Genomic DNA, 57671 nt, shown 5'->3' with positions numbered 1-57671 from the left:
GTATGATTAGTTTGGTGATATTGGTTACTTTAATTACCATACCATTATTATCTGATAAAAAAGAAGAATCTGCTACTAGTGAAAAAGAAACAGAAAAAGATATTTCAAATTCATCTGAAATGAGTTTTAATGAAAATTTCAAAATGATTAAAAGTAACGTTTCAGGAGTGGAAGAAAAAACAAAAGAAACTGTAGTATCAACTGAAAATAAGGATGAAGTTGTAAAAGAAGAAAGGGAAGAAAAAGAGAAAGAAAAAAAGGTAATTAAAGTTGAAGAAGCTAGTATTACCGATAAACATGAAGTTGTAGTAAACAAAGAAGAAGAAGAAGAAGAAAATAATAAAGATATAGTAGAGAAAGAAATAATAAAATCTGAGGATAAAGTTACCAAAGAAGACGAGGTTAAAGATGATGAAAGAAATAAAAGTGAAAAAATAACAGTAGATTCAGATACCGATCAAGTAAGCATAATTCAACCTAAAGAAGAAGAACCAACTTATGAAAAACCAAAAGAAGTTGTGATTGAACGAGATAAACCTAGTAGTGTAGGAAAGGTTAATTATAACTTTAATAAAATAAAAAGTATTTATGGATCTAATTATACATTTGAACAATTCGATAATGGTTTTTCAATTTTTAAAAATGGAAAAATGTATCATATTTTTTATGATACAAATTCTGAAACATTTTTTTCACTTTATAGTATGAGTGATTCCTCCTTAGATTTAGCAACTCAAACTATGATTTATTTGGGGATTCCTTCAAATTATAAAAAATTGTTGGATGGAATGAATCATGAAATTAATATCCCTTATAAATGGGGAGAGGATAATCCAGATCTCAGCTATATCCCAAATGGTGTTAGTTTTGATTTTGCTTCTAGTTATAATGGATGGAATGGATGGAAATTTGAGGTAAGATGGTAAGATAAATTATTAGAACGGATAATTATAATCCGTTCTTTTCTTTTCTCTTCTTTTGTCTTTCTTTAAACCAGTCAGGTACAACTTCATCATTAATAATTTGTTGAGGTGGGGAATAGGTTTCTATACTTGCTTGGTTATGATCTTTACCTTCTTTTAAAAGTCTCACCTTTTCTTTTAAAATGTGACTGATGAAAGCTATATGATTTTGAATCCCTTCTTTTCTAAACGCTTGGTTTGATAACTCATTTACTTTTATATATTTGTTATTTCCCCAAATTTTATCAGCTTGTCCTACCCAACGTTTAACTACATCTTTATTTAAATCATAATTATGTTTTTTAAAAAGAATATCAAGCTGGATAAAAAGTGAATCTAACCATGATTCATCTTCTGTTTTAGATTGATTATTATTTTGTGAATCTAGTTTTTTTGTATCTTGTGATTTTGAATTGATAAGAAAGAGGATAGCGATAACTTTCCGACCATGTTTTATTTCTTCATATTCAAATGATATGTCCGTTTTATTTTTAACTTCTTTTTGTGAAGGAATTAACACTCTTTTTTTAAAATTATGGTATTCACGATATTTATCGTTTACACCAACCATTTTTCTTAACTTTTCAAGAGGTATTTCCACTTGTTTTACAGTTTGCCATTTTTTTAAAATTTCATAAATACGAATAGAATAACTATTTTTCAATTCCATTATGTTCTTTAATTTGTAAGAGGTGAATTCTCTCTTTAATTGTAATAAGTATGGTTTTAAGTTTGGATCGAATGATAAACTAACACTTCCACTTGTTTTATTATACTCCACAAAAGATAACCAACTTACTTGTGTTAATTTTCCTCCCTCTTTTATTTCTAAAATTTTTCCCATTAACTTTTTGGTTATCTCCCGCATTTCAGAATATTTAGGAGTTCCTTTATATCCAAGTAACTCGTAAAAATCTTTTACAGATAATTTGTATCTAGCGAAATCCTCATCATCTTTCCTTATTTTACTTACAATAAAAAGAATTATTTTTTGTTCGATAATTGTTAATTTGTAATTTGCCTCAATCAATATATTTGATTTAGTAACTACATTATTTTTTACAGACTTTATTTCATCCTTATTCATTTTTTATCCCTCTTTTAAGCGTACAAAAATGGTGTTCAATTCAACTCTGATTTAATTCTACTATTAATTTCGATAATTTAAAAGTACAAAAAATTTTTTTTGTACGCTTTGGAGGTTATTAATTAAAGACCGAGTTTGTAAGGCTTCACACCATTTTTGTACTTTTCACACCAAATTTGTACTTTTTAGCACCAAAAATGTACTGGATAAGACACCAAAAATGTACGCTTTCAAACCAAATTTGTACTTTTTAGCACCATTTTTGTATGCTTTAACACCATTTTTGTACTTTTTACCTTTCATAAAACCTTATATATCAACGCTTTTCGACCTTCTAAAACATTAAAACAATTAAAACATATAAAACAAGATATAAAAACAATCAAAAGGACTGGTTGTTTTTATAAAGATAAAAATTATAAATTATAAAAGAAAATGAACCAAAAATGTACGCTTTAGCGAAAGAAACACGAAATGACGAATCGACTATTCACCCAATAACGGTTTTTAAACCCAAAATGTACGGTTTAAAATAGAAATGTATCTATATTAAAATAAAAAACCTAATATTTAGGTATTTACATTGACAAATAGTATTAAATATGGTATAATTGTATTAATTGGTAAAACAAAATAATTAAAAACGTTAGATAACATAAAAAGGGGATGATTTAGAAATGAATGGAGTAGCACACGCAACCGTAGGTGGAATAGTTGGAGGATTAGTTGGAATAAGTGTAGGAATTGAGCCAGTAAGCGTTGAAATGGTAACATTAGTGAGTATAGGGGGAATTGCAGGGTTGATTCCTGATTTAGATACAAACGGTATGTTAAGTGGAAAACTAACTATATCTCATAAACTAATTAAAAGTTTAGCGATTCTAATAGGATTTTTAATGACTGTATATAGTTTCTTGGAAAGAGTGGGATATGAGAAATGGTTAGGAATTGGAATAGGGTTAGGAATAATGATACTAGCTTCTAAATTTATCACTCAAAAACGTATGTTATTGATGACTTCAATAGGAGTTGTGATTGGTGGATTACTTTTAGGAACGACTTGGATTTGGTTGATGGGTGTTTATATAGGGGTAGCTTCATTCTTGCCTCACAGATCATACACTCATAGTTTAATTGGATTAGCATATTTTGGATATATTGCTTATCTTCTAAGTTTAGATTTTAATCAAATTGAAGGATTGTTTTTAGTATTGGTATTAGGGTATATTAGCCACTTAATATGTGATTTTAAAATTTTTAACAAAAGAGGAGTAAAGTTATTTCAACCTTTTCTTAAAATGGAGATATAGAAACTAGATGGTACGATTAACGCTATTTAAAAAATTAAAAAAGAACGCTATAATATAGGTATAGAAAAAAGTTTTATTTTTTAAAAGTAAAAATAATATAGAACATAAAAAAATAGAAGGAGTTAGGTAAAAATGAAGAAAAGTAAAGTATTGTTATTAATGTTTGGATTGTTATTAATGGTAGGTTTAATTGGATGTAATGAAAAAGTTGAAGTGGAAAAAAATGAAGAGAAAGAATTAGTAGTAGAAAAACAACCTGAAGCTATGGAAGATGAAAAAGTTGAAAATGACAAAAAGGAAGTTAAAAAAACTGAAGAAGTCGTAAAAACTAAAGAAAAAAAAGAAGAAGTTAAAGAAAATGAAGTTAAAGAGGAAGTTAAAGAATTATCTACTTTAGATATGGTGAAAAAAGTTTACGGAAATGAATATCAGGTAACAAAAAATGATATTGGAAGTCTTGTAGTAACGAAAAATGGGAATTTTGTTTCCGTTTATAAAGATAAAAATTTTGCTATAGCTATTGATACTGAATCGTTTAAAAAGGCTAGTGAGTTTTTAGTGAAGTTAGATGGATCTCTTTCTAAAGAATCAATATTAAACGATTTAAATCAGGTTAAAAAAGAAGGTAAAGATTTTAGTGATAAGGGAGTTAATTATTCAGTTAAAGAAAATAAAGTTTTTATTAATTGGTAAAGGGGATATTAAAATGAATAAATTAAAAGAGTTTTTCAATATTGTAAAGAGTTTAGGAAGTAAAAGTAAAATTTGGATAGCTACAATCGGACTAGTTTTGTTAGTGAGTTTAATCTCTTTACCACTTGTTTTTAATGGTGAAGATAATGTTAAAAATGATAGTGATTTTAATAAAAATGAAATAGTAGTTAAAGATGAAAAGGAAAAAGAAAAGGTAATAAAAAAAGTAGAAGAAAATAAAGAGATTGAGAAAGAGATTGAGAAAAAAAATAATAAAAAGGTAGTAAAAAAGGATATAGAGGAAAAAACAATCCCTGTTGAAAAAGAAGATAAAGTTGTTGTAAAGGTGGAAAATACCGATAGTAAAGATACTTATAAAAAAGAACCATCTAAGGAAAAACAACCAGTAAGTAAAGAACCTGAGAAAGTTATCATCAAAGCACCAGTCAAAAAGGAAGAGAAAAAAGAAATAGTAAAAGAAGAAACTAAACCTGAACCTAAAAAAGAGGAAAAAGAAGAGCCAGTAGTTGAGGAAGAACCAGTAGTAGTAGAACCAGCTCCTGAACCTGAGCCTGAGCCTGAGCCTGAACCGAAACCTGAACCGACTAATCCTTCTTTTGATAACATTAAGAATGTTTATGAAAGTAATGGTTATGTGGTTGAAGGTGATATTAATTCATTTTTTGCGAAGAAAAATGGAAGAGTTGTTCATGCTTATTCAAATGGGACTTTTACTTTAGCTGATTTAACTGGTTCTACATTTAGTGTAGCTAGTAAAGTAATGACGAATTTAGGAATTCCATTATCTTACAATCAAATCAATAGTTATTTAGGAAAATTTATAACTGAAGAAAATAACTATAACGTTATTAACCAATCAGGTGTACAAATTTCCTATTCAACAAATAAAATTTGGGTTAAGTGGTAAAAAGAATAAATATAAGGAATGTGATCTTTATATAGATTACATTCTTTTTTTATTATCTGTTATAAATATTAGATCAAGTTTTGAACATTTATTATAAAAAAGTTACCACTATATTAAAACACTCAAAAAATAAAAAGTATCTATAAGTACAGTAATGAAAAAGGGGGAGAGGAAATGAAGGATTTATTTGGAGAAACATATTTTACTATTAGTCAAGTAGCTTTGATATACCAAACCCATAACAATACGATAAAAAAATGGGAGAAAGATGGAAAGATAATACCAATTAGATTAGGTAGTGGTAGAAGCTCACACAGAAGGTATAGTTTGAGAGAATTAAAGAAAGTTGATCCTAAAGTAGTTGAAGAATTTTTCCTTGCTATGAGGTATTACCAAAAAATAGATTCAAAAATTCAAGAAGAAAGAGGTGTTAAAAGTGAATAGAAAAAAAGTAATATTAATTGTGTTCGTTTTAATTTCATTAGTATTAATCGTGTTTTACTCTCTGAATGGTAGTAATCATAATACTAAAGAAATGAATAATAAAAATCAGGACACAAAAAAATACACTTACACTTATGATGAAAAAGTGAGAGGAGATTACAAAGAAAGATTTTCTAATGCATTAAAGAGTGTTAATCAAGAAAAAAATATTAATGAGAAAAGTGAAAAAGAAGAAAAAGAGTTAGAAAACATCAACGGTGTAAGTAAAATAAAAGGTAGTAAAGGTACTAGTATTAAAATAGACGAAAAAACTGGTGAGAAGATAATTGAAAATGATTCTTTTGTGGTTACAGTAGATGACAAGGAAAATATTGAATTAGTAAAAGAAAATAACAGAGAAAAGGTCTTTAGGAATAGTGTAGAAAGTGTGGCTGATTTCACACCAACCCAACCTTCTAAAGTAGAACAAGAGACAGAAAACAAAAGTATGACAAAAGTTAAGGATGTATATAAGGACTATAAACTAATAAATGATACTGAAAAAGGCTTTTCTGTTGTTAAGGATGATAAGGTTTATCATGTTTTTAATGGTAATGAAAACATATTCGCTATAGGTGATTGGAGTGATGAATCTTTTGAAATGGCAAGTAAATCATTACTTAAACTTGGCGTACCAATTAGTAAAAAAGAATTAGAAAAAAGTATTAAAAAATTAAGAGAAGGGAAAGAAAATCTAACCACGAATAATGTTATTTTTTACTATGATGTTAATAAGTATTGGATTGAATGGTAAATTTCATTATACAAAAGGTTGTATAGAATAGGAGGTTATAAAAACCAAAAAAAGAAGGGATAGGTGTTTATTGTGAAGAGAAAATGTTTAATATTTGTTTTTTTATTATATTTATTTTTCATCATTACCAATACATTTTCAGGTAATGTTAGTGCTGAAACAAAAGTTATTCAAACACCAAAGACAGTAGAAGAGTATAATGTTTTTTTGAAAAATAGTATTTGGGAAGGGATATATATTAGTGGGAGAGGAATACCTGAAATATATGATCCAAAGACACGTAGTTATAAAAAACTAAACACTTCTAGGTTATTTACTACTGGTGAAGTTTTTTTTGGCGACCATAATGATGTTAGTGATAATGATTATGTGGGTGGTGAATATAGATTTCTAGGGTTAGATTTTTTTGGTAATCCATTTCCAAATAGAAGCTTTCCTGCGGATTATTCAACTTCGGGAAATCCAATTATTAGGGATTATGTTTTGAATCCATATGAAAACAGAAATATACTAGATAATTCTTACGTTCCTTTAAGTGATGTTTTTAATAATTCTCAAAAACTAAAAATGTTATTTATGTTTTCAGGTGTTATTTTTTCTACAAATCAATCACAAACTATGATAGATAATTGGAATTTAAGTTTTGATGATGTGTATGCTCGTAATCAGGAATTATATAGTTATAATAACCCTAATTGGAGAGAAAGAGGTAACGAGAATCAATTACTTCAAATACCTTTTGATAAATTAAAAAAGATCAATAATATTTCAATTCCTAGTACCACATTTAGTAAAGGTCAAATGGCTACATGGCATTATACAAATACTGCTGGTGGAATATTATATGATATATTTCCAATTAATAAACTCTATTTATTAAATGTAGGTAATAATTTAACTGCAAAAAAACTAGATGTTATTGAAGTTGTTGATGGAAATTATGAAGTGTATATGGAAGTAAAGAATACGAGTAAATCTGAAATCAATACAAATGTACCTTTACCAACTAGATTAAAAATTAAAATTGGTAATGATATAAGTATTATAGAAACTGAAAGTTTTGGTGATGAATGGGAATATAAAGAAACTAAAAGAAGATATTTAGCTAAATTTAAAGTTAAAGAATTAATATCTCCTAATACTAAAATAACAGTTTCAGCTATGTTTAATCCAAATAAGGATAATGATTTTAAAGAAATAACATATGATGATAATCAAATTTCCAAGAGTGTTTATACACCAAGTAATAATTTTTGCAACGTTAGTGGTTCAGGTGAAAGTGAAAGATATGCAATTAAAACATGTACGAGTTGGGATAGTGAAGGTAATTGTATATATAAAGGTTATACATATCATTCTATAAGTTTACTGCATTCAGCTAAAGTTGATTTTAATAAAAGTAAACAATATTTATTAGGTGGTTGGACTAGGTATGGAAACCATACAAGCGATAGCCACAATAACGTTCCTAAAGCTACTGGAACTAATATATTAGAAGATAAATGGAACGTATCTTTAATTAATATACCTAATAGTCAGTTAAAAAAATATGGTGTAAGTAGGGATATGATTGAATCATTAAGCGAATTAAATGTATCTAAGGATGAAGTAAAGAGGCTTTTAAGGGCAGGAAGATCCTTAGAGTTATATGGAACTATGAAAGTTGATTTGAAGATAATGAGTTTTAGTGGAGAATCAGATATAAACAAAAGAAAGAAAAAATTTATGAAAGAATTAATTGAATCCTTAAAAACTGAAGGTGTAAAAGTCTCTGAAGGTGTCGTAGAAGACTTTGAAGGTAATAGTAAGGTGAAGGCAAGGGTAGATAAGGAAAGAACAAATAATGGTGACTATATCACTTCTAGTGAGAGTAAAGTAAGAAAAACTACTTTCGGGACTTATAGGGAAGTAAACCGTTATGAAAAGGAATTTAGTTTTATAATACCTATTGAGAGTGTTAATGAAGGAGGTAAGCAAGAAACGGATCAAGGTAACTTAGGTAGTGACTATGAAGTAGGAAATGCATTAAACAGTTTCTATACAAATGTTAAAAACAAAAATGGTCTATATGGATTATCCTTATCAGCTTTTCTAAATGGAAAAAATATAGATAGTGAACTTAATAAAAATAAAGTTTGTTATTCCATACCTGAAAAATTCAAGATAGATGGTAATATCTATGATGATGTGGGTACGGAAGATATAGATGTAGATAAAGATTTTGATGATGATTGGGATTTTTAATTACCAATCATAGTTGGGAACATGTGGAACGGAAGAAAGAAAATCCGTTCCTTTTCTCTATTTCATTGATGGTCTTATTAACACTACTGAAGAATTTCAAAAAAAAAGCTATAATTATAGTATAAGTAAAAAAGTTATAGATAAAAAAGGGGTGTTGGGATTGGAATTTTTAAAAGATAAAATAAAAAATATAGATAAAAAATTAAATGTTTCTGAAGGTGGAAAAGAATTCAACATATTATTAAAAGAAAAAATGAAATTAGAAAATGAATTAATTGATTTACAAGAAAATGAAGAAGAAAATACTGTAGATGAATCTGTTCCTTTAGAAAGTAATTTTGATTTATTAAAAGAAGATGTTGAAGATGTTGAAACTATGAAAACAGATAATAAAACATTTATCCAAAAAACAACTGAGAACATAAAAGGTGTTGATTACAAAGGTATAGCGAAAACTTCTAAAACTAAAGGAAAGGAATGGAAAGAAAAAAGTGGTGAAGGATGGGAAAAATCTAAGCCTTATCGTGATGAAGTAAAAAGAAAAATGTTTGGTTTTGATACTGGAAGAGCTGAAAAACAAATCCATGAATACATTCATGGTAATAAATTTTTAGATGTTTATCGTAAAATGGTTATTAAGAAGAAAAGATATGAAGAAGAAAATAATATTTTACAAGAAGAATATGATTCTTTAGAAAATGATTTAGAAAAGTCTATGAGTAAAGGTGATACAAATAAATCGGATAACATAAGAGAGAAAATGAAAAACAAAAAACATGGAATGAGAAAAAATAATAAGTTTATTCAATCTGTTATTAATAAAGTAGAAAATATTTCTGTTTCTCCTAAACCTTTTTTCTTTAGAAAAAGGGATGTTATTAGAAGGTTTTTATTTATAAGTAAAGGTATTCCTGTTGGTTATCAATTAATCACTTTTATTTTTATCCAATTTTTCTTCATTTTTTTATTCCGTTCAGGAGTATTAAGTGATTTAATTTTTGGTTTAGGAATGTATGTTTTTATAACTTACTTAACTTCATTTTTCTTTAACAAAAAAATAACAAAACAAATGTATGAAGATAGAGAGTATGATTTGTTAGAGCCTTATGTTAATTTATTTAAAATTTTTGATACTATGGTAGAATTTGTACCATTTAAACCCAATTATAAAGAGAGTGTTAAAGAAATAGCTAACCATGAAGGTAAATCTGTTCCTGATTTAAGTGTTGATATACCGATAATGAATACAACAGAAGAACCGTTGGATGAAAGTAAGAATGAAATTAGCAAAAACAATCCTTTAAATGATAAATGGGAAGAGTTATTACAATATCTTATTCCAAAATCGCAACATGACAAAATTGTATTACCTAAATATCAAAATCAAAATGAAACAGAAATTCATATTTTTGATATTCCGATATTACCTTTTCAAAAAATAAAAGATAATATTCAATTAATAGAATCATTCACTAAAAAACAGGTATATCAACCATTAAAGGATTATAAAGGAACTGGAACGGTTGGTATAGAGTTGATTAATAAACAACCACCAAAAGTGTTTGATTATGACTATGTAAAAATAGATCCTTTAGATCCTTTATATGAAGAAAATGTTGTGGTTGGATTAGATGCAAAAGGAAAGGTTTATTGGAATTTTAAAAAAGTACCTCATGGTATTTTTAGTGGTACTACTGGAAGTGGTAAAACGGTTGCTTTAATGAATGTCGTAGAACAATTTAATGATAGAGGACATAATTTATATTTTGTTGATTTTAAAAAAGAAGAATTTGCTTTTTTTAGAAAAAAGGGTTATGAGGTAGCAACTGAAAGGGAAGATGCAGTAAATTTAATTGAACGCATTGAAAGTGAAGTTGATTATCGTCAAAAACAACGTGAAAATAGTAGTAGAGAAGAATTCACTCATACATTTTTAATAATTGATGAATTTGCTGATATTACTGGTACGAAAGATAGATTAATGGAACGTTCTATGGAAAAATTAAAACGTATTGGATCACAAGGTCGTACTGTAAACGTTCATATTATTATAGCTACACAAAGACCGTCTGCTGAATCATTAGGTAGTACAGATTTTAGAAATAACTTAGGTTTTCGTTTGGTTGGAAAGTTGAAAGATGGGAGTTCTTCAGGTGTTGCTTTAGATAATGATTTTGCTTTTACACGTTTACCTGATAATGATTATGGAGGAATGTTTATTATAAAAAGTAGTCAAAACTCGCCTGACGATAGCGTTGTTAGGACACCATTTGTTGATAAATTTGATTTTATTGAATATGTTGAAACAAACTGGAAAGAAAATCCCTTTAAAGATTATATATTAGGTGATGATAGAAGTGTTGGTAGTGTTGATAAATCTGTAAGTAATAAAAAAAATACAAATCCATTAGATTCTAGGTGGAAGGATTTTGTTAGTAATGAGTTTTCTAAGTATTCATCTAAATATAAAACTCCTACTGTTATTCAAAATGATGGAACGGAGATTCATGTGATGAAAATTGATGGTATCACTGCTAGTGATTACGAAAAAAAGAGAGATAATATCAAAGCTACTATTAAGAAAAGTGTTTATAAAATACACTCAGATTATAATAGTGAAGAAGGTGCTACTGGAATCGAATTAACAACTGGTCAATTACCTTCTTTAATTGCATTTGATGAAATACCTTATAATGATGATGAACCGTATGTGTATATAGGTAAAGATGTAAAGGGATGGGTTAAATGGGATATAGATGATCAACCTAACGCATTAATCGTAGGGATTTCAAAAAGTGGTAAATCTGTATTAACCAATAATATTATAAATCAGATTCAACGAAAAGGTGAAGATTTTATGATGATATTTGCAGATTTAAAAGGTGGGCTAGAATTAACAATGTATGAAGATAAATTATATACAGTTGTTGATAATGTAGATGACTTCTCTGATTTGACTGATTTAATGAAAAAAGAAATGGACAGACGTATGGAAATTTGGAAAACTATGAAGGCTAAAAATTATAAAGGATATAAAAAGAAGGTTTTAAAAAATGGTGAAAAGCCATTACCAAGAATAGTCTTTATCGTTGATGAATTTGCAAGAGCAACTACAAATCCTGATGATGATATAAAAAACAACACGATTAAAAATATAGATTTATTATTATCTCAATGTAGAGCAGTAGGGATTCATTTAATTCTTATCACTCAAAAACCTAGTATCAAATCACTAGGTAGTGGTGAAGCGAAAAATAATTTACAACTAAAATTATCCAGTCGTTTGGATGCAAGTGGTTCAAAAATGATTTATGAAGACACAAGAGCATTTACAGATATACCTCCACAAAACTATGCTGGACTATTTATTGGATTAGGATTAGAATCTGAATCAGTAATAAGAACACCATTTTTAGATGATGATGAATTTGAAGAAATGGTTGAGGCTGAGTGGAAAGAAAATATATATAAGGATTATGTGTTGGGGGAAGCTACTTTTTTAAATCTAACTGAGAACATCCCTAAAGGGAGAGATGAATTTAAAAAAATTGCTTCAAGTAGAAAACAAAGACAAATTCCTTCTGATGATAGTGTCTTAGGAAAAGAGTACGATATAAAAGGAGAAAAATCTTTCCTACAACCAAAGGATAATAAAGTCAACATGAAGGGTGGAAAGATTAGGGTAGAAAATGGAGAAGAAGTTACTGAAGAAAGGAACGTAACAAAGAAGAATAAATCTCCATTTGATACGGTAAGTGAGAGTAATAGGGAAAGTGGTAATAAGTATAAAAATCTTTCTAGTAAGAGAGGAATACCACCTATAAAGAATCTAGGTAACATTAATAGTAAAGGAAAATTGAAATAAATAGGAGGGAGGTTGTGAACGATATTCGTTCTCGATCTTCCTTTCTTATTTATAAGGAGTTGATAAAAATGAATAGTTTAACATGGTTGGTGTTAATTGCTTTTTTACATACAAATGGAAGTTTTTTAGGAACGGAATATGAGTTAGTTGATAGTTGGTATGTGGATAATTTTGAGGTGTATGAGATTAAGGAAAAAGATGAAAGTGTAGAGAATGAAAACAATTTCCCTAAAGATGTTATTGTAGAAAGTTTGGAATACCTTAATAGCGAAATTGATGTTGTTTTTGATGAACCTATACCTATTGTATTAGTTAATAAAAAGTATATTAAAACAGATAATGAAGGAAAAAAAGAAACTAGGTTAGGGGAAGTTAAAAATGGTATTGTATTCATTTTTCGAGATGATTATAAAAGGTGGATATATAAAGATGAGAATAATAAAGAAAGACTTTTAAAATCTAATTATAATAAAACTCTTTTACACGAAGTAGGACACATTCTTCAAAGTGAATTATTAAATAATAAAGTTATAAATAAATATAAAAAAGAACGAATTAAAGTTGAAACAGAATTAGAAGAAAAAAAGTTAAAGGTGATCGAGAATAATCAGTATATGGATTGGGGATTACGACCTGATGAAGTCTTTTCAGAAGATTTTTCAGCTTTATTTTCAAAGAGAAAATGGAGATTAAGCTATAACCAAACTAAATACCCATACTTAACTAGACAAAAAGCGAATTATTGGAAAGAAAAAATTATAAAATATTTAAGAGAAAACTATGAAAGGAACGATAATGATGAAACAACTATTTGTGCGAAACGCAGAATATATCAAGGATTTTTGGAAAAGTAATAATGGAATATTGTATGTTTTATTTACATTAGTTTTTATTATGATTTTAGTAACTGGAATTAACTACTCTTAAAAAGGGTAGTTATTTTTTTCTATCAAATCTGATTTATTTCCTTTAATTTAGAAGGTAAAACAACTACTTCTTTTTCATTCCTCTTTTCAATATAAGCAACTATATTTTTAGTTTCTATATACGCTTCATATACTTCTCCTACATCTTTAAAACGTGTACTAAACCATTGAGCTGTCTCTTTATCTAAAGTCCATGAGTAAGCCTTAAATGGACTTGTAGAAAGTCTTCCTACACCACGATAAACTTTTATTTTTTTATCTGTAAAATGAGGAGTATATATTGATTCAGGAGAACGATACTTAACTATATTTTTAATAAAAGATTCATTAATATATTCATTAAAACCATATTCAGACCTATTATAAACATCAATAAAAATATCAAATTTTTCTTCGTCATTAATCAAATTAAAGTATTCTAAAAATCGTTTTAGTAAAACTCTCTTTTCTACCCAAACTCCAAATATTTTTTTATAATCTTTTTCTTTTTCTAATTCCACGATCAACTCATATTGTTTAGATAATCTAGGAATTTCAAATCTTAATATTTCTTCATTAAAACCAAACAACATATAATGTTGTAATCCTTTATCCAGTACAACAAAAAACGGATTATTTTCTTCATAATAGAAGTCGCTAAGAGTGAATGGACTACCCTCTAATATCACCTCATAGGAATTGATTTCAGCTTGTCTCAGCTTGTTTTTGATTGGTATCATATCTTTTCACCTCAATACAAATTATCGCTTTTGATTATGGTTAAATAGTGTTTAGGTTACATTCTTTTTTTGATTTTAATTTTATTGTTTTCCTTTTCAATAATCCCATTTTTAATAAGAGTATCAATAGAATTTGCTAATTGAAAATCATTCATCAGATTACCTTCTTTTAAGTTATTTAAATCGTATGTTTCACTTCTTTGTTTAATCATTATTAAGTATAATCCTACACTTAATAAATTAAATTTTTTCTTTTTGAAGTATTTCGGATATTTATACGTTTGCATTAAATCATTTCCAATCAAGTTTTGTTATTACCGTATTATGTTCCCTACTTCATTTTTTAATGGTTTACCCTACCCCTGAGTTATTTTCCATTTTGTAGTGTATTCGAGCTTGTACCCAAGTTTTAATAAGACCTTCCATATTTTGAATTGGTCTGTTCACCTCTAAAAACATTTTTTTCATGGTTTTAGTGAATTCTATGTCATTTAAATACATTTCATCTTCTCTAGTGCAATTAGGTTGTATGTAGTCATTATATGTGTTGTAAAAATATTCTATTTCGTATATATCAAATGTATTATCACCTACCAATACCTTTACCTTTTCTGAAAAGAATTTTTTCAATGGCATTGGTATTTTCATATTCCAAATATATTTACTCATTTGATTTAGGTTTAGGTTAATATCAGTATCATTAATATCAGTATCATTACTGTCTCGTTTTGGGATTTCTAGTTGTCTGTTTTTGGTATTTCTTGAAGTCTCATTTTGGTATTTCTTGAAATATCGTTTTGGGACTTCATTACTCTCGCAAGGAGTTTCTGTTTCTTCTTCTTTTTTTATTTTATAAATATCACTTTCTGAAATAATAGGTTTTTTAATATACATTTTATTTGGCTTTCCTTGTCCTAATCTTTTTTGTTCCAATAAACCGTTTTTTTCCAATTCCTTTTTGATATTAGATAACTTTGTATTCCCTACATTTAAAATTTTCTTCAAATCATCATTTGTAAAAATGAAAAAAATATTTCCTGATTCGTCATACCATCCATTTTTAACAGATAATGAAAATCTATCCTTCAAGATCGACCAAGCTATTTTCGTATCATTACTCATTTTCATGTATTTTTCATTCGTAAAAAATACTTTTGGTAATTGGAAGTGTTTCATTCCAAATTCTTCGTATATATTATAATAATCTGATTGTTCCATAATGAAAAACCTCCTATTTCTTAAATTCACTAACTTATCATTTTTTTAAAAATGACTTCTAGGAATATAAGGAAAAAGAAGGTTTATGTATAAATACCAATTATGTTTTATTTTCAGATTAAAATATGGTAGTATACTTATAACAGTTAAATCTTCTTCTTCCTATATTCTTTGTTTCTAGTCGCCAAACTTTTTCGCAAAGGATAAAGGATGAAAGATTATTAATGCCTACCGTTATTTCGGTAGGTGTTTTTCATTTTTTTAAAAAATATTTAATTGGATTATATCATATTTTATTTGTTCTGAGAGGGGTTTTGTAGAAATAACACGAAATTGAACGAAATTTTCATAAAAAAAAGAACCAGGATAAATACCTGATTCTAACTATTTTTTTATAAGTATAGTATTCCAATAAAAACTAACTATGATTTTTTTGAATTCATGTAGAAAATATTTAATAAAAAATATATAGTCATTTCTTAATTCATGTTCGTAAGGATCTGTTAAAATTGTTCCATTATAAATGAATTTTTTTCTTTCCCATTGTTTTATCATAGATAGTGAATTTCTAGCTCTAAACACGTTATTAAATTCATTTTCTTTAATTATTTTATTACCATTTTCTTTAGCTATACCACCGTTTCTTTCAGCTATTTTCGTTACAATCTCACATAGTTCTATATATTCTTGAACATCAATTTTATTTTTCATAACCAACAACCCCTATGTGATATTTTTTCTATTTACTCTAACATATTGTTTAATAAATAAGTTCTAATCTTATATTTTTTATGTAATTCTGTTATTACATCTTGCTTAAAATCTTCTTTTTTCATTAGATCTAAATAATCACTTTCTAGGTGTGGAAATAAATTAACCTGAGAAAAATGCTTTATATTTCTTTTGATTTTTCTAGTGACTTTAATATTAATATCGTTAAGTCTTTCATTTGAAACACTTTCTACATTTAATTTTTCGATTTCCTCATTCACTTCAAATTCAATAACCTTTTCCACTAACCACGAGTTCGTTTTATCACATTTGTCTGTTAAAAAACAAACTATTATTTTTTCATTTGAATTTGTTTTATCGACAATTTTATTCAAATCCATTCCACTCTTATATAATCTAATAATTTTTCTTTCAAACCCATCATCTTCAGTAATTTTAGTTTCTACATTGTTTTCAACCTCTATCAGTTTATCTTCTATGAATGTTTTTTCTTTACTGGAAAAATCCTTACATCCAACTAATACTAATAAGAAAACAACGCTTAATATTATCTTATTCATTTTTCATTCCTCCTCTTAATAATGACAGGGGAGATTAAGAACGAAACGTTCAAACCCTCCCCCTCTTTTCATCATTTTCTATCGACTGTTACACCAATAACTTTTCTTAATCCAGCTACATTTTCTTCATTAAACCAAACGCTAAGAATTCCCTTGTATCCATCGTGATCGTTGAAAACAAAATAAAAGTTATCTTTTGTTTCTTTAACCAATCTGAAAACATCATTTTCTAATTCATTCCTTACATCATACTTTTTAACTTCTTTTAACATATATCTTTGTTTAACATCACTTTCCACTTTTCTTAGAAAATTTTCATTCATTTTACATTCTCCTTTTATATTCTATATTTTTTTAGTTGTAATTAATTACAGAACTTAAATTGATAACCATCTCTTCATCTGAAGCAACATATCTTTTTCCAATCTGATTTTTAAATTCATCATCTATTTCTTTTATATCTTCTAACCAAAATTCAAACCCTTTTACCACTTGTTCTTTTTTACTATCATCTATTTTATCAATATCTTTTTTAAAAGTATCAACAAGAAATCGTGATTTTGGAAAACCAATTTCTTTCAAACATTTTAATAATTCTTCCGTTATAACTTCTAATTTTCTCATCCGTATTCCTCTTTTCACTTATTTTTTTTGATTTCAATAACTACATTTACATCATTTTCTCTTAAAAAATTGTAATTAAAAAGTTCATCCATATAGCCTACGAAACGTTTTTGATTTGAATTAGTCTCTTTAACTTTGTTTAAGAAACCCATTGTAGTATTAATACTTCCATTATTTTTATATAAAGTAACATCTTCATTTCTTTTTTTTATTTTCTCTTCCAAAATTCCTAAAAAACCTAAAGCGTATTTTTTTTCGCTTGCATGTGAATAAATTAATAAATTTCTTTGTTTATTTAAAAGGATCTCTAAAATTAATTCGTTATCTAATTTAGTTACTTCAAAAACATTAATATTGAGTAGTTGAGATAATTCTTTTATATATTGAATATGCTTTTCTTTTTCTATTTTATGTTTTTGTATTTCTCCGTTTAAATCTTCTTTTAGTCTTTTTTTAAATTCGTCATTGTTTAATTTTGACAAACTCTTCTTATAGATTTTATAAAGTTCATCTTCTTCTTTTTGTATTTCTTCAAGTTTCTTGATTTTATTTTGTATTGTATAATTACTTATTATAAAAACTGAACTACTTTTTAGATAACGGAAGGTCACTATCATATCATCAATAGTTATTTCCTCCTCGTAATCCAAAACACTCTCTTCCATTTCCTCACATCCTTATATAATTAACATTTTTTTAAGCTGACTTTCAGAAGCATTTTGATTACATTCATACACATTCTGATTAAAATTAAACTTTAATCGTTCTAACTCTTCCTCACTTAATATTTTTTCCAAGATAGCAAGATTTGGTTTACTATAACCTAAATTAAAATACTTCAAAATTTCACTTCCGTATTGATTTTTATCAGCTAACCATTCTACAAATAACCTATACTCACTTTTTTCATCCATTTGAACACCTCCAAATTTATTATTTATTATAGTTATTATATATGTATTAAAACATTTAACAAATAACTAACTATACTATAATTATAGCATTTAATTTCTAATTCTTCAGTAGTGTTAATTGAAGCATAAAAAAAAGAACGGTTTTTACACCATTCTAATCTTCTTTGTATTTATCAAAATAATATCTAGTTGTTATTGTATTTCTATGACCAGCTCTTCTTTTAACTTCATCCGTTCCTAAACCATCTTTTCTCCAATTTAGAATTCTAGTGTTTCTTAATGAATTTGCAGTTAAATCCTTAACACCTGAAACTTCTCTTAACTTAGTTATCACAATATGAATAGTGTTTTGAGTTATATGATCGGATTTTTGAGAAGTGAATACATAAGAGGAATCTTTTCTTATGTTAAATTGAAGCCAATCACCTAACACCGATAAAGTTTCTTCTGTTAAAGGTATTTCCCTTTTTCGATTTCCTTTTACGTGTATAATCATATTTGTTCTATCAATATCATCTAATTGTAAATCAACTACTTCTTGTACCTTTAAAGCTAAATCATATATAACAGTAAACATAGCTTTATCCCTATACCTTTTCCATTCCTTTTTCCATATCAATTTTCTTTCAAACACATCTTTTATTTTTTCAATTTCCACTATTTTTAGGTATTGTAGAGTTTTTCTTCTATTTTCAACTTTCATCACTCTAAAATAGGCAAAATGATTTTCGTCTACTTTTCCTTTCTCTAATAACCACTTATAAAAATTAAAGAGAGACTGTCTTTTTTTATTTAATGTAATATTAGTGACTTCACGTTCGTTATTCAAATAATCTTCATAATCTTTAACGTGTTTATAGTCGATTTTTTCTAAGTTGATTTCATCTTTATATTCTTCTTTTAACCAGTCTAAAAAATAGAAAATTTCTTTCGTATAAACGTGAATAGTCTTTGATGTATAACCTTCCTTTTTTAAAAATTCCTCGTAATTAAATATATTTTCACTCATTACTTTCATCCTTCAAAATTATATTTTTTAATTAAATATTCATTTTCAAGTTTTTCAATTTCCTTATAAATCTCTTCTTTAATAAAACCATCTTTATTCACGTAATAAAGATCGGTGTTTATTGTATCTAACTCAGATACTTTTCTTTCCCAATAAAATTTTCTATGATAAATATCTTTTAATATATGAGTTGAAGGAACGAAGGTATAGGAAAAAATTAATCGGATTAATTCAGTAGGGTAATCCTTTATCTTAAAACTTCTTAAATTATATCTTAATCCTTTTTCATTAAAATATTTTAATTCAGGATTTTTATTAAAAGTATTAAACTTTATTTCTTCCCTTAACGCTTTTAGTTTTTTTTCTTCTAAAGGTATTTGTGTGGTAAATCCTTTAATATATTTATAATTCAAAAGTGAGGCTTCCGAGTTTTTAATCATATCATAAAAGTTTTTTTCTTTTAGTTCATCAATATAGTTATCCACTTTTTTTCTAGTTTCTTTATCTCCTTTTAGATATAGATAATTCTTAACATTATCAGCAAAAATAGATAAATGTGATAATTCTTCATCAGTATACTTTTTAAAATCATAAGGGAATTTATTATCGTAATATTTTAATGTTTTAGTGATAAAATCCTTTTCAACATCATCTAATCTTTCTTCAATTTCGTTTTTGGTATCAACTGTTTTAAATATATGAGTATTCATCTTTAACTTTTCTTTAACAAAAACTAACTTTTCTTTTTCATTTATTAACTCCATAAAATCTTCCTTTCTAATCCCTCTTTATATTCTACAACATTATGAGCAGTTATGAAATACTTTTATATCCAATATGGAATACTCACTAATACGACACTTAGAGAAAAAACTAAGAAAAACAAACTCCATACAATAGGAGGGAAAAATGTTTCTTTACTTAGATTATAAGAATCCCCAGATCCTTCAGGATTAATGATTGTTATTTTAAACAAAGAAATAACAGAAATGATTGAATCCATTAAATGAGTTGCTACGAGAAAAATAATTAATTGTTGAAAAATGTATTCCGAAAACATTCCGTAACTAATTAATAATAATCCTAGAAAGCTAATAATCCACATAATACCGAATTTTTTTCTAACCCAAAATATTAAACTTATTGTAGAGACGATAGCTAAAGATATTGCTATCCATATGATTTTATCTAAAGATAAGATGAAAATAAAAAATAGAGATGTAAGTGAAGAAAAGGTATATCCTGAAAGGCTAACTAATATTTTTTTGAATTTACTATTTGTATAAGTAACAGCATTTCCACTTCCATTTTTATTCATAGTTATATTTCCGACTTTACATTTGAATATTAAAGCTACTATAAAATGACCGACTTCGTGTATTAAAGTATTTAAAATTTCAAAGTAACGTCTAATTCTAGGTATCTTTAATAATATTAATGATATAAGCAAATATATCAAAAAATTCATGAATTAACCCCTTCTCGTTTAACTTTTTAAATTCTCTATTATTTTATTATAACTCATATTCCTCTTTAAAGAAAGGTTAAAAAAAACAAAAAAAAGAACGATACTCATAAATAAGAGTACCGTTTCTTCCAAAAGTAAGGAAAAATTGCTATAAGATAGCTATTAAAGGGGTTAGCTTTAAACGTAGCTATCTATAGTTTTATCGCACCTATTATAAAAAAGGAGATTTAAAAAGTGCTTAACTTTTAATAATCTTAAAACTGAACATCTGTTGGGAGATATTCAGAAAAAATAATAGGTGTGATACCACTAACTGTATTTATGTATACTTTAAAAATGTGATTAGTTTAAAGTATGACTACTGGAATTAAACAGATGTTAAAAACTGTATATGGTAATTGAAAAGTGAGCCACATGACAACTTAAGACTGAGCCACTATAAGTTTGTGAATTTTATTTTCCGCAAATCTAAATTGGATTTATATGGAGAGGCGGGCATGATACCCTGATGGGGGTGCGAAATCCTTTCCCTCCGCACGCTTTCGCAAAGAAGTCATGCCCGTAGAGGCTCCATGTCAATCCTACGCAGTAACGAAATATATTCTCCAAGTTTGTGAATACATCTAATTTTAGGTGGCTCAAGATCATTTGCGATATGGCTCAAATTTCAGTTGCGAAATACAAAAAACTTGATCAACTTCAGATATTTAACTCTCTATATAGAATAATGAGGTAGAATAATACTTCCTCTTTATTAACCACATTTTCTCCTTTTTTTATATTTACCTTAAAAAACATGCCATTTTATCCATTTTTTAAAGGGGATTGTGTTACTAGAAGGCACTCAGGCGAAATTATATAGGAATAAGTGGGTAACTGTAAGGCTAATTTCATTCTACACACTTATTATTATAGATTTTTCATCTTTTCTTTCATTTGAGTAACGCTAGGATTTGCGTATATCATTGTAGTGTTGATATTTTCGTGTCCAGCCATATTTTTAACTTCATGTATTGCAAAACCTTTTTCAAGCAAATAAGTACAGAAAAAGTGTCTTAAATCATGAGGGGTTATTTCAATTTCTAGTTTGATACTATATTCATTAAACATTCTATTGATAACAGTCTTATCTAACTTATTGTTTCTTTTGGAAACAAAGAGATATTCATTATCAATCCCTTTTTCTTTTCGTTCTTTAAACCAACCTTTTAAAGCAGTAGCAACCCGATCATTCATAAAAACAGTTCTATACTTTTCTCTTTTCCCTTTCCTAACAATAATATCGCCACCAACAATACTAACATCATGTATTTTTAAATTTAATACTTCACTAATCCTTAATCCTCCATAAGCCATAATTGTAACGATTGTGAAATTACGCTTAGAATTAAACCCTTCTAATATTAATTGTCTAAACCGTTCCACATCTTTTGCTATTATTTTAGATAAAGAAAAATATGATGATTGAATTTTAATTAAATCTTCTTTAGTAATCAACCACTCTTTTTCTACACCTTCGTTAATTAAAAATTCATTGAAACGGATTAGTGAAGAAATTTTAGAATTGATCGTTCTCACATTCAGAGGTAATCCTTTATTTTTCCCTCTACTCACTTTTTCAACATTTCTAAGGAAAGAAAGATATTCTAAAAAGTTTTCTCTTTTTAATCTTGAAAAGGAAATTCCTTTACTATCTTCAAACCACTTTAAAAAATGATTCATGTGAGAAGTGTAATTTTTGATAGTTAAATCACTTTTTCTTTCTTCTTTTAAAAAGACCTGGAATTTGTTAATTAAAGTATTCATCCCAAACAACCTCCATTTAAATTATATTGCATTAGAAATGCATACCGTTCACATAAATTATATTGCTAAACCTATATTAATTATATCGTACCCAAAGACCGTTAGCAATATATTTAAATATTATATTGTATTGGAGTATTGAAGCAATATTAGAGTAAAAAAAATATATAAATCTTCATACATGCTTGAATGTAAAATTATTTTACCGTATAATTATTATACAGTAAAAAATAAAGGAGAAAAAATATGGAACGTAAAGTAACAAAAATTGGTAATTCTTTAGGTATTACTTTTTCAAAGAAAATAATGAATGAATTTGATTGGAAAGAAGATGATATTGTAAAAATTGAAATAGATAAAGAAAGGATCATTTTAAGGAAATCAAATAAAGTTGAATTACCTGAAGGTGTAACTGAAGAAGTGTTTAATGAATTCTTAAAAAAATATAAAGATGAAGGAAGACAAAATAAAGAGGTGGAAGGTGAGGATGGGGAGATTAAAGAAAATAAAGAACGAATGGAATCATAGAGAAAAATTTCAATTATGTCTATCTGAAGCAAAAAACTTAGAAAAAGATGAATTTATTCCTGAAATAGATAACTTGGAAAGTAAAAAAATTTCTAATATACTCTTCAGGGTTTTGCATGAATGGGATATGTGTGATGAAGGAGAAATTAATGTATCAAAGGGACATATCAATAGAGTTGAACGATTTATAATTCGTTGGAGAGACTATGTTGAAAATGAAGAAGAAAAAGTTTTATATAAAAAATTTAAAACAGTTAGGAGTGAAATTGAGAATGAGTAATGAGTTGTATGATTATCCATATAGTAAAGGAAATACTAACTTAAATGATGCAGAAAAAGAATTAAAGGAAATACTTTATATGATTAAAAAATTCTCTAATACAGTAGGGGATAGTGGTGAATTGTTGGAATACGATAGAGATAACAAAGATGAAGTTTTTCGTAAATCAACTATTCGTTCGGCTATGGTCGAATTAGAAAATGTATTTTATTCAGCAAAACAAAGAATGAAGGAAATAGTAAATGAAGGATATTTAGCAAAAAACACTTCAGGTCGATATTGTTTTAAAAGTGGAGAATATCTTACTTCAGGTGATCCAATCGAAATACTAACTTATGATGATTGGGAAGAAAAAGATTTTTGGATAGATGGTAATATAGAACATCATACTGATTATTACCACACAGGATTAGGAAAAGAAATTAGTTTAGATGGAAAGTATGCTAGGCAAAGGAAATAAAGAAATGAACATTAAAATAGGGAGGAGGTTGAGTTTAATAAACTCTTCCTTTCTCCCTTTTACATGACTTTTATATTCCTTCTTCTTTAACTTCATAAATACTTTTCATTCTTATTTCCCTTTTAACTTTATTTTTACCTAATATTACTTTTCCATAAAAACATTTTTTTACCTCCCTCTATCGTCATTATTTCATTAAAAATATCACCTAAAAAATCTTCCACCATAATATCTCTATCTTTTATTTTTTTCTAATTCTTCAGTAGTGTTAATAGTAGCATCAATAAAACATAAAAATGAACATAAAAAAAGAATGGTTCTCCACACCATTACTTTTTTTACATCATACATAATTGAAAATATCGACCTTTTATCAATGTATAATGGTCATAATCCATCCAATAAATTAACAACAAGAGCAATAGGAACAATAAGAACAACAGGAGTCTTTATTATTTTATATTGCTTATACTTATATTATAGCTTTTTTTTTCTAATTCTTCAATAGTGTTAATCATAGCACCAAAAAGAACGAAAATGTATAGGAGAGAGGGAGATGCGTGAACGTTAAAACGTTCCATATCCTCTCAACACCATTATACAAAACCGTTCTTAATCTTCTTAATAATTCAAATTTAACTTCCAATATATTTTATCTTCATCATATTTTGTGAAAGGAATTTCATGACTATTTAATATGGAAGAAACTCGATCAATAACATCTTCTTCTTTGTGAAACAAACAATAACCATGCCGATATATTTTAGAAAAGGTAGCTTCTAAAAAAGGGTTGTTTTTATATTCTCGAAAAATATCTATCCATCTTTTATTAATTTCAGGATTCTCTTCGTGTTTTGGATATTTCCTCAATTAATAAACACTCCTCTTAGACATATATATATCCATCTCTCATTTTCATATTCAAACAATCATCTGATTCATAGATTTTTTTGAAATAACTAACGTCTTTTTTCTTATAAGAATTTATTCTTTTATCTGTTACGATTGGTTTTATAGTCGATTCATTAGTTGGTTTTTTCGTATCTTCATAATAGGTAAAACCATTTTTTCGTGTATACTGAAGAAAAATTTTTATCCCATCACTTTCAAATTCTAACATTTACTTCTCCCCTTTTTTATCCAAACAACTTTTTAAATTTATTCCCTTTAAACCTATACTTTCCCTCACCAAAACTAGAATGCATTTCTTCAAAAATATCAATCCTACTATTCATAGGTAATACTTTTTTCATGTATCTGCCATACTCAATAGCATCCCAACGTAATTCAAAAACTTCTTTTGCTTTTCCATTGATAAAAACTTTATATTTTCCTTTTTCAGTTGTAATATTTCTTCCATCAGTCATGTTTCTTCCATTAACTTTATACTCTTTAAAAATTTCACTACATTTTTTTTGTAATTGATCTTCATTTAATTCAAAACAACTATATCCTAATTCATACTGTTTTTCTTTTCCTTTATAAATCTCTAAAATATTAATCCGTTCGGATTTTCTAATTTCTACAGAACGAATTATAATTATATCGTCATGTGAACGGTTATTTATTTTTTCATCAATTTCTCTTGCATACTCATATCCAATAACATTTTCAAATATTTCATTCGTTTCCTCATCAATAACACTCAAATATAATGTGTGTTTAACTTCTTTCTTTAAATCAGATACTTCTTTTTCCTTAATAAATTCTTTAATTTGAAACAAATCTCCTTCCAGTCTTTCATAAAATGTTGCTTCGTAACTATTAACATCTCTCATATCATCTGTCATACCAACGTTATTCTTATATAACTTAATTGTCTTATCTCCAAACTTATTTACAAAAACAGCGTACCCTTCATTATCTTTTATCGCTTCACTTTTAATCATGAAATTTTCTCCTCTTAATGTAGATGTTTTGTATTTAATCCTTTTTTTACTATTTTAATTTCCTTTTGATATAGCTTTTTAAATTCAGATTTTGGGTGAAAGAAATCCTCAACATCAATGTTAATTATAAAATCTTCATCAAAATTTTCTTGTACGAATCTTTGAAGAGAAGTTGAGGATCCAAAGTTGTGAATTAATTTTTTATCTACCCACAATTCAAATACCTCCTATCTCATAACATACAACATTTTTTTATATAAAAATTAATTAGATAATAAGAAACGTTTTTCAGGTGCTTCAGGAAGACTTTCTTCATCAAACGTACCATCACCAACTATTTCTACAGAAACCTTTTTAATAGTTATTTTCTTATCGCTATTAAGATATTCTTTTAACTGTAAACCTCTTCTATAAGCGTCTTGTCTAAATTCGGTTTCAAAATCCTTTTCATCATTAATATAAACTTCATATTCTTCCCTTTTAAATCTTTGGGTATTTCTCGCTAACTTGTATTTATAACATTCTTTTCTTGCTCTCGTATGATCTTCAAATTCAGTTATAAATTTACCTTCTACCCAAATTTCATAAATACTAATATCATGTAAAACATGGTCAATTATTCTTTTCTCTATCCGTTCAATCCTAGCAACATCAACATAATTATACCCTTCTACATGTTTTAATCCATACTTATGTGCATCTTCAAAGTTAGGGAAAATCTTATCTTTAATTTTATATACAACTATTGATGTAAAAGGTTTATTAATATTATTAATTAATTCTCCATTTTTATATTTTCTTACGTTTACAGAAAGATTATCGGATTTTGTTTTATCAGTAACTATTTCTACAACAAGTAATAATAAGAATTTGTTAATAGATTCTTTTTCTTTTTCTAAAAATAACTGTTTATCTTCACCATAGAAAATTACTTTATAATTACCTTCTTTGGTATTTGCAAAAATATAATTTTTTATAACCCTTTCACCTATCACTTTAGTCAATACAAACACTCCTTTTTATGTTCTAAATTGTTTTTATTCTTAATTTAACCCTATTCAATTTTTCCTCCATCCTTCTTTTCTACCCTATAGATAATGGATTTTGCTTCTAAGTTTTCTTTTTTAAAACCTTCTCTAAGGTCTTCACTTTTTAACATTAAAGTTGTATCTGAAACTTTATCTACAATATATGTTTTTTCTAAAAAACCACCCAAAAACCCACTCAAAAAGCCGTTTTCTTTAATAATATAAGGATTATCTAACTCATCTCTATCTTTTTTATCTTTTAAAAGATACCCGAAATCCTCTAATTCTAAAATCTTAGCTTTTTTTAAATAATCTATTATTTTTTCAACATCTTCATCAAGAGGAATAAGTTTTTGCCTTTCAACCGTTATAGCTATGAAAGTCTGTTTTACGGTTTCAGATACATTATTCCACTTTACTTGTTGTTTAAATTTAGTAGGTTCTAACTTAAACATAATAATTTCTTCCAAAAATATCACCTACCTTCCCTTTTTTGTAGTTTTCTTATTATATTTTTTTCACATATTCCAAAACTGTTTCAGCTTGATATTTATTCAGGCTAACAAATTCGGATCCTTCAATCCCAACAATAAAAAACGTTCCATAAATACCTAACACATTTTGAGGTAAATTATGTATCATACCTTCTTCATTACAAACAACTAATACATCATCAGTTTCAGTTGGAATTGTTTCTAAATACCCATCCACAATTTTCTTTAATTCTTCTAAGTTGTTTTCTACCTCAGTTATGTATGCTTCTTCTTCTACTGGAACGATAACTACTTTAATCTTCTCCATTTTTAAACCAACCTTCTTTATCTATTTCTTCTATTATAACGTTCTTATCTAAAAAAATAAATAAAAAAGTTAGAGAATATAAAAAAAAGAGAAGGTACTTTTTAAGATACCTCCTTTTCTTCCACCAAACCTTCAGCTTTCCTATTAGAATATTCTCTTGCTATATCATCATTCCGACCTTTACTAATTTGTATTTCTAATATTTCTTGAATCTGTCTCTTAATTTTTTTCTTCATATTTTCTCTTTCTTTTTTATGTTCTTCTAATAATTTTCCTTCAGGCATTTTTTCTACATTACTATTAGATATTCCAATAAATTTTTCATTTGCTTCAAACCCTAAAAATCTTCTTTTTAGACCTTTACTTGCTTCAAAAGTTGTACCTGAACCCGAAAAAGGATCGAATACAATATCATTTTCATTACTAAACGCAAGAATATAACGTATTGGTAAAGAAATTGGAAACGGTGCTGGATGTTGTTTACTTTTCTTTTTATCAGATGGGAAGTAAACAGTATTTGTTGGTAAAGCACCTATCTCTTTAGGTAGCCTCCAAATTTTCTTTCTTTCTCCTGTTTTTTTATCTTTTTTATAAAAAGGAGATTTATATCTCTTTAGAGTTTCTTCGCTATATTCAATCGAAACGTTTTCAAAATTGTAAGTATATTTTTCAGTTTTAGTAAATACATGAATATCTTCAGTTATATTTCGTGTTGGTTCTCTCATATCTTGTGTAGAAGGTTTAATCCAATGATTTAAATCTAATTCTTTAAAACCAAATTCATCTATGATCAAATTAATCGTTTTCCTTTTATAAGGATGAATAAAACCATCAATAACAACATTAGACATATTCAATACAAACACACCATCATTTACTAAAACTCTATGTAATTCTTTAATCAACGGTCTTATCCAATCAACGTATTGATCTGGTTTTATTTTCCCTAATCCCTTTCCATCATAATCAATCTGACTAGCATATGGAGGTGAAAATAATGTTAATTTAAAAATTTCATCTTCCAATTTTTTAGACAATTCCATACTATCCCCATAATGCACTTTTTCTAATTCAAATTCTCCATTTTCTTCTTCCATTAGTGGCTCACACTCTCTTTTTTGATAAAGCCACCTATTTACCTACCTATTTAAATATTATTTTTTTCTTCTCTTTCTCTTTGTTTTTCTTCATTTTTAATACGTTCTACTGTTTTTTTTGCTAACATAATTTTATCTTCTAATTCATTTAATTTTTCCATAAACTTATCCTCTTTTATTCTATTAATTTAAATCACCACCTTTCTTCCTTACTAATTCAGGTTTTCTAAAAAAACTTTATCCTCTTTTCTGACTATTTCTTTTTCTTTTCTTAGATGATAAATCGAATTGCTGGTTTTAATTTTTAATAAATCTCCTACAAACTCCATACCTAATACATTACTGGTATAGATTCCTTTTCTATCACCTTCCAAAAATATAATCGCAACCCCTTCCTTAAAATTCATCTCAAATTCATACAAACTTAATGTTCCTAAAACACATTTCTTTTCTAATATTTCTTCATAATCTACACTTAACTCATTGATTGTTTTTCTTACTCCTTTATGATTAGTAACGGATAATAAAGTAAAAACATTTGTATCGCCTTCAATAGCATAATTCATTTCAAAATTCCCCCTTTAATTTAAATAAGAGAGCTGAAACGATAAAAACACCGTTAGCTCTCTTTTCTTTATATATAATATTTTTAAGTTCTTCATTTTTAAACGGTCTACCTATAAAAAAACGATTTCGATCAACATAATACCATTCATCTTTTCTAAGTAAATCCGAATTTTTCATATTGTATTTTATGACTGGCTTCATTTTAAATTCTTTGTGAATCCAAACTTGATTTTTTATTCCATTTAATTTGATTTGCTTTTCATCAATTACTTTTTTAATCATGTTGCTATGTTTAGGTTTTATAAAAAATGCTTTTGCTAAGTCATTTTCTTCTCCTTTTTTAAACCTTTTATTTTCTATACTATCCAACCAAACCTCTTTGTTTACATCACTCACCCTTTTTATATTCTCTAATATTTTTTCTTATACTATTATTATAGCATCTTTTTATTATATATTCAGTAACGTTAATTAGAGCATAAATGAAAAAGGAAAAGGAAAAACCCTTTTCCCCCTTTACTTTTTTTTTATGGTGCATCATAAATTTTAACTGTAATAATTGATTCATATGGTGTTGGAGATTCAGGATAATTTACCTTATCAACGAAAGCAAATTCACTAGTATTAGTTTTTAAGGATAAATCACCTAGACCACTTATGTTATTTATCTTTTCTATTGTTGAGCTTTCTGTATAGCTTTCTTTCTTTTTATTTCAGATTTTCCTAATTTGCTTAAATAATCGTTAAAACGTTTTCCTTCATCATCTTTATAATTTGATATTATAGTAATTCGTTCTCTGAAATACGATTTAATTCTTCTTTTATCAATTTCAATCTTAATATGGAATAAATCAGTTTCTTTCTCACTAGCAAAGACTGTTCCACCAATACCACTTGTTAAGTATTCGTATCCTTCTACACCAGTATAAAGTTTTGCTTTTTCCATCTTTCCCCCTCCAATTTTATTATAGAAAGGAACGGAAAACCGTTCCTAAAAACATATTTTATATTCTATATTTAATTTAAAATCACAAAATCTATAAATACCCACATTCTTTAGCATTATCGAAATGAAATTCTAGTGTTTCTTTATCCAATTCATAAAATTTTTTATGTTTAAAAACTACTCTTTCTTTGTAACATTTTTCAACTTCCTTAACTTCACTTTCACTAATCCCTAACAAATTTGCTACATCCTTAGTTGAATTACTCATCATACATTCTCCTCTTTTTAAATTAATCTAATAAACAATCACTTAAATTTAAGAAATCCGTATTACCTGATCCGATCACATTTTACCAATCCAATCGTTATCCCTTTCTTTTTATATATCTCCTTTACTTACTTCCCTAATACTTTCACAACCACAAAATTCACATACATCTATTTTATCCTCATAAATTTCATCACAGTTATTACACCAAAAAACAGTTTCATCAATCATATAAAACCTCCAATACTTTTGAAAAGGAATGAATTAACGTTCCTTTTTTACTTATATTTCTTGAATACTCAAAAATTCATCAGCACGAATAGTATGTGCGTTATAGGAATCTAAATCTTGAATATCAAGACATTTACCAGTTATTCGCAAAACATTTACTTTTCTAACTCCTTTTACCTTCGTTTCATATCTTACATCCTTACCAACATATTTCTTTAATCCTTCAATTTGCATTTCAACATCTCCCTTATAGATTAGAAAGTAATTAATTAACGTTCCTTTCATAAATTGTTTATATTTTTTCTATAATAATATTCGATTCTCTTTCTATTAATGAACTTCGATAACCTATATTCTTTAGTCTTATATTCAAATCTTCCATAGCTATATCAATATCAGATGAACCAAAATCAATTTCAACCTTATAGCCTTGATTACATTTTTTAAAATCACTAATAAAATGAAAAGATCCACCAAAACTTCCATCATCACCATCTTTAGCACCTCTAACCCTCCACGTTGAACAACCATCCTTAAACCAATGAGATAAAACTTCATTTATTTCATTCATTTTAACCTCTCCTTTTTTTATAGAGGGAATAAAAATTCCATTCCCTTTTTATATTCTTTATTTTTTTAAAGGAACGAATTAACGTTCCTACTTAATTACTTCTTTTTATCCTTTTCCTTTTTACTATCTCTTCTTTCCTGATCCTTCCTTAACTTATCAAAAAATCTCTTCTGATCTTCTTTTTCTTCTTTAGTCATACTCATCACACATTCTCCTCTTTAGTTTTATTTATATATTAAGAATGATTTTATCCATTCTTATTAACTAACCTCTTCATATTGAAATTGAAGTCCTAATTCATTTTCATGACGATTTCTTTCTTCATATAAATCTCACAAACCATCAAAATCATTTAAATCAAATTTACCAAAAACAATACCAGTTTTATTACTATACAATCCATTTTCACTTTCTCTTTCATAAAGAACGTGTCTTAAAACAAGGTTAAATTCTTCAAGTTTTTCATCTTTAGGTTCACAAGTGAAAGAAAAGTCTCTCGTATTATTCCTTTCTATATTATCGAAAGCCTTTGTTACTCTACATAATTCCATTTCCCCTAAATTTTTATAACTCTTACTAAATATATCAAACGAATTTGTACCAATTTCATTCCATTTATTAATAACCTGTTCAATATTATTTTCTATTTGTTCGCCAACATCTTTTTTCATTTTATCTCCCCTTCTCCTCTAAAAACATCTTCAATTCTACATTTTTTATTTACTATAAATTAAATGTTGATGGTGAATATTTTTCGTTTCACCATTTTTAATAATAAAAACCTTTACGCTATTTTTATTGAAACCAGTTATTTGACCTTTTTCCCAATACTCTTCTTTCGAGTGTTCTGTAATAGTTACAAAGTCGTACAATTCAAATTCAACATTCACCTTATCACCCCCTTAAAGAAAAACAGATAAACTAAGCACTTATTAAGATTAATTCATTTTTCTTCTTCTTTTCTTTTTCAGCATCATCAATAACCTCATTACACATTCTTACAAAATCTCTTACAATTTCTTCTTTGACATAAGGCATTACTTTTTTATAACGATCATAATTAACTCTTATTCCATCCTTATTCCTAAAAGGTTCACTTTTAAAATAAACTTTCTTAATTTCTAACAGTAATTCCTTACTAATTTCTTCGCCTTTTTCACATTTAACTATATAAGCGTTATACATTAACACATCATACAGGTTTAAATTTTTTTCTTTTTCCATCCCCAACACTTCTCCTTTTTTTATTAACCCTTTTTTTAACTGGCTATACTGAAATAACCTTTAAACTTTCCTTTTTCAATATCCTCTTTGATTTCCATGTAAAATATATTTTCATCAATTAACCATTCTTCCTCTTCATATAAAAGTTTTTCTGATTCTCCTATTAAAAAATCTTCCACATTTTTCTCCCCCTTTTTCATTTTTCTTAACTAGCAATTAAGTTTTCTTTTTCTAATTCAAATAACAACGTTTTATATTTTTGAAACCTATCTTTCTCATCTAATTCATCATAGGTATTTATCAAATTAACAAACATAACGATTTCCATTAATTTATGTTTTTCTAATTCTTTAAAATTATTTTTCTTATTCATACATTTAAGCTGACTTTCATAACTTTCTTCAAAAAAACTTTCCTCATTTGAATTACCTTCACTAAATACATACATTCCTATCATTTCTTTTTCAATTTCAATTCTCTTATAAAAAAAATCTTTAATCTCAACTCCATTTAATCCTTTACTAACCTCAACTTTCATATAATCATAATCCAAAACCACTTTATCTTTACCGCTATATAACCCAACAATCTTTTTCATTTAAAATTCCCCTTTTTATATTTATATTTTTATTAATATTTTATTGTTTATTCTTATAATATAATTATAGCATTATATAATTTAATCTTCAACGGTGTTAATTAGACCATTAAAAAAAAGAAGGTTTCCCTTCTCTTTTTTTTAGCTATTTTTAATTTTTAATTCTAAGAAAGTATGAGGAGACTTAATTTGAAGAAGATTTTTATGGAACTTAGAAGATATAATAGTTGGTAAAAAAATACTGGAAGGGGTATCATATATACTTTTAAGCATAATTGCTACCCTATCCAACCCTTCAAACATATTAGCCTGTCCTACTATATCTTCATCCATTCGTTCAAATACATTCTTATCATTATCTTCACTCAAAATGATATTAGAATGAATATTACCATTCAAAATCAATTCTCCCACTCTATAATGTGCCTCAGAAAACGTATACAAGCTACCTAACTCAATGTTTTCTAGTAAATCGAATGTTACCTTAACATCTTTCCTATGTGTTATATATACGAGTTGAAAGACACTTTTAGCTATATTCCAATCCAATTCTTCTTTTTGTTTCATTCTCATTTTTTTACACCCGATCCAAATTTAATTGGATCAATACTAACATAAAGGAAAAGAAAAAGGTATTTCTATTTTTTTAAAAAACACCACTCTAACCGTTTGATACAACCTTTCGTTCTTTTTTATTCATTAAGCAAGTCCAATTTACTTCCCACTTAATTAAATCACCATTTACTATAAAGTCACCTGAAGAAGAAAACACAATAATAGGGATTTCAAAATAAGTAACAAAAACTCTACCACTTTCTAAAAATAACACTTCTAACTGACTTTTTTCATAACTATCCTCTAACCTGTTCAATATTTCATATACAAATTCTTCGTTTTTTTCCATTCCAACTAAATCATTAATCACCTTTTTATTTTTAAATAGAAACCTTTCTTTTTCATGTTCATTCATAATGAAAACCCCTTCCTATAAGAAGAATAGTTTTTTAATAGTACATTCCATTTTTTATCTAACCTTATTCTCTCTATTATTTCTTAATTGAAGTTCAGTCCATAATCCCTCAAAATCATCTAACTCATATCTTCCAAAAATAGTTGTTCCAATTTTATTAGTGTGCAATCCATCATTTGTTTTATTGTTATACATGATACTTCTTAGAACAAAAATAAACTCATTAAAATCTTCTTCTTTTGGTTCTAAAGTTATAGTCAAATCCCTACTCATATAACCTTCAGAAGTCGTTAATCTAACTAATTGCGTTTCACCTAAATTTCCAAAGATACCAATAAAACGATTAAAAGCATCTCTATATGAGTTAGAATTTTTCGTTACTAATTCCCATTTATTTATTACTGTATCAATATTATTGTTTATTTTTATTTTAGCTAACTCTTTCTGCATTTTATTTCCTCCCTTTTTTACTGGTAACAAAAAAACACCTAAAGTAACATGAGGTAACAAACAAAATGTTACCGACTAAACCCTATAGTGACAAGGGTTTGAAGGGAATAAATATGTAAAGTAACAAAGTAACAGAAATTTGAGACACACACACTATATAATAATAAAAAAAATAAGTTTAAAAAAGTTTTTATTCTCTTATATAGTGTGTATATATTATTATGTTACTTTGTTACTTTACTATATAATATCTATTTTTAACCTTAGAGCCACAAGGGTTTAAGTCGGTAACATCAATTTTGTTACTTTTTATTGTTTTTTGTTACCAATCCATATCAAACCTCATTCCACCAAAAATCAGCATAACCAAATTCTAATAATGTAACTTCTTTTTCATTAAAGCGAATTTCTATCCATTTATTCTTTTCTAAATCTGATTCACTATCTTTTTGATACCTAATATAATCGGATCCTTCTTTATATCCAATTTTATCAAATTTAAGATTACTAAAATTTTCTTTCTTTATATTAATAACTTTTACATCACCATGTAGATGATTTAGATTTTCGTTGAAATATTGTTTTACACTTACAAAAGTATTGAATTTTAATTCCATTTCATTTTCCCCCTCATTTAAAGAACGGATTATTTAAAACCCGTTCTCTTTTAATTTTTTAAATTACGATTTGTTACTAACTACAATAAAATTATTTCTTAATTTATTATTTAACCTTACTAAATTCATTTCCCTTTGAGTAGATCCTAAAAAATGAATTCCAGTACATCTTGATTGTCTTAATAATGTATAAAAATCTTTGTTTTTATTTAAAAAGTCAAAATACCTATCAATATTTTCTATTACTAGAAATTCTTTTTTAAATTTAATTGGTGAAATTTTATTAAACCCCTCTAAATTTGTTACTTTTTTCTCTTTAAATAATTCTAATCGTTCTTCCATTCTTTCTTTAAGTATACTTAACAAGTTATTTAAAATATCCATTTCTTCTTTATCTACAAAGTGTATTACTTTATCTTCAAATTTCACTAAGTAATTTCTCAGAAAGGTTGTCTTTCCACTTCCTGTTTTACCAACAACCAATAAATTTCTATCCGTTCCATATTCATCAATCACTTCATCAACATTAAAATATTTTTCCATTTCAATCTCTCCCCTTTTTAAAAAAAATCCCTTTATACTAAACTTTTTTCATAACACTCCATCTACCATTACCAAGTCTTTCTTCTAATTCAATCTCCATCATATTTAAACACTTCATGTTATCTTCCACTTTTTTTTCATTTCCTACTGACTTATATCCAGCTTTGAAGTTATATTCTTCTTCTTTACTAAAAAATAATTAAGTTGGTATCTCCATATAAAATCCTCCTTTTATATTATCTAACATTTTTTAATGAAGTAAAATTTCTTTAATTTCTTTGACTATCTTAGGTGAAAAATACAAATCCCTTTCCATCATGAAAAATGGTGAAGGTTGATTCTTTTGAATTCCTTCTAATTCATCCAAGCTAAAATATCCCCATTCAGACATTTGAGGATTTCCTTCATTCCTTACATAACCGAAAAATATTCGATCTGTTGGATCATATTCAATCGCATACCAGGTCATTGAAGGGCAGAAAAACTTAGCTATAACTTTTTTTTCTTCCATTGGTGTATCTTCAGTTTCACCTATTACAACGAATTGAGATTCTAATTCTTTTGTCATTAATTCCATTTTAATCCTCCTTCTTTCACTTTTTTAATAAATCTATATTACACTTCATTCCATTTATATCCGTTTTTTTAATGTTATACTGTATCATCTTTTCATCTAAATCATCACTTTGTTTTTTAAAAAGGAACAAATTAACGTTCCCTTATTTTAATTTACAGTTACAATATAATATCCATTTACTGATTCAGCAGTAACACCAGCACCTAAGTAACCTTTTATAGCGTTAAAATCTACTGGTCTAACTCGAACTAAATTTCCTACTTCAGCATTGATAATCCGAACGCAATGGTTAGCTGTGGCTGTGGATCATCGTTTAAAGCGAAGGACCGCGCGGGCGCACCTGAAAAATGTTAGCGGTGTGACAACGTTTTGCGAAGGTTTTCTAATCGTAGTATCATTCGGTAAACCTAAACGGAAACAAATCGTAAAGGTTGCGGACTACACTAGTTTAACCGAGCATATCGACAGTTCAAACGAATATAAACAACCGTTATATAGACGTTTTGCGGTTGTTAATAACGATAAGTAAGACTTTCTTAGCGCTAAATTTAGGCGTTGGGGAGGTCTTTTTTTGTGTCGTTGAAGAAACGTAAGAGAATCACGAAACTAGCGGAACCTGTAAAGGAATATCCGAACTTGACGCAAACACAAGCAATTGACATTGTTATTAGCGGTAAGCGAACGGAAGGTGTAAGGGACAGGACTATTCGCGACTACGTTAAGATGTGGGAATATTTCACGAAGTGGCTAAATGAAAACTACGAAGTGGACTATGTAAACGAATTATCGGCGGAGGAATTTCGGAATTATATTAATTACATGAAGTACGACAAGCGCAAGTATGCGGGACACAAGTATATAGACGGTGATAAGCAAGCGATTGGACTAGCCGGACCAAATCGCATTGAATGTATAGCGCGGAAAATTACGTAGGAATACGAAGTTAGGGGCGATAAATTGTTTACATGGAACGAATATAACCGGGTATGTTACACGACGGAAGAATACGTTGGATTTATCGAGGCAGTAAAGCAGCAAGGCGGCCATGTAATGCACACATTCGCATTGACTAACGGTCAAGGCTTATCGGTACAGTATCGACTACCAGGCAAGGCGACGGAGTAAGGTGGCATAAAAGCGAATAGAATACGAAGTAACGGGCAACCTCGACGAGGGTTGTCCGTATTTTTTAAAATTTATTAGTTATTCAGATAAATTATGTTAAACTAAATACAGAGATTGTGAAACAATTACTAAACGCTAACGCAGTAGGATTGTTGTATAAGAGTCGGTGCTAAATAGAAAGGGGAAAATAACATGGGTATTTTTGATTTTCTTACTAAAAACAAAAAAACACCTCAAAACAATGAAACAGAAAAACAACAAGAGGACGTAACTCCGGAAATTAAAGAGGAATATAAAGGACCAATCCCAATTGCAGAAACAAGTTATTCAGTAACAAGAGAAGAGAAATATGGAATATTTGAATACATTGATTTCAAAATCGCAGGAACCTCTTTTTACCAAAAAGCTATAAAAAAAGCCTTACAACAAGAAAAGGAAAATAGCACTTTCTTTGATGAAGAAAAATATGATGGTATGACAAACAAAGAAATTTTAGAAGAAACTTATGATCAACCTATTTTTGAATATAGTGATGCATTATTTTCCAATTGCTCGCTACAATTAGAACCTGATAATGAATATGATTCAAAGGCAATAGCAGTCTATATAGATTCATTTATGGTTGGTTATGTTCCTAAGAAAAACTTTTCAGAAGGTAAAGAATACATATATGATCAATTAGCGGGTGGATTAAAAGATAACCGAAAACTCAATTTTAGTGTTAGTGTCAGTCTAAGAGGTGGTAAATATAAAATTAACCGCAATGATGAAAAAGTTGATACTGGGGAATCTGAATATAAATTAGATGGACAAGTAACTATAAAAACCGAATACAAATAGCCTTAAGGCAGGTGTTCTCACGAAGGCAACTCGGGTGCTTTAGTTGAACAAGCGAATAAAAAAATGCTGCCGAAGTCAACTAGTTTGAGTCGGATAAATGTCGGACTGGACGGGTCTAACCACCTGTTCGCCGACTTTTTTTGTCGTAGAAAATCTTAGGGGGTCGAGGATTTAAATTTTGGAAGCAAATACCGTAGCATGGAGCGTCACACAAGCGAATTAGTTACGGTTAGGTGATACATAATGCAGTTAGTTTCAAATTAGGCCTTGCATTCACGGAACAAGTTGGGTAATATGAAGGTAACGTAATTAGTCGCTAGGAAAGTTCGTTATAAACAATCGTTTTGAACAGTAACAATCGTCGATAATATAAGCAAAGTGCCGGCACACCAACGATAAACCGCCGTTAAACATACCGTAAACGTGTACGGCGGATTCACTAGCAGTAATACCATCATAAGTTGTCTTATCAACTGTTATATTTCCAGTCGTTACAGTTCCGTTATCAGCATCTATTAATACTTCATCAGATACTATCAAACCATTTGTTGAACTCGTTGCCTCTAATACAAATGTAATACCATCAGTAGAAGTTGAACTTAATGTTCCTCCAATAGCTTTAAAAACTTTTGGATTTCCATATGCTGATAAAGAAGTACCAGACGGATCTACTGACCAACCGTTTCCTTGTGCATAACTTGTAGCAACAGCAGTTTGAATAGAATTAGCATCCTCAACTGATTTAACTTTTTTTGCATCATCAATAAATACAAAATAACTTATAGTGGCTATCGTGGCTATTATCAATAGAATAACCATAGCAATTCCTAATTCAGCTAAACTAAATCCTTTCTCTTTCATTCTCTCATTATTCCTTTTATTATCTAATACACCTAAAAAATTAATTATTAATTCCTTCATTAAAATCCTCTCCCTTTTTTTATATTCAAAAAAACAAACCACCTATTATGTATTTTTTCTAGTGTTTATATATCACCTCCTTAGATGCTAAGAACTATATTTACTCACTTACGTTCATTTTTATTTCCCTTCTCTTTTTTGCTATAGAAATAAGAATTTTTCCTTTAAAGTGTTCAGGACAATCTTTTGAATAAGAAATTAATTCTTCTTCACTTAGCGTTCCATCTTCAAAAAACTCAATACAATCATCAACTTCTTTATCTTTTATATTATCTACAACCATTTTTTCTGTCTCTACACTCACTTTTTTATTAGGATCGACTTTATATATAAACTTGTACTTTACCAAAACTAAACTTATAGTTACAAGCCACAATAAATAAGTAACATAAATTTGTACTAAGAAGAAAACTGGAATTAAAAATGTAATAAATAATAGTAATAATATTTTCCAGTTATTATTCAAAAAAGAAAGTACCTTTAACTTTCCATTTTTTTTAGTATGAAAATGTAATCTTCCTATAACGTAAACTGAACTTAAATAGGATAAAATAATAATTATTAATAATAATATTTTTAATATCGCTTCCACTTCTAATACGAATTCTGTTCTCTCCACCATAAAGTAAAGAAAGGAAATCGAATAAAATAAAGCATAACTTGATAACAAAAAAATAAATAAATTAACTATAATAACTCCTTTTTTTCTCATTTTAACCTTCTCCTTTTTTATTTAACTCTTTCACTAATACTCCTGTATTCATGATTTCCTCTTTGATTTCTTCACTTAATTCTATATATTTTAATCTCTCTTTTATTTCATCTTTTGAAAAATCGTCTTTAATATAAGAATTAACTATTTCTACACATTGTTTTATAGCCTTTTTTTCTTTTTCTTCATCCTTTCTCCTCATCACCAAAATGAATATAATTAGACTAGATATGCTAAATATCAAAAACGCTACATCAAAACTATGATTTATGTATGTCATTATCGTTAGTGATATTGAAAATGGTATTAAGAAAAATTTTATTTTTTCCATTATGATTCCTCCAATAAATAATCAAATTACCTCCTATTTAATCCAACTTATCCCTATTTATATATTCTCTATTTATTTTTCTTCAAACTCATTTATTTCTTTTATACACATTTGCAACATTACTTTTTCATCCATTTCATTTATCATAAATTCACTTAAAATATCATTACTATTTTCACCAAACATTTTCATTTTCTTGTTGTTACGTTCAAAATCATATCCATCTATATAAAATACTTCATAGTCATTCATATTTTTCACCACCTTTATTTTTTAAAGGAGGATTTTTCACAAAGGATTCACACCATTTATCTATATCTTTTTCATTCAAATCAGGTAACTCATTTACTTTTCCATAATGATACTCATATATTTCATCAATCTCTTCCTCAGTTAATTTTCTTTTTATATCTAACGCTTTTTCAATCTCACTTTCTAATTCATCTTCGTTAAACACTTCTAATTCTAACCCCATTTTAATCACCTCTATGTTTTATATTATTAATATTAATTAACTCACTAATTACATAATAGCTTTTTAAAAACAATTCTTCAGTAGTGTTATTTCTACCATTTAGAAAACTTAACCCACCATTCTTAACACATCATTTACTACATTTTCATTACTTTCGATTTTTTTTACTTTTTCATCAAAATTATCTAAGATACTCTTTACTTCTTTAACATCCATCTTTAACCTCTTAGCAATCCCATTAGTTCTTTTTCCTTCTTCTCTTTCTTTAACAATTAACCTTTCTACACTATTTAAATTCTCTAACATTTTTTTCATTTCCTTTTTAGATTCAAGGCTGAGATTTTCTACAATTTTACTTTTAATATTTTTTATAATAGAATTTATACGTTCAGATGATAATCCTACTTCTCTTCCAATATCACTTTTATTAAATTTTCCTTTAGTATCAATATTATATTTAATTGATTTTAAAATTTCGATTTCTCTTTCACCTAGAAAATCCTCTATATTTTCAAAGAAAATATTATCAATTACTTCATTTTCAATATTTATTTTATCATCACTAACATAATCAAAAATACTAACTTCACCATCTTCATTCATAATAGTATTATTAACCATGCTATAATTATCTTCATTCATAAATTTTTCCACTTCTTTAATTTTCATTTTCACCCCAACAGCAATATCTTTATAAGAAGGTTCAACATCTTTTCCATTTTCATTTTTAAATTTAACTATAAAATCAATAATCTTTTTCATTTTATCTTTAAAACAAGTTGAATAATTTAGATCCACTCCACTATCATCTTTAATACCTAATTTAACTTTTTCTAGTAATCTCATATTTACATAATTATAAATGTAGGTACTTACCGTCATATTTTTTTCTTCATTATATATTTCAAACCCTTTTAAACAATATTCACAAGCTCTCATAAAAAAATCATCTGCATTTAAATCATATTTAAAACTTCTTTCATTAACAATTTTTATTAACATTAAATACATACTTTCCATTAAACTAGTACGAGCATCCACATCATTATTCTCTCTAAACTTTTTCAATAAAACTAACTGTTCTTCCGCACTAAGTTCTTTAATTCCATTTCCATCAACATACTTTTTAATTTCATTAATTACACTATTCATTAAAGCCAACCCCTTTTATTTATTAAACCTATATATTAGGTTTTTATCTTATAATATAATTATATCACGTTCTTAAATAGTTCATATTACAGGAATGTTACAAAGATCAATCACATAAATATTACATGTATCTTTATATATTTGTTTTATATATTTAATTTAATTATATTATAATACTATTATATAATACATTTATAAAAAGAGCAACATAGCTAACCATACCATACATTAAAAAAACGACTTTATTCTACTATATAAGTGACCAAATCACCTACTATGTATGGTTTTATAGCTTTTGAATTATTTATAATTATCTTTTGAATTTCTTTTAAAATTTCTTTATTATTATTATTTATTTGTATCGTATCACTATATAATTCATCACATTGGATATATATAAAAGTATAAATAGGTATATCACAATAACCATCTAATAATCGTTTTAAAGCCTTCTTATGCTTTTTAACTTGCTGAGTAGGGTTTTCGTACCCATTTTTCTCAAAACGCTTTCCATTACTATCTTCTTTGACCCAATCACCATTATTTATAGTAAAAGTTCCACTCCAATTCTTTACCTCGATTATAAAACATCCGTAATTGGTTACTAATAAAATGTCGAGCTGATATTCATAATTTCCTAAAACTAAATCATGTATTATTTTATAGTCCGTTCCCTCAAACCAATCTTTAACATAACTAACCATATAGTCTTCTAAATCATCTCCTGATAACTGTTTTTTATAAATTTTCCATTCGTTATCTTCTCTATACCTTTCAAAATTCATTCCATTACTGTTTCTTTTAAACCCTCTTTCTAGCTTATCTTCTCTCAATATCCTTCTAAACTCTTTCATCTTTTTATCATCTCTTTTCACTTCCATTAGTCCCAACCCCTTTTTTATTTTTAATAACAAAAAAAAGAGATCAACCTCACACTTATAGTGTGAAGCGACCTCCTATTTATTTTAAAATTAATTGATTTTTAGTATTCTCATTCCATTTAAATAAGTATCTAATTTTAAATTTATATCTTTATTAATTTTTTTTACCAACTCTTCCTTACTACATACAATTCTATTATCATCAGTTTCTACACAATCATTATTTAAAAAAATGTAAGAAAATAGAGGTGCTTCGATTTTTTTTTCTTCAAACAAATTTCTCAGTTTTTTTTCTTTCTTTTTTATTTTTATAAAAGGGTTTTTATTATCCTTATAACAAAATGTTTTTCCATTCCTAATTTTCTTTTTCCACATATCATTCTTTATTTGAAATTCACCTTTCCAATCATTAACTTCAATTATAAAAACACCATTTGAGGTTAGTAATAAAAGATCTATATGAGTATTAAAATCAATAATAATATCTCGTATTAATATATAATTTTTATTTTTAAACACCTTTGAAAAAGTTTTTACTACATCATCTTCTAATTTATCCCCTGAAATTTGTTTTTTATAGATTTTTTTCTCACAATTTTTTTTATATCTATCATAATTCATTCCTCCCCTTTCCTCATTCCAATCCATTAACATTTTATTTTCTCTTAACACTTTTCTAAACTTATTCATTTTCTTTTTGTTACTTATGTATTTCATTTTAACATCCCCTTTCCTTGTTATGAAACATTTTTATACTCTCTATTATTTTTTAGGAATTTATTAAATTGTTCTTCCGTATTATTACCATATCCATATATGAAATGAAAATTTTTATGACAACTAACACACAAACAAACTCCATTAGTAATATCATATCTTCCTTCTTTAAAATAATTCCAGCTATTTATATGATGAGCATTAAGTTGTTCTATATTATTATTATTACCACAACATTGACACGTATAATTATCTCTATTTAAAACATCAAATCTCCATTTTTTATATTGAGAATTTTTTCTCCCAATTTGATTACGATCCTTATCTGTTAATTCTTTCTTCCAGTTTGAGTGATTTTCTCCTTTATTATTTTCGTGGAAACAATATGAGCATCCATCATCTAATTTTATACTCGATAACCTCTTATATTGAATTTTATCTGAATGTTTTTTACATTTACATTTCATTTTTGTTGAAGCGTTTTTATATTGTTTTTCTAATAAAATATAACCTTTTTTATCGTAAAGATTACTAACCTCTTCATAACTCATTACATTATTAGTGCAAAACTTACACCCTTCATTCATTTTTATACTCGATAAACTTTTATATTGAATTTTATCTAAATGTTTTTTACATTTACACTTCATTTTAGTTGAGGTATTTTTATATTGTTTTTCTAATAATACAAATCCTTTTTCTTCAAAAAGATTACTAGCCTCTTCATACTTCATATTACTATCACAAAATTCACATTTCCTACCATATCTTATATCTTTTAAAGACATATATTGATTTTCATCTAAATGTTTTTTACATTTACACCTCATTTTAGTTGAGATGTTTTTATATTTTTCTTCTAATAGAATAAAACCTTTTTCTTCAAAAGTTTCTTTCACTAACGAAAAATCAACTTTTCTCTTTTCATTAGTACATTTTTTACATCCACCATTTTTTAATTTTGACACAGTAATATATTGAATATCATTTAAGTGTTTTTTACATTTAAATTTCATCTTTTCTTTACTATTTTTATACTCTTCTTCTAATAAAATAAATCCTTTTTCTTTAAATAACACTTCTACATCTTTATAATTCAATTTTCTCAATTAAAACTCCCCTTTTAATTTAACACCTATATATTAGGTTTTTTATCTTATAATACTATTATAACATTTTTAAAAAAAACTTATATTACAGGAATGTTACAAGAGAGATTTAAAATAGGAAATCAACCTCACACTTATAGTGTGAAGCGACCTCCTATTTATTATTTCCTTATATTCCTTATATTTTTATGATAGCTTTTTTTCCTTCATAATTCACTACCGTTAATCAGACCATTAATTCATTTTTTCTTATTTCATTAATAGCGTTATCCAACATTCCATTAATCCCATTACCTTCAACATATTCATCCAAAACTGAATTTCCTTCTTCCTTTATCCGTTGTTTTATTTCTTTAAAAAGTAGTGGAAAGGAATCATCAAGTTTTAAATATATACCGTTTTTATTTTCTTTTCCATCTTCACTAAGTAAAAAGTAAATATCATTTTTTAAACACTCATTATCTTTTGTTAAAAAACATAATAAGTTATCTCTAACCTTAAACAAAAATCCTTCATATTCATTACTAATAGCTATATCAGGTAATTTACTTACTTTTTCTTTTAACATTCATTTTCACCTCACTTTCTATATATCTAATATCATTACAAATTTCTTGAATCACTTTTCTTTCACTTTTGAAAAATAAAATTTTACACTTAAAACCATCAAATTCCTTATCGTATTCTAAAATCACTTTTCCACCATTCCCAAAAAAAACATCTTCAATATTATTTTCCTCATTTAAATCTTTATTTACTGGAAAGAAACTAAAACCATTATCTCTAATCACTATTGTATGTTTTGGATCCTTCCACACATCATCAAGGCTATAATGGTCATGTTTTAGAAAAAACGTTAATTTTTCATTCCATTTAATCTTTAACTCGTCAGCATCATGATCGTAATCAATTTTCATTTTCATATTCTTCTAATACCCAATCAGGAATATATACTTCTTCACCTTTATTAAATGCCTCTCTAGTTACTTTCATATAATCCTTAAATCCTTTCTTCTCAGCTAAGTCTAAAATACCTTCTTGTTGTTGCTTATCATTATCCTTTAATGCTCTAGTGTAAATTTTAATATATTGAAACAACGTTCTATCTCTATTTTCAACTTTTGTATCAGCATTTTCATACCCTTCTTCTTTCATTACCCTTAAAACTTCACTTCTAGGTATTTCGTAGTTTCTTCCTACTTTTTTTGAGTTTTTTAAAATCCCTTTTTTGATCCAATTTGAAATTGTCGCAGGAGTTTTATTAAACAAAATTAAAGCTGTTTCCTGTGTACCTAAAAAATCAAACATGTTATATTTTTTTCTTTGTTCATCTCTTCTTTTTTTATATTCTTCTACATACTTTTTTTCTATATATAAACCGACACCTGCGGTAGAAACCGCATATTTTGAAAGCTCTCCTTCTTTAAGGAGTTTATAAATGAAATGGATAGAAAAATTTAATTCATTAGCTACTTCATCAGCACTCATATATTCTTCGTTTGTCTTGAATTTATTTCTAGCTTCATATTCATTTTTATAAGCTATTACAGATGAACGTCTAACCATTCTTCTGTCATTGATAATTCGTGGTTCAAATCGGTGTATCATATTTGTTATATGTGCTATATCCTTACCTAATAAATTACTTGCTTCGCTTTGTGTAATATATTCACTTTCCATAAAGTTTGTATTTTCAAGAAAAACAATAGCTTCACCAATTTTTGTTTTATTAAATGTTTCTAAGTTAGAATTCCAAATTTGTTGATATGGTGTATTAGATAATACCTTTTTCACACGTTCGGTTCTAATCAGAATTTCCTCATCAATTTCTAAATTACTTCTCCCCTCTAATATTTTTACAATATCTTTATAGAGTGTGGATGTTGTAACATCCTTTTGTGTTATAGATCCCACACCTATATATTCATTAACTCCTTTAATGTAGTTAATAATATCCGTAACAATATTCTCAGCTTCTCTCTCTATTTCTTTGATATTCATATTTTCTTCAATCGCTACTCTCAACTCTTTTACCTCCATTTTTTTAATTATTTTTATATTTATATGCAGTACATAGGTTAATTATACAATGAAACATTTATATAATCAAATATAAACAAAAAAATATTACTCTAATTTTATTAGAATAATACTTTGTTTACATAATTTTATTTATCCCTGAAATTTCCCAAAAGTTATTAAGTACCTCATTAGCTTTTTCTTCTATAAATCCCATAGCGAAAGATGATATTTCGCTTTCAATATTAGAATTAAATGTATCACCAAAATTCATAATTGAACCTGTATCTGTACCTAAAACCCCATTTGTCAACACAAGAACCACTACAACCATTATTACCATCGGAATAACCATTTTCATTTTTAACACTTCCCTTTTTTATAATTAATATTATTAAACCTAAATAATAGGTTTTTTATCTATAATGTCATTATAGCACGAAAATTTAAATAATTCAACCCTCTTAATTAGACCATAAAAAAACCAACCTCTATTTAGAAGTTGGAATTAATGTTTTCTTACTTTAATCCACAATACATAGCGATTGTGTTTATATAATTTTTATTTCCAGTTAAACGATTTAAATCCTTTTTAGAAGTAAAAACGTCTTTCTTCCTTGTTTTTATAATTTTCTCTCTTAATTTTGCGTTGATGTTAGGCATAACACTTAAAGGTAATCTTAACCCATCTTCCTCATAAATAAATTTTTTATCTGCCGATTTTTCTAAATCTACTGGATATATTTTATAACCTTTATTCATAAAATGTTGAATAAGTTTATATGTTGGATAAGATGTTTTTTCTTTATTTGTTGGATTTGTTTTTGGATCAGACCAACGTTTTTCAATATCACTAATCATGTTGTCAAATTCTTTTTTTTCTAACAAAATTGGTAAATAAGAAATAGATTTTTTACTCTTCTTTTTCGTATTTACATCATCATTTGTTTCATTTCCTTTATCCAATAATACTTTAGTGAATTCTTTTAAATGATGATACCTATAATAAGCCATACGCAAAGATGTTTTTGCATATGATTTTCCATGTTGTCTTGGAAATAAGTATTTTATTTTTTCCATACTTTCAATTTCCCATTTTTCTATCCCCTTTTTAAACATTAATACTTTCCATTCTTCCCATTTTTTGATATTTTCCATTTTACCATCATGTAATTTTCCTTTTCTTACAAATTCAAAAATATCAGTAGCCATTTTATTTTCTATACCTTTACTTAATAATAATTTCAACACATCTTCTCTAGTAGAGAAAATATCTCTAATACTTTTTCCTTTTTCAACCAATTCCTCGCCATTTCCTAACCAAATTCCAGTACCATGAGTTAATCCCATTAAGCGAATATAATCTGAAAAAATTCTAGGTTTTGTTTGCAAAATAACGTTTGTACTAAAAATAGTGTTAAATTCAGGGATTCCAGCAGTTATTCCTTTTCCTAATTCTTCTAATACTTTTTTATCTGTAAAATTTATTTTTTTTACATTTATTCCAGTTTCTTTTTCTAAATTAAAAAAGATAGTTGGTGAACTATGTCCTAATGCATCAATCTTTAATACTGTGTCATGTATGCTATTGAAGTCTAAATGAGTAGTTATTACACTCTTATCTTTTCCATCTTTAGCATAAGTTTGTGGGGTGAAATCTTCTATTTCATATCCATTAGGTAATACGATAACTCCACCAGCATGTATTCCAGTACCATATTTAACATTATTTATAAATGAATGATATTCTTTAAAATATCCGTCTTTTATTTTAAATGTCTCTCTAAAAACTTTTTTAACTCCCCCTTTTTCTTTTAATTCTTCAACTATAATATGATCTAAACTACCATAAATATTTTTTTGTTTTTTCTTTTCACCAGTCATTTTATCTTTGTAAAAAAAATTATAATCATTACTGTATAGTTCTTCTAATAAAAAATCTTCTTTTTTGCTTTCCTTTTTAAATAAATCCCAAACAATTTTTTTACTTTTCCCTTCACTGTACGTTGATACAGTTCCAGCTCTAAAACTTTTTTCCTTACCAAACATATCAAAAATATGTTGATGAGCTTCGTGTTGATAAACGTCAGCGAAATTCATATCTATATCAGGTACTTTTCCTTTTCCACCAAATACGGAATAAGGTGAATATCCTCCTTCCCCTTTCATTGTTCCAATACATTTTTCACATTTTTTATCATCTAAATCATATCCATCTTCTATTTCTTTCATCCATTCAAGATTACAACAATTAGAATTTTGACATAGATAGTGTGTAGGTAATGGATTTAACTCAGATATATCACTTAAAAAGGCGTAAAAAGAACTACCTACAGAACCTCTATCCTCAACTATGTATCCATTTTTTTCTGATCTTTCAATAAGAGAAGAACTAGCATAAAAAATTACTCCATATCCTTTGTTAATTATTTTTTTTTCTTCGTCTTTAAATCTCTCCAAAATTTCTTTGTCAGGATTTTTTCCGTATTTTTTCTCTAAATTCATATTAACTTTTTTTCTTATAACTTCATTAGCTTCTTTTATAAAAGGAGTGTATAATTTATCTTCAACAATAAAAATCTCTTCAAACTCTTCAGCTAACATTATAGTATTATCTACTACAATTTCTTTACTTTTATTTTTTCCTAAGTAACTAAAATCTTCTAACATTTCTTTAGTAGTTTTGAAAAAAGCATCCTTTTTTATTCTTTTATCTAAATGTGGAAGTCCTGATCTTATTGATTCATTAACAATAGGTTTAAGATACTTTTCTTCAAATTTATTAATGTAATGTACTCCACCAATAGCTATAACTGGAACGTTATTTTCATCAGCATTTTTAATTAAAAAAGTATTTATTTTTTGTATTTTTTTATTACTTAATGTTTTATATTTATTATTCTTTTTATTTAATTGCGAAGTTGGTTGTATACCAATGGCATCATATTTTACTAAGTCTTTTTTCTTAATTTTTCCATCAAGTAAATTATCGAATAAATCTTTAGCTTCAAATCCACCACTTATTAAAATTAAGTTTTTTCTCCTTTGCAAAACCTCATCTAATGGTAACGTTTTTTCATCTGTATAAGTTATATTAACTAAAGACACTAATTGATACAGAGATTTTCTTCCAGCTTGATTTTTAGCATAAACTAACATTCTACTGGCGTTCCACGAATCTATAAACTCCTCTCCTTTATCATGAATCATTTGTAAGTTTTTCAATCCATAGTATTCAAAACCATTTATTACTTTTTTCCCTTTTTTATGATTAACCAATAATTTTTCATATAATCTGTAACACATTAGAGCATCATCTTTAGCTCTATGATGATTTCCTTCAAAATCAATATCATACTCTTGTAACATAATATCTAAAGTGAACTTTCTTTTTTTAAGTTTATTTAATTTTTTAAATAATAAGCGTGACATTTTTAAAGTATCTACTATAGGATTATTATCAAAATTAAAATCTGTACTATACTTTTTACATTTTTGTTGAATATAATTGTAATCAAATTTAGCGTTATGAGCTACCAAAGTAGATGTTCCAACGAATTTTTTAAACTGTTTTAAAACTGTTAATTCGTTTTCAGCATCTCTTACCATTTCATTCGTTATACCAGTTAATTCAGTTGTAGTAGCTGAAATACTTTTTTTAGGTTTGATTAATTTTTGAAATTCATCTATTTTTTTACCATTTTTAATTTTAACTACACCTATTTCAATTATCTCACCAAAAGTTGCGTTTAATGAAGTTGTTTCTATATCGAAAAAGAAATATGTATTATCATCATACTTTTTCTTTGAATTAGTTATATAAGGAGTTAATGTTTCATCACTCACTTTAAATTCGACTCCATACAACCCTTTCATATCATTCTTTTTTACTTCGTATTCAAAGTCAGGGAAACCTTGACAAACTCCTCTATCAGCAACAGAAACTACATTATTTCCAAACTGTTTATTTATTTCAACTAAATCTTTCACATCAACAATCGACTGCTGAGTAGAAAATTTTGTGGTAACTTGAAACTCTACACGATTATATTCACTTTCTTCTTTTCTCTCTTCAAATTTAAATTTTTCTATATTATCAATAACTACTTGTCGAGTAGGTATTTGAGTGAATATATGGACAGACGGGATTATGATTTTATGATAAGTTTCATCAATACCAACCGTTCCTTCTAAAACAACTCCATCACCTACTACTAAAGAATCGAATAATTCTTTAGCTACCTTATATTTACGATCCTTATAATTCAAAAAAGCTATACTTTCAATAGTGTCATTCAAAACAATTTCACCTAAATCATTTTTCTCTATAACATTAACAAGGATTTTATAAACTTCACCTTTTTTACTTTTATACTCATAATTATCTATGTGTTCAATCTTACCGAAAAACTTCACTAAATCTCCCTTTTTCATATTCTCTAACTTTTTCGCTCTATATCTCCCCATAAACCAACATCCCCTTTTAAAATTTTCTTTTCTCTTTTTTCTATGTAAAAAGGGAAGCATTCACTCCCCCATTTTTGTTAAAAATCAACGTCTGTTAAATTGTTCCTATCACCAACTAATATGTTTGTGATTTTCCGATTTTTAATGTAAAATTTTATATTCTTATAACCATCAATATCAACATATGTTAATTGTAAATCCCCTTTATCAATTCTTTCATTTTTCCTAGTTACTGTGATTCTGTCATTAAAAACACATTCACTAAAACCATATTCTTGTACACTAAAAATAACTTCCCCAAAAATTAAATCATACAAGTTTTTTCTTTTATTGAAAAAAATTTTTAATTCTTCGTAATTTTGAAAAATCAATACTTTTTTTCCTTTATAAATACCCATCTTTTTTCCCCCTTTTTATTAGGGAAGCATTCACTCCCCTCTCTTATTTCTCTATGATACTGATATTGAATTCATCAAATCTTCATCTGATTCATCATAATTTTCATCTTCCGTTTCTTCTTCTTCTTCTTCTAAATCCAGGTCTTCATTTTCCTTTTCATTTTCTTCCATATCATCAACATCACTAGTATCTAAATTAATATCATCTGATTCTTCAGTTTCATCTTCTATATCTAACTCATCTTCAAGCAAATCACTTACCATATAATTTTTAATGTTATTTAAATGAAACAATTCTCCATCACTTTTTCTTTTTGCTTTTTTCTTAATAACCTCTACCATAACTTCTTTATTCAAAATATCTAATTTATAACTTTCCGGTTCATATGTTTTTTCTTCATCTAAACCTAAAATATTTCCTATTTGATCGAAAATCTTCCAAGTAAAATCTTCGTGCCATACCAAGTTATCCCAAACATAAATTTTTCCGTATTTTTGATTTACATCATCTCTAATTCTCATTCCAATACTTAAACCATCAAATCCTTTATATTTACCTTTTTCTTTTTTACTTATTTTTACATTTACAATCTTTACTTCGTATTTCCCACTTTCTACAATAACCTTTTCATCATTATTTCTTTTCCCTTTAAAATCCTTCATTCTCATTTTCATAACTTAACTCTCCCCTTTTTATATTCTCCATTTATTCTTATTTATATTATAGCTTTAAAAACTAAAAAATTCAGTAGTGTTAATTAGACCATTAACTTTGAAACACAAGATTTATCATTTTCTTTTTTTTATCTTCACTCAACCCAAAACCTGAAGCTCTAGGATGACCACCACCGCCAAATTGATTAGCAATTAAATTTACACCATCTTCTTTACTTCTTAAACTCACCCCACCACTTACACCATTAACTAATGCCACTAAATCTATATGTAATTTAGAATCTAATATTGCAGAAGCAACTTCGTTAGGATATTGTTCGTTTAACACTACTCCTATTTTCTTTTCTTCAAATTTAACAATTCTAACATTACCTAATTTCCACTTTACATAATCATTCATTTTTTCGTATTCAATTTCCATTAACAAGTTTTCCATTTCATTAAACAAAGGTGTTGAAAAATCTAAATATCTTTCCACGAAACGTTTTCTTCCTATCAGATAATAATAATCATTTAACTTTTTAGCTTCAAAATCATTATAAATATCGTTCCATTCCCAACTATCATATCTCCTAACCTTTTCTACAAATTCTTCTAACTCATTTAATACACTATATTCTTCTTTTAATAAATTAAAAAATAATGAAGTTCCACTTGTTTTACCTTTTTCATTTTTAGTAATTACTTTAGACCAACTATATTTATTCAATTTTAAGGCATCCACATGATGATCTATAAGAGTTACCTTTATTTCCCCTTTAATTCCTTCTAATAACTCCCCTACATCTTCTGAAACGGATATATCGGTTATGTATACCTCATCATATCCCTTATAATCGTTATTTTTAATAAATTGTTCTACACTTTCGTTTATTTGATGATAACCTAACATTTGAAAGTCTAATTTTTCACCAAACACTTTTTTACCAACAATCACACAACCTACACCATCTAAATCCGAATGACTAAATAACATTACTTTTTTCATTATAAGCTCCCCTTTTAATTTTATTCTTACTATAATAATAGCATTTTAATATTCATTCTTCAGTAGACTTAATAACACCATCAGCTACCTCATCAAGTTTTAAATATTTATTTAAAATAATGATCCGTAACACCTCATCAAGTTTTGATAAACATAAAAAAAGAGAGGTTTTTATCCCTCTCTTAATGATTAATAAATTGTGTTAAATAAATTACCACTAACATCTAATTCATTAATTATTACTGGTTTTATATCTACCCTTACACTTGCTTCTTCTTCCATATTAATTCCTTTTTCACTCATTCTTGCTACCACTTCATATACTTCTTTATCTTTATATTTTCCTTCTAAATTAAAAGTTTCGGTTTGATAAGGATTAAGATTGAATTCTTCAACACCTTCTCCATTTTTATCGGAATAGATAATATCAACTTTTCCTCCTTGATTGAAAAATAAATTTCCTCTTACAGTTACTTTATCGCTAAAAACCGTTCGATTAACTAAATAATAGTTGTTTATATTATCAAATTCATGAAAAAGTGTCATTTTTAAAATAGATACACCAGTCGTTACAGTTTTTTTTATTGGAACACTTTCTAATCTGTTTCCATTTTTATCATTTGAAACTGCAATAATTTCATAGGTATAATCCCTTTCAAAATCAAGTCCACTATCGGTGAACGTTTTACCTGAATCTAATATGGCTATTAAAGTACCACTTCTTTTTATTTCTAAGCTTATTCCACTAGGTAATGATTTTTCTAGCTCCATTACAATAGTATTAGGCTCATCTTCTAAATAATCATTCTCTCTATTTTTAATTTTAGGAGAAGTAACAAATTCAACTAAATTTGTTTTATTACTTATATGACCTACACTATCTCTTACGTCACCCCGATAAGAATACTTTGTATTACTATATACATTCATATCAGTAAAACTATCACTAGAATTCCAATTAAATCGTGTATTAAAGTTTCCTCCATTTACCGAACGTTCAACCCTATAAGGACTACTATGTAAACCAGCAATATCACCATCAACATTAGTGAAATCTAACGATATTTGATATTCTTGATTATTTTCTAATAAAGATGCACTAGGATCAGATTTATCCACAATAATATTCTTAGTTACAGTTTCAGATTTACCTAAATAATCCCCATCATCTGCCCACAATCTAATTTGATGCTTTCCCTCAGTTATTTGACTATCAATAGGTATATTTATATTAAATTGTGTATTATTTAAAACATTTATTTTACCAATTCTTTTTCCCACACTATAATGGATTATCACACTATCTCCATCCGGATCTTTTGAATTTCCACTAAGATTTATAACATTATAACCACTAACTTCTGAATATCTATCATTATCAGTTGAAAAACTAACTACTGGCTTTTGATTATCTTCATAATCAACTTTCACACTATAACTATATCTTTGATTAATCCATTTACCTTTGTAAACTGTACCTTTATATTTCCATACTCGACTATCAGGTCTTACTACAGTACCTTTATATCTTGTAACGTATTGTGCTGGTTTAGTTACGTTTCCTCTATATCTGTAATATGTCTCACCTTTGTTAGTAACATTTCCATAATATTTAGCTAAGGTAACACCAAACATTTGAAGACTAGTATCACAACCAATATAACTTAAATATCCACTATATCCATTATCTGAATACCACAATGAATTTGATGCATCTTTACAATTATCATTTGAAACTATACTTTTAGTTACTTTTTTTGAATAATCAGGACCGCTACCTGAAACATAACTAGATAACCAACCTGAATAACCACCATAATTGTACCAACTTGAAGTTTGATTAGTTACCCACTTGGTATCAGAATCACTAGTTTTTACAGAATAACTACTTAGATTACCTGAATATATTCCATCATCATACCATTTATTTTTTTGGTTACTTACCCACTTAGTATCTCTTGGTATACCACTTTTAATATATTTTTTTAACACTCCACTATATCCAGTATCATTAGGATCTGGAGTAGAATCTCCATACTGATAAGTGTTAGGGCTATTTTTATTAGGAGTACCATAGTTAGTAATCATTTTATCAAAATATTTATAATCCCATTCTTCATCATCAATTTTACTACCATCAACTACTACTGTTAATGTATCTCCACTTAAAATTTTACTAACAACATAACCATCATCTACACTCACACTATTTATTTTAGTAACATTAGGTAAATCAAATATAATACTTTGTTTTTTATCACTTATCAGAGATGTTGTTTTAGATGTAGTTGCCTCACCTTTAGCTTTAACATCAAACATTCCAGTAAAAAATAATACCATAAAACTTAAAACACATATTCCTACTTTTTTATACATTTTTAACAACCCCTTCACATTTAACTGCATTTATGAATGTTTTTTATCTATGACTACTTGTTATATAAAGATATTAAAAACTTGATCATAACTTTTCATTAAAATTTGAATAAAAAAAAAGAGGAATGAGATTTTCTCACCCTCTAATTTGTTAAATTGGTTTTGCATATATTAATAACCGTTCATTAGGTTGAAATTCTGTATCAGGATAACAAGTCATTAACACCAATACCTCTTCATCACTTGGATTTTTAATTTTTAATGTTTCATGTGTATACATTTCTAACCTTTCAATAACATTACCTTCTTCATCTAAAAATTCATAATTAGATACACTAACTTCAGTATCAGCAAATACTCCTATAGGTGTGACTAAACTAAATAAGACCACCAAAATCATTCCTAATATAATACTTTCTTTTCTCAAAATACTCATTTCTAACATCCCCTTTTTTCTTTTTTGTTTTTTTAATACTACTCCCCCACTACTTCATTAGAACATTAGGTGAAATCTATGAAAAAATGCGTTTTTTTTGGGGTTTTCCCTTATTTTTTCTATTATTATCTTATAATTATATTTATAATTGTATATATAATGATTGTATAATAATATCAAAATCATAACTAAATTGTGTTTAAAATTATATTTATTGAATAACAACTCCTTTCATTTTATAGCTTATATAAATACTTGATTAATATAATAATAGCTTTTTTTAAAAAATTATTCAGTAGCGTTAATAAGACCATCATCCTATTTATCGACATATTGACTGATAATTGTAGTTAATAAGAATCAGGATATTGATATTGATTTTTTTACTACATAGTAATTCGTTTACTTAACAACATATTATTCACTTTTCACTACAAGATTACTATATCAACTAAAACTTTTAATTTTATGTAGAAATATAAGTTAAAAAACATGCATATCAACGTTTTAAACAGGTAGTTATTACGTTTATCTATTAAAATCAGAAAAATTAGAAGGTGTTTACGTTCCTATTGATAATAAAAATAACAATTAACGCTGGATCAAAATAAAACTTCCTACACACTATAACACTTGATAAATCAACGTTACTTAGTTTTTTAATACAAATTGATGAATATACTTACAACCAGTTATTATATGTAATAAATTTTAACCAAACGTTGTTATATCAGGCGTTTTAATATGTATAACTTTTTTAAACTTAATAAAAAACATACTACTACGTCACTACTACATTAGCAACTCACTACTACGTCACTACTACGTTAGTAATACACTTATTAAAATGAAGATACGTGAAAATACGTGATTTTGATAAAATTACTACATTACAACTGTATTAGTTACTACTACTACGTCACTACTCCACTTAATTATTTTCAATAGATGATCAAGTTTTTAACATTCATTTAAAAATAGTTACCATAAAAGCTCATCAAGTTTTTAATAACATTAAAAAAGAACGCTAACTAAAGCGTTCTACTCAACTTTTTCTATAGGTTAAAAAATCATTTTAAAAATATCCTTCCTAAAAAACCTTTCTTTTCTTGTTTCTCTTGTTTCTCTTCTTTCTTTTTTTCTAGCACTTCTAATAATTTTTGATCACGCTCATTTAAGGATCGATTAATATATGTGTTTTGTTTCTGCAATTCCTCTAATAGCTTTTCATTGAATTGAGTTTGTTTTTTATCGTGTTCCTTTAACTCTCTTATTTCTTCACGTAAGGCTTTCAATTCTTCAGCAACTTTCTCGCCAGTTTCCTCTTTAACTGGAATAAAATCTTTTCCTCCTGTAGCAAAATAATGATTTATCATTTTTATCGAATAGTTGTTTTCTCTATGTAAGGATCTGATTTCTCTTAATCGTTCAATTCCATCTTTTAAAAATACATTATAACCACTCTCATTTTTATGTGTAGGAATGTGTTCGCCTAACTCTCTTAGCCAATTCCGAATAATAGATGTTTTCTCATTAACTAAATTACTTGCATCTTTAATCGTATATTCTATTTTATCCACCTTTTTATCCACCTGATTATCATTTTTATCCATGTTTTTAAAACCTCACTTATAATGTAGTTTTTTTAAAAATTTAGGGTGATTTTAAAATATATCTTTATTTTAATCTGATTAATAAGTTATGTTTTTAATAATTAATCTAAATGTACCAAATAACTATAGAAATAACAAATAACAATTAAGTATAATAGTATCAAATATTCATTTTAAGGTGCTTTTTAGAAGTTTTAAAAGACTAATAGGTAAATACTACATATTTTTGTTCTATCCTCCTCAGATGCTTCCTTTTGCATTCTTATATACACTTAAATGTTTTTTAAAAATCAAAAAGAACGCCTATTAGACGTTCCTTCTTAACAATATCTACACCAAAAAAACTTTAATAATCTTTAATAAGAAATTTGTTGAGAGGGGAAAAACTGAGTTATGTTAAAAGTGTCTTAGGTTGAATTTTTTAAGGTAAGACAAAAATTTTCTTAGAAAACCTTATATAACAAGGGGGATAGCGTTTTTTACTTTTAC

The 57671-nt window shown here is 26.9% G+C and carries 73 protein-coding genes and 1 pseudogene (1 of these 74 running past the window's edge); 15 read left to right on the top strand and 59 right to left on the bottom strand.

Going from position 1 to position 57671, the window contains the following annotated elements; translation table 11 throughout:
- Window positions 1–926 carry the 3' portion of a hypothetical protein gene (locus ACOI1D_RS05805; RefSeq protein ID WP_422499968.1) on the top strand. The gene continues 16 nt to the left of window position 1, outside the view, so 926 of the gene's 942 nt are visible here — the last part of the coding sequence; its start codon lies off the left edge, out of view; its stop codon occupies window positions 924–926.
- A gap of 22 nt (window positions 927–948) precedes the next feature.
- Here ACOI1D_RS05805 and ACOI1D_RS05800 read toward each other — a convergent pair whose 3' ends face one another.
- Window positions 949–2049, bottom strand: coding sequence for a replication initiation protein (locus tag ACOI1D_RS05800; protein ID WP_422499967.1), 1101 nt, complete (start codon window positions 2047–2049; stop codon window positions 949–951).
- A gap of 677 nt (window positions 2050–2726) precedes the next feature.
- Here ACOI1D_RS05800 and ACOI1D_RS05795 point away from each other — a divergent pair.
- The 8 genes from ACOI1D_RS05795 (at window position 2727) to ACOI1D_RS05760 (ending at window position 13180) form a co-directional block, all read left to right on the top strand.
- On the top strand, window positions 2727–3359 hold the full coding sequence (locus ACOI1D_RS05795) for a metal-dependent hydrolase (protein WP_422499966.1): 633 nt from the start codon (window positions 2727–2729) through the stop codon (window positions 3357–3359).
- A gap of 132 nt (window positions 3360–3491) precedes the next feature.
- On the top strand, window positions 3492–4052 hold the full coding sequence (locus ACOI1D_RS05790; RefSeq protein WP_422499965.1) for a hypothetical protein: 561 nt from the start codon (window positions 3492–3494) through the stop codon (window positions 4050–4052).
- Window positions 4053–4065: 13 nt separating this feature from the next.
- The gene (locus ACOI1D_RS05785; protein ID WP_422499964.1) at window positions 4066–4980 is read left to right on the top strand and encodes a hypothetical protein; all 915 of its coding nucleotides are present in this window, start codon (window positions 4066–4068) and stop codon (window positions 4978–4980) included.
- Between the two features lie 174 nt (window positions 4981–5154).
- Window positions 5155–5424: a MerR family transcriptional regulator gene (locus ACOI1D_RS05780; protein ID WP_422499963.1), complete on the top strand. Its 270-nt coding sequence runs from the start codon at window positions 5155–5157 to the stop codon at window positions 5422–5424.
- Window positions 5425–5515: 91 nt separating this feature from the next.
- Window positions 5516–6217, top strand: coding sequence for a hypothetical protein (locus ACOI1D_RS05775; RefSeq protein ID WP_422499962.1), 702 nt, complete (start codon window positions 5516–5518; stop codon window positions 6215–6217).
- Window positions 6218–6289: 72 nt separating this feature from the next.
- Complete coding sequence (locus tag ACOI1D_RS05770) at window positions 6290–8461, top strand: Athe_2463 domain-containing protein (protein ID WP_422499961.1); 2172 nt, start codon at window positions 6290–6292, stop codon at window positions 8459–8461.
- 13 nt (window positions 8462–8474) lie between these two features.
- Window positions 8475–12326 (top strand): FtsK/SpoIIIE domain-containing protein, encoded by a 3852-nt coding sequence (locus ACOI1D_RS05765; protein ID WP_422499960.1) that lies wholly within the window; start codon window positions 8475–8477, stop codon window positions 12324–12326.
- A gap of 68 nt (window positions 12327–12394) precedes the next feature.
- The gene (locus ACOI1D_RS05760; RefSeq protein WP_422499959.1) at window positions 12395–13180 is read left to right on the top strand and encodes a hypothetical protein; all 786 of its coding nucleotides are present in this window, start codon (window positions 12395–12397) and stop codon (window positions 13178–13180) included.
- A gap of 95 nt (window positions 13181–13275) precedes the next feature.
- Here the strand turns inward: ACOI1D_RS05760 and ACOI1D_RS05755 are convergent, their stop codons facing one another.
- The 13 genes from ACOI1D_RS05755 to ACOI1D_RS05695 all read right to left on the bottom strand — a co-directional run bounded on the left by ACOI1D_RS05755 (window position 13276) and on the right by ACOI1D_RS05695 (window position 22302).
- A complete protein-coding gene (locus ACOI1D_RS05755; RefSeq protein WP_422499957.1) occupies window positions 13276–13971 on the bottom strand; it encodes a hypothetical protein in 696 nt (231 codons plus the stop codon).
- Between the two features lie 56 nt (window positions 13972–14027).
- Window positions 14028–14276, bottom strand: coding sequence for a hypothetical protein (locus ACOI1D_RS05750; protein WP_422499956.1), 249 nt, complete (start codon window positions 14274–14276; stop codon window positions 14028–14030).
- A gap of 46 nt (window positions 14277–14322) precedes the next feature.
- The gene (locus ACOI1D_RS05745; protein WP_422499954.1) at window positions 14323–15189 is read right to left on the bottom strand and encodes a replication initiator protein A; all 867 of its coding nucleotides are present in this window, start codon (window positions 15187–15189) and stop codon (window positions 14323–14325) included.
- A gap of 384 nt (window positions 15190–15573) precedes the next feature.
- Complete coding sequence (locus ACOI1D_RS05740; RefSeq protein ID WP_422499953.1) at window positions 15574–15900, bottom strand: hypothetical protein; 327 nt, start codon at window positions 15898–15900, stop codon at window positions 15574–15576.
- 32 nt (window positions 15901–15932) lie between these two features.
- A complete protein-coding gene (locus ACOI1D_RS05735; RefSeq protein ID WP_422499952.1) occupies window positions 15933–16481 on the bottom strand; it encodes a hypothetical protein in 549 nt (182 codons plus the stop codon).
- 71 nt (window positions 16482–16552) lie between these two features.
- The gene (locus ACOI1D_RS05730; protein ID WP_422499951.1) at window positions 16553–16804 is read right to left on the bottom strand and encodes a hypothetical protein; all 252 of its coding nucleotides are present in this window, start codon (window positions 16802–16804) and stop codon (window positions 16553–16555) included.
- 31 nt (window positions 16805–16835) lie between these two features.
- Window positions 16836–17105: a hypothetical protein gene (locus tag ACOI1D_RS05725; protein WP_422499950.1), complete on the bottom strand. Its 270-nt coding sequence runs from the start codon at window positions 17103–17105 to the stop codon at window positions 16836–16838.
- Window positions 17106–17119: 14 nt separating this feature from the next.
- Window positions 17120–17770 (bottom strand): hypothetical protein, encoded by a 651-nt coding sequence (locus ACOI1D_RS05720; RefSeq protein WP_422499949.1) that lies wholly within the window; start codon window positions 17768–17770, stop codon window positions 17120–17122.
- Window positions 17771–17782: 12 nt separating this feature from the next.
- Entirely contained in the window at window positions 17783–18019 is a 237-nt protein-coding gene (locus tag ACOI1D_RS05715) for a hypothetical protein (RefSeq protein WP_422499948.1), read from the bottom strand.
- Between the two features lie 154 nt (window positions 18020–18173).
- Window positions 18174–19028, bottom strand: a complete 855-nt coding sequence (locus ACOI1D_RS05710; protein ID WP_422499947.1) for a tyrosine-type recombinase/integrase — start codon at window positions 19026–19028, stop codon at window positions 18174–18176.
- Window positions 19029–19033: 5 nt separating this feature from the next.
- Window positions 19034–19792, bottom strand: coding sequence for a hypothetical protein (locus ACOI1D_RS05705; protein ID WP_422499945.1), 759 nt, complete (start codon window positions 19790–19792; stop codon window positions 19034–19036).
- A 62-nt stretch (window positions 19793–19854) separates the two neighbouring features.
- The gene (locus ACOI1D_RS05700; RefSeq protein ID WP_422499943.1) at window positions 19855–20496 is read right to left on the bottom strand and encodes a M50 family metallopeptidase; all 642 of its coding nucleotides are present in this window, start codon (window positions 20494–20496) and stop codon (window positions 19855–19857) included.
- Between the two features lie 909 nt (window positions 20497–21405).
- Entirely contained in the window at window positions 21406–22302 is an 897-nt protein-coding gene (locus ACOI1D_RS05695) for a tyrosine-type recombinase/integrase (protein WP_422499941.1), read from the bottom strand.
- A gap of 246 nt (window positions 22303–22548) precedes the next feature.
- Here ACOI1D_RS05695 and ACOI1D_RS05690 point away from each other — a divergent pair, with 246 nt between their 5' ends.
- From ACOI1D_RS05690 to ACOI1D_RS05680, 3 genes are read left to right on the top strand one after another with little or no spacing between them, the layout of a single operon-like run.
- Window positions 22549–22830, top strand: a complete 282-nt coding sequence (locus ACOI1D_RS05690; protein WP_422499939.1) for an AbrB family transcriptional regulator — start codon at window positions 22549–22551, stop codon at window positions 22828–22830.
- The gene (locus ACOI1D_RS05685) at window positions 22790–23110 is read left to right on the top strand and encodes a hypothetical protein (protein WP_422499937.1); all 321 of its coding nucleotides are present in this window, start codon (window positions 22790–22792) and stop codon (window positions 23108–23110) included. The genes ACOI1D_RS05690 and ACOI1D_RS05685 overlap by 41 nt, the downstream gene beginning before the upstream one ends.
- Complete coding sequence (locus ACOI1D_RS05680; RefSeq protein ID WP_422499935.1) at window positions 23103–23570, top strand: DUF5348 domain-containing protein; 468 nt, start codon at window positions 23103–23105, stop codon at window positions 23568–23570. The genes ACOI1D_RS05685 and ACOI1D_RS05680 overlap by 8 nt, the downstream gene beginning before the upstream one ends.
- Before the next feature lie 621 nt (window positions 23571–24191).
- Here ACOI1D_RS05680 and ACOI1D_RS05675 read toward each other — a convergent pair.
- The 25 genes from ACOI1D_RS05675 to ACOI1D_RS05555 all read right to left on the bottom strand — a co-directional run bounded on the left by ACOI1D_RS05675 (window position 24192) and on the right by ACOI1D_RS05555 (window position 35947).
- Entirely contained in the window at window positions 24192–24440 is a 249-nt protein-coding gene (locus ACOI1D_RS05675; protein ID WP_422499933.1) for a hypothetical protein, read from the bottom strand.
- 16 nt (window positions 24441–24456) lie between these two features.
- Window positions 24457–24690, bottom strand: coding sequence for a hypothetical protein (locus ACOI1D_RS05670; protein ID WP_422499931.1), 234 nt, complete (start codon window positions 24688–24690; stop codon window positions 24457–24459).
- A gap of 16 nt (window positions 24691–24706) precedes the next feature.
- Window positions 24707–25459: a hypothetical protein gene (locus ACOI1D_RS05665; protein WP_422499929.1), complete on the bottom strand. Its 753-nt coding sequence runs from the start codon at window positions 25457–25459 to the stop codon at window positions 24707–24709.
- A gap of 14 nt (window positions 25460–25473) precedes the next feature.
- Window positions 25474–25674 (bottom strand): hypothetical protein, encoded by a 201-nt coding sequence (locus ACOI1D_RS05660; protein WP_422499927.1) that lies wholly within the window; start codon window positions 25672–25674, stop codon window positions 25474–25476.
- A gap of 48 nt (window positions 25675–25722) precedes the next feature.
- Window positions 25723–26463 (bottom strand): hypothetical protein, encoded by a 741-nt coding sequence (locus ACOI1D_RS05655; protein ID WP_422499925.1) that lies wholly within the window; start codon window positions 26461–26463, stop codon window positions 25723–25725.
- Between the two features lie 50 nt (window positions 26464–26513).
- A complete protein-coding gene (locus tag ACOI1D_RS05650) occupies window positions 26514–26942 on the bottom strand; it encodes a hypothetical protein (protein ID WP_422499923.1) in 429 nt (142 codons plus the stop codon).
- A gap of 52 nt (window positions 26943–26994) precedes the next feature.
- Window positions 26995–27288, bottom strand: coding sequence for a DUF3846 domain-containing protein (locus tag ACOI1D_RS05645; RefSeq protein ID WP_422499921.1), 294 nt, complete (start codon window positions 27286–27288; stop codon window positions 26995–26997).
- Between the two features lie 101 nt (window positions 27289–27389).
- Window positions 27390–28385 carry a DNA-methyltransferase gene (locus tag ACOI1D_RS05640; RefSeq protein WP_422499919.1) on the bottom strand — a complete coding sequence of 332 codons (996 nt, stop codon included), beginning with the start codon at window positions 28383–28385 and terminating at the stop codon, window positions 27390–27392.
- Between the two features lie 212 nt (window positions 28386–28597).
- On the bottom strand, window positions 28598–28951 hold the full coding sequence (locus ACOI1D_RS05635) for a hypothetical protein (RefSeq protein ID WP_422499917.1): 354 nt from the start codon (window positions 28949–28951) through the stop codon (window positions 28598–28600).
- A 1-nt stretch (window position 28952) separates the two neighbouring features.
- On the bottom strand, window positions 28953–29348 hold the full coding sequence (locus tag ACOI1D_RS05630) for a hypothetical protein (RefSeq protein ID WP_422499915.1): 396 nt from the start codon (window positions 29346–29348) through the stop codon (window positions 28953–28955).
- A gap of 277 nt (window positions 29349–29625) precedes the next feature.
- On the bottom strand, window positions 29626–29898 hold the full coding sequence (locus ACOI1D_RS05625) for a hypothetical protein (protein WP_422499913.1): 273 nt from the start codon (window positions 29896–29898) through the stop codon (window positions 29626–29628).
- Window positions 29899–29989: 91 nt separating this feature from the next.
- Window positions 29990–30166, bottom strand: a complete 177-nt coding sequence (locus ACOI1D_RS05620; protein WP_422499911.1) for a hypothetical protein — start codon at window positions 30164–30166, stop codon at window positions 29990–29992.
- A 282-nt stretch (window positions 30167–30448) separates the two neighbouring features.
- Window positions 30449–30682, bottom strand: a complete 234-nt coding sequence (locus ACOI1D_RS05615; RefSeq protein ID WP_422499909.1) for a hypothetical protein — start codon at window positions 30680–30682, stop codon at window positions 30449–30451.
- A gap of 7 nt (window positions 30683–30689) precedes the next feature.
- Entirely contained in the window at window positions 30690–30968 is a 279-nt protein-coding gene (locus tag ACOI1D_RS05610; protein ID WP_422499907.1) for a hypothetical protein, read from the bottom strand.
- 332 nt (window positions 30969–31300) lie between these two features.
- Complete coding sequence (locus tag ACOI1D_RS05605) at window positions 31301–31639, bottom strand: hypothetical protein (protein ID WP_422499905.1); 339 nt, start codon at window positions 31637–31639, stop codon at window positions 31301–31303.
- Between the two features lie 45 nt (window positions 31640–31684).
- Window positions 31685–31858, bottom strand: a complete 174-nt coding sequence (locus ACOI1D_RS05600) for a hypothetical protein (RefSeq protein WP_422499903.1) — start codon at window positions 31856–31858, stop codon at window positions 31685–31687.
- A gap of 31 nt (window positions 31859–31889) precedes the next feature.
- Window positions 31890–32192, bottom strand: a complete 303-nt coding sequence (locus ACOI1D_RS05595; protein WP_422499901.1) for a hypothetical protein — start codon at window positions 32190–32192, stop codon at window positions 31890–31892.
- A gap of 35 nt (window positions 32193–32227) precedes the next feature.
- Entirely contained in the window at window positions 32228–32371 is a 144-nt protein-coding gene (locus ACOI1D_RS05590) for a hypothetical protein (protein WP_422499899.1), read from the bottom strand.
- Between the two features lie 26 nt (window positions 32372–32397).
- Window positions 32398–32790 carry a hypothetical protein gene (locus tag ACOI1D_RS05585; protein ID WP_422499897.1) on the bottom strand — a complete coding sequence of 131 codons (393 nt, stop codon included), beginning with the start codon at window positions 32788–32790 and terminating at the stop codon, window positions 32398–32400.
- A 141-nt stretch (window positions 32791–32931) separates the two neighbouring features.
- Window positions 32932–33363, bottom strand: coding sequence for a hypothetical protein (locus ACOI1D_RS05580; RefSeq protein WP_422499895.1), 432 nt, complete (start codon window positions 33361–33363; stop codon window positions 32932–32934).
- Window positions 33364–33451: 88 nt separating this feature from the next.
- The gene (locus ACOI1D_RS05575; RefSeq protein ID WP_422499893.1) at window positions 33452–33760 is read right to left on the bottom strand and encodes a hypothetical protein; all 309 of its coding nucleotides are present in this window, start codon (window positions 33758–33760) and stop codon (window positions 33452–33454) included.
- Window positions 33761–33814: 54 nt separating this feature from the next.
- Entirely contained in the window at window positions 33815–34210 is a 396-nt protein-coding gene (locus ACOI1D_RS05570; RefSeq protein WP_422499891.1) for a hypothetical protein, read from the bottom strand.
- A gap of 335 nt (window positions 34211–34545) precedes the next feature.
- Entirely contained in the window at window positions 34546–34827 is a 282-nt protein-coding gene (locus tag ACOI1D_RS05565) for a hypothetical protein (RefSeq protein WP_422499889.1), read from the bottom strand.
- A 63-nt stretch (window positions 34828–34890) separates the two neighbouring features.
- The gene (locus tag ACOI1D_RS05560; RefSeq protein WP_422499887.1) at window positions 34891–35370 is read right to left on the bottom strand and encodes an AAA family ATPase; all 480 of its coding nucleotides are present in this window, start codon (window positions 35368–35370) and stop codon (window positions 34891–34893) included.
- Between the two features lie 250 nt (window positions 35371–35620).
- A complete protein-coding gene (locus ACOI1D_RS05555; RefSeq protein ID WP_422499886.1) occupies window positions 35621–35947 on the bottom strand; it encodes a DUF2958 domain-containing protein in 327 nt (108 codons plus the stop codon).
- 261 nt (window positions 35948–36208) lie between these two features.
- Between ACOI1D_RS05555 and ACOI1D_RS05550 the strand changes: the two are divergent.
- The 3 genes and pseudogenes from ACOI1D_RS05550 to ACOI1D_RS05540 all read left to right on the top strand — a co-directional run.
- Window positions 36209–36301: pseudogene (locus tag ACOI1D_RS05550) on the top strand (iron-sulfur cluster assembly accessory protein); the annotation flags it as partial.
- 219 nt (window positions 36302–36520) lie between these two features.
- Window positions 36521–36880 (top strand): hypothetical protein, encoded by a 360-nt coding sequence (locus ACOI1D_RS05545; protein ID WP_422499884.1) that lies wholly within the window; start codon window positions 36521–36523, stop codon window positions 36878–36880.
- A gap of 384 nt (window positions 36881–37264) precedes the next feature.
- Window positions 37265–37912 (top strand): hypothetical protein, encoded by a 648-nt coding sequence (locus ACOI1D_RS05540; protein ID WP_422499882.1) that lies wholly within the window; start codon window positions 37265–37267, stop codon window positions 37910–37912.
- A gap of 309 nt (window positions 37913–38221) precedes the next feature.
- Here ACOI1D_RS05540 and ACOI1D_RS05535 read toward each other — a convergent pair whose 3' ends face one another.
- The 20 genes from ACOI1D_RS05535 to ACOI1D_RS05440 all read right to left on the bottom strand — a co-directional run bounded on the left by ACOI1D_RS05535 (window position 38222) and on the right by ACOI1D_RS05440 (window position 57182).
- Window positions 38222–38833 carry a type II secretion system protein gene (locus ACOI1D_RS05535; RefSeq protein WP_422499880.1) on the bottom strand — a complete coding sequence of 204 codons (612 nt, stop codon included), beginning with the start codon at window positions 38831–38833 and terminating at the stop codon, window positions 38222–38224.
- A gap of 100 nt (window positions 38834–38933) precedes the next feature.
- Complete coding sequence (locus ACOI1D_RS05530) at window positions 38934–39545, bottom strand: hypothetical protein (protein ID WP_422499878.1); 612 nt, start codon at window positions 39543–39545, stop codon at window positions 38934–38936.
- A 1-nt stretch (window position 39546) separates the two neighbouring features.
- On the bottom strand, window positions 39547–39876 hold the full coding sequence (locus tag ACOI1D_RS05525; protein WP_422499876.1) for a hypothetical protein: 330 nt from the start codon (window positions 39874–39876) through the stop codon (window positions 39547–39549).
- Between the two features lie 72 nt (window positions 39877–39948).
- Window positions 39949–40128, bottom strand: coding sequence for a hypothetical protein (locus ACOI1D_RS05520; RefSeq protein ID WP_422499874.1), 180 nt, complete (start codon window positions 40126–40128; stop codon window positions 39949–39951).
- Window positions 40121–40351 carry a hypothetical protein gene (locus ACOI1D_RS05515; protein ID WP_422499872.1) on the bottom strand — a complete coding sequence of 77 codons (231 nt, stop codon included), beginning with the start codon at window positions 40349–40351 and terminating at the stop codon, window positions 40121–40123. Before ACOI1D_RS05515 ends, ACOI1D_RS05520 begins: the two co-directional genes overlap by 8 nt.
- Window positions 40352–40459: 108 nt before the next feature.
- Window positions 40460–41503, bottom strand: a complete 1044-nt coding sequence (locus tag ACOI1D_RS05510; protein WP_422499870.1) for a hypothetical protein — start codon at window positions 41501–41503, stop codon at window positions 40460–40462.
- A gap of 242 nt (window positions 41504–41745) precedes the next feature.
- Window positions 41746–42384 carry a nuclease-related domain-containing protein gene (locus tag ACOI1D_RS05505; protein ID WP_422499868.1) on the bottom strand — a complete coding sequence of 213 codons (639 nt, stop codon included), beginning with the start codon at window positions 42382–42384 and terminating at the stop codon, window positions 41746–41748.
- A gap of 90 nt (window positions 42385–42474) precedes the next feature.
- Entirely contained in the window at window positions 42475–43101 is a 627-nt protein-coding gene (locus tag ACOI1D_RS05500; protein WP_422499866.1) for a nuclease-related domain-containing protein, read from the bottom strand.
- 20 nt (window positions 43102–43121) lie between these two features.
- Complete coding sequence (locus ACOI1D_RS05495) at window positions 43122–44210, bottom strand: HNH endonuclease (RefSeq protein ID WP_422499864.1); 1089 nt, start codon at window positions 44208–44210, stop codon at window positions 43122–43124.
- 226 nt (window positions 44211–44436) lie between these two features.
- Window positions 44437–44778: a hypothetical protein gene (locus tag ACOI1D_RS05490; RefSeq protein ID WP_422499862.1), complete on the bottom strand. Its 342-nt coding sequence runs from the start codon at window positions 44776–44778 to the stop codon at window positions 44437–44439.
- The gene (locus tag ACOI1D_RS05485) at window positions 44756–45127 is read right to left on the bottom strand and encodes a hypothetical protein (RefSeq protein WP_422499860.1); all 372 of its coding nucleotides are present in this window, start codon (window positions 45125–45127) and stop codon (window positions 44756–44758) included. Before ACOI1D_RS05485 ends, ACOI1D_RS05490 begins: the two co-directional genes overlap by 23 nt.
- Window positions 45117–46235 (bottom strand): helix-turn-helix domain-containing protein, encoded by a 1119-nt coding sequence (locus tag ACOI1D_RS05480; RefSeq protein WP_422499858.1) that lies wholly within the window; start codon window positions 46233–46235, stop codon window positions 45117–45119. The genes ACOI1D_RS05485 and ACOI1D_RS05480 overlap by 11 nt, the downstream gene beginning before the upstream one ends.
- A gap of 133 nt (window positions 46236–46368) precedes the next feature.
- The gene (locus ACOI1D_RS05475) at window positions 46369–46590 is read right to left on the bottom strand and encodes a hypothetical protein (RefSeq protein ID WP_422499856.1); all 222 of its coding nucleotides are present in this window, start codon (window positions 46588–46590) and stop codon (window positions 46369–46371) included.
- A gap of 158 nt (window positions 46591–46748) precedes the next feature.
- Entirely contained in the window at window positions 46749–50696 is a 3948-nt protein-coding gene (locus ACOI1D_RS05470; protein ID WP_422499854.1) for an exonuclease domain-containing protein, read from the bottom strand.
- Between the two features lie 77 nt (window positions 50697–50773).
- Entirely contained in the window at window positions 50774–51094 is a 321-nt protein-coding gene (locus tag ACOI1D_RS05465; protein WP_422499852.1) for a hypothetical protein, read from the bottom strand.
- A 51-nt stretch (window positions 51095–51145) separates the two neighbouring features.
- A complete protein-coding gene (locus tag ACOI1D_RS05460) occupies window positions 51146–51769 on the bottom strand; it encodes a DUF669 domain-containing protein (protein ID WP_422499850.1) in 624 nt (207 codons plus the stop codon).
- Between the two features lie 91 nt (window positions 51770–51860).
- Entirely contained in the window at window positions 51861–52757 is an 897-nt protein-coding gene (locus ACOI1D_RS05455) for a DHH family phosphoesterase (protein ID WP_422499848.1), read from the bottom strand.
- A 189-nt stretch (window positions 52758–52946) separates the two neighbouring features.
- On the bottom strand, window positions 52947–55133 hold the full coding sequence (locus tag ACOI1D_RS05450; protein WP_422499846.1) for a hypothetical protein: 2187 nt from the start codon (window positions 55131–55133) through the stop codon (window positions 52947–52949).
- Window positions 55134–55284: 151 nt separating this feature from the next.
- The gene (locus tag ACOI1D_RS05445) at window positions 55285–55569 is read right to left on the bottom strand and encodes a hypothetical protein (protein ID WP_422499844.1); all 285 of its coding nucleotides are present in this window, start codon (window positions 55567–55569) and stop codon (window positions 55285–55287) included.
- Between the two features lie 1070 nt (window positions 55570–56639).
- The gene (locus ACOI1D_RS05440) at window positions 56640–57182 is read right to left on the bottom strand and encodes a MerR family transcriptional regulator (protein WP_422499842.1); all 543 of its coding nucleotides are present in this window, start codon (window positions 57180–57182) and stop codon (window positions 56640–56642) included.
- Window positions 57183–57671: the final 489 nt, after the last annotated feature.

This window comes from Virgibacillus sp. DJP39, from assembly GCF_049310925.1.
Taxonomy (GTDB): domain Bacteria; phylum Bacillota; class Bacilli; order Bacillales; family Amphibacillaceae; genus Virgibacillus_F.
This window is presented reverse-complemented; position numbering and strand designations above follow the sequence as displayed.

Bases quoted from the DNA above. Each gene is read 5' to 3' on its own strand.
- ACOI1D_RS05525 (WP_422499876.1), bottom strand. From the start codon at position 39,876: ATGGAAAAAATAAAATTTTTCTTAATACCATTTTCAATATCACTAACG.
- ACOI1D_RS05775 (WP_422499962.1), top strand. From the start codon at position 5,516: ATGAATAATAAAAATCAGGACACAAAAAAATACACTTACACTTATGAT.
- ACOI1D_RS05490 (WP_422499862.1), bottom strand. From the start codon at position 44,778: ATGTTAAAAGAAAAAGTAAGTAAATTACCTGATATAGCTATTAGTAAT.
- ACOI1D_RS05740 (WP_422499953.1), bottom strand. From the start codon at position 15,900: ATGAAAAATAAAATTGATGTTCAAGAATATATAGAACTATGTGAGATT.
- ACOI1D_RS05620 (WP_422499911.1), bottom strand. From the start codon at position 30,166: ATGAGTAATTCAACTAAGGATGTAGCAAATTTGTTAGGGATTAGTGAA.
- ACOI1D_RS05540 (WP_422499882.1), top strand. From the start codon at position 37,265: ATGGGTATTTTTGATTTTCTTACTAAAAACAAAAAAACACCTCAAAAC.
- ACOI1D_RS05715 (WP_422499948.1), bottom strand. From the start codon at position 18,019: ATGGATGAAAAAAGTGAGTATAGGTTATTTGTAGAATGGTTAGCTGAT.
- ACOI1D_RS05700 (WP_422499943.1), bottom strand. From the start codon at position 20,496: ATGAATTTTTTGATATATTTGCTTATATCATTAATATTATTAAAGATA.
- ACOI1D_RS05605 (WP_422499905.1), bottom strand. From the start codon at position 31,639: ATGAAAAAAGATGTTGGCGAACAAATAGAAAATAATATTGAACAGGTT.
- ACOI1D_RS05795 (WP_422499966.1), top strand. From the start codon at position 2,727: ATGAATGGAGTAGCACACGCAACCGTAGGTGGAATAGTTGGAGGATTA.
- ACOI1D_RS05520 (WP_422499874.1), bottom strand. From the start codon at position 40,128: ATGAATGACTATGAAGTATTTTATATAGATGGATATGATTTTGAACGT.
- ACOI1D_RS05455 (WP_422499848.1), bottom strand. From the start codon at position 52,757: ATGAAAAAAGTAATGTTATTTAGTCATTCGGATTTAGATGGTGTAGGT.
- ACOI1D_RS05695 (WP_422499941.1), bottom strand. From the start codon at position 22,302: ATGAATACTTTAATTAACAAATTCCAGGTCTTTTTAAAAGAAGAAAGA.
- ACOI1D_RS05780 (WP_422499963.1), top strand. From the start codon at position 5,155: ATGAAGGATTTATTTGGAGAAACATATTTTACTATTAGTCAAGTAGCT.
- ACOI1D_RS05625 (WP_422499913.1), bottom strand. From the start codon at position 29,898: ATGGAAAAAGCAAAACTTTATACTGGTGTAGAAGGATACGAATACTTA.
- ACOI1D_RS05665 (WP_422499929.1), bottom strand. From the start codon at position 25,459: ATGATTAAAAGTGAAGCGATAAAAGATAATGAAGGGTACGCTGTTTTT.
- ACOI1D_RS05670 (WP_422499931.1), bottom strand. From the start codon at position 24,690: ATGTTAGAATTTGAAAGTGATGGGATAAAAATTTTTCTTCAGTATACA.
- ACOI1D_RS05755 (WP_422499957.1), bottom strand. From the start codon at position 13,971: ATGATACCAATCAAAAACAAGCTGAGACAAGCTGAAATCAATTCCTAT.
- ACOI1D_RS05645 (WP_422499921.1), bottom strand. From the start codon at position 27,288: ATGGAGAAGATTAAAGTAGTTATCGTTCCAGTAGAAGAAGAAGCATAC.
- ACOI1D_RS05500 (WP_422499866.1), bottom strand. From the start codon at position 43,101: ATGAAATACATAAGTAACAAAAAGAAAATGAATAAGTTTAGAAAAGTG.
- ACOI1D_RS05650 (WP_422499923.1), bottom strand. From the start codon at position 26,942: ATGTTTAAGTTAGAACCTACTAAATTTAAACAACAAGTAAAGTGGAAT.
- ACOI1D_RS05510 (WP_422499870.1), bottom strand. From the start codon at position 41,503: ATGAATAGTGTAATTAATGAAATTAAAAAGTATGTTGATGGAAATGGA.
- ACOI1D_RS05485 (WP_422499860.1), bottom strand. From the start codon at position 45,127: ATGAAAATTGATTACGATCATGATGCTGACGAGTTAAAGATTAAATGG.
- ACOI1D_RS05635 (WP_422499917.1), bottom strand. From the start codon at position 28,951: ATGAATTATGCTATTGAAGGCGATACAAATGTTTTTACTTTATTATCC.
- ACOI1D_RS05555 (WP_422499886.1), bottom strand. From the start codon at position 35,947: ATGGAATTAATGACAAAAGAATTAGAATCTCAATTCGTTGTAATAGGT.
- ACOI1D_RS05785 (WP_422499964.1), top strand. From the start codon at position 4,066: ATGAATAAATTAAAAGAGTTTTTCAATATTGTAAAGAGTTTAGGAAGT.
- ACOI1D_RS05445 (WP_422499844.1), bottom strand. From the start codon at position 55,569: ATGAGTATTTTGAGAAAAGAAAGTATTATATTAGGAATGATTTTGGTG.
- ACOI1D_RS05685 (WP_422499937.1), top strand. From the start codon at position 22,790: ATGGGGAGATTAAAGAAAATAAAGAACGAATGGAATCATAGAGAAAAA.
- ACOI1D_RS05505 (WP_422499868.1), bottom strand. From the start codon at position 42,384: ATGGAAGTGAAAAGAGATGATAAAAAGATGAAAGAGTTTAGAAGGATA.
- ACOI1D_RS05470 (WP_422499854.1), bottom strand. From the start codon at position 50,696: ATGGGGAGATATAGAGCGAAAAAGTTAGAGAATATGAAAAAGGGAGAT.
- ACOI1D_RS05710 (WP_422499947.1), bottom strand. From the start codon at position 19,028: ATGAGTGAAAATATATTTAATTACGAGGAATTTTTAAAAAAGGAAGGT.
- ACOI1D_RS05690 (WP_422499939.1), top strand. From the start codon at position 22,549: ATGGAACGTAAAGTAACAAAAATTGGTAATTCTTTAGGTATTACTTTT.
- ACOI1D_RS05610 (WP_422499907.1), bottom strand. From the start codon at position 30,968: ATGAATGAAATAAATGAAGTTTTATCTCATTGGTTTAAGGATGGTTGT.
- ACOI1D_RS05730 (WP_422499951.1), bottom strand. From the start codon at position 16,804: ATGAATGAAAATTTTCTAAGAAAAGTGGAAAGTGATGTTAAACAAAGA.
- ACOI1D_RS05720 (WP_422499949.1), bottom strand. From the start codon at position 17,770: ATGGAAGAGAGTGTTTTGGATTACGAGGAGGAAATAACTATTGATGAT.
- ACOI1D_RS05705 (WP_422499945.1), bottom strand. From the start codon at position 19,792: ATGGAGTTAATAAATGAAAAAGAAAAGTTAGTTTTTGTTAAAGAAAAG.
- ACOI1D_RS05565 (WP_422499889.1), bottom strand. From the start codon at position 34,827: ATGGAATTAAAATTCAATACTTTTGTAAGTGTAAAACAATATTTCAAC.
- ACOI1D_RS05465 (WP_422499852.1), bottom strand. From the start codon at position 51,094: ATGGGTATTTATAAAGGAAAAAAAGTATTGATTTTTCAAAATTACGAA.
- ACOI1D_RS05615 (WP_422499909.1), bottom strand. From the start codon at position 30,682: ATGAAAGGAACGTTAATTAATTACTTTCTAATCTATAAGGGAGATGTT.
- ACOI1D_RS05735 (WP_422499952.1), bottom strand. From the start codon at position 16,481: ATGAATAAGATAATATTAAGCGTTGTTTTCTTATTAGTATTAGTTGGA.
- ACOI1D_RS05640 (WP_422499919.1), bottom strand. From the start codon at position 28,385: ATGGAAGAAGAAAATGGAGAATTTGAATTAGAAAAAGTGCATTATGGG.
- ACOI1D_RS05745 (WP_422499954.1), bottom strand. From the start codon at position 15,189: ATGGAACAATCAGATTATTATAATATATACGAAGAATTTGGAATGAAA.
- ACOI1D_RS05560 (WP_422499887.1), bottom strand. From the start codon at position 35,370: ATGGAAAAATATTTTAATGTTGATGAAGTGATTGATGAATATGGAACG.
- ACOI1D_RS05585 (WP_422499897.1), bottom strand. From the start codon at position 32,790: ATGAAAAAGATTGTTGGGTTATATAGCGGTAAAGATAAAGTGGTTTTG.
- ACOI1D_RS05575 (WP_422499893.1), bottom strand. From the start codon at position 33,760: ATGAATGAACATGAAAAAGAAAGGTTTCTATTTAAAAATAAAAAGGTG.
- ACOI1D_RS05515 (WP_422499872.1), bottom strand. From the start codon at position 40,351: ATGGGGTTAGAATTAGAAGTGTTTAACGAAGATGAATTAGAAAGTGAG.
- ACOI1D_RS05725 (WP_422499950.1), bottom strand. From the start codon at position 17,105: ATGAGAAAATTAGAAGTTATAACGGAAGAATTATTAAAATGTTTGAAA.
- ACOI1D_RS05460 (WP_422499850.1), bottom strand. From the start codon at position 51,769: ATGAAAATGAGAATGAAGGATTTTAAAGGGAAAAGAAATAATGATGAA.
- ACOI1D_RS05580 (WP_422499895.1), bottom strand. From the start codon at position 33,363: ATGAGAATGAAACAAAAAGAAGAATTGGATTGGAATATAGCTAAAAGT.
- ACOI1D_RS05450 (WP_422499846.1), bottom strand. From the start codon at position 55,133: ATGTATAAAAAAGTAGGAATATGTGTTTTAAGTTTTATGGTATTATTT.
- ACOI1D_RS05760 (WP_422499959.1), top strand. From the start codon at position 12,395: ATGAATAGTTTAACATGGTTGGTGTTAATTGCTTTTTTACATACAAAT.
- ACOI1D_RS05595 (WP_422499901.1), bottom strand. From the start codon at position 32,192: ATGGAAAAAGAAAAAAATTTAAACCTGTATGATGTGTTAATGTATAAC.
- ACOI1D_RS05535 (WP_422499880.1), bottom strand. From the start codon at position 38,833: ATGAAGGAATTAATAATTAATTTTTTAGGTGTATTAGATAATAAAAGG.
- ACOI1D_RS05790 (WP_422499965.1), top strand. From the start codon at position 3,492: ATGAAGAAAAGTAAAGTATTGTTATTAATGTTTGGATTGTTATTAATG.
- ACOI1D_RS05530 (WP_422499878.1), bottom strand. From the start codon at position 39,545: ATGAGAAAAAAAGGAGTTATTATAGTTAATTTATTTATTTTTTTGTTA.
- ACOI1D_RS05440 (WP_422499842.1), bottom strand. From the start codon at position 57,182: ATGGATAAAAATGATAATCAGGTGGATAAAAAGGTGGATAAAATAGAA.
- ACOI1D_RS05570 (WP_422499891.1), bottom strand. From the start codon at position 34,210: ATGCAGAAAGAGTTAGCTAAAATAAAAATAAACAATAATATTGATACA.
- ACOI1D_RS05475 (WP_422499856.1), bottom strand. From the start codon at position 46,590: ATGAAAATGGTTATTCCGATGGTAATAATGGTTGTAGTGGTTCTTGTG.
- ACOI1D_RS05680 (WP_422499935.1), top strand. From the start codon at position 23,103: ATGAGTAATGAGTTGTATGATTATCCATATAGTAAAGGAAATACTAAC.
- ACOI1D_RS05800 (WP_422499967.1), bottom strand. From the start codon at position 2,049: ATGAATAAGGATGAAATAAAGTCTGTAAAAAATAATGTAGTTACTAAA.